The following is a 43,147-nucleotide window of genomic DNA, read 5'->3' as shown; positions in this document are numbered from 1 at the left end:
CTACCTTAAAACAGGCCGGACAGCAGAGGGATCAGGGTGGTGCCCAGCAGGATGATGCCGCCGCCCGCCATGAGCTGCTTCATGCCCTGGCTTTTGGAGCCGGGATTATCGCTGCCGTACCCCTCCAGGAGATTGACAACGCCCCACACGCCCAGGCCAGCGCCCAGAGCCACAACAAGGGTCTGCAAAGTCGTGATAGCAGAAGTGAAAAATGCCATATAACCTCCATTTCTCCGGGTTTTCCCCGGCCATGAAAAAAGCCGCCCATACAGGCGGCAGGTTACGACCTCTGGACACTTTGTCCAGAAGTGCTTTATACATAGGCATCCGGATCGTCCACATCATCGCAGTTGAGGATGTCCTCGTCCTCGCTTACGGGCCCTGTGTCCGATACGGCTACCTCGTACACCTCACAAGCCTCGTTCAGCCCAGGCCGCCTGCGGCGGTTGATGAGCTTATCAAGGTCAAAGGCGTTTTTCTGTTTATCGGCCTCCGCCGTGTACTTGTAGTTAGGGTGCTGCTTCAAATCGTATTTGGGCGAAAAGAACGGGGGCAGGCCCCGCAGCTGCAAAATGCACTTATCGCCCGGCATGGTAGCCAGCTCGCTGGGTGTCATCAGCTCCCGGCCCAGCCGCTGGGTGTTCTGGTTGTAGCTTTCCGACTGCCCACGGGAGCGGCCCTCGGTCTGCATGGAGATCGTGGCCTTTCCCAGCCAGTTCTCGGAAATTTCCTTGATGGTGGAGCTTTCCCGCCCGCCCAGGAAAATCACGCTGTCCATGTTTCCCAGGATCGTTTCGGCGTTGTCCTTGTATATGGCCTTGCATTGGGCGTACTGCTGGTAGAACAGGCACAGACTTACCTCACGGGAACGGATGACGGCCACCAGCTTCTCCAGCGAGGGCACCTGGCCCGTGTTGGCCGCCTCGTCCCACAGCACCCGCACATGATGGGGCAGGCGGCCCCCGTGAACATTGTCCGCCCGTTCACACAGGAGATTGAACATCTGCGAAAAGGCCAGGGCAACAATGAAGTTATAGGTAGGTGTGGTGTCGGAAATCGTGAAGAAAACCGCCGTTTTCCGATCCCCGATGCGGTCAAGCTCCAGCTCGTCATAGGACATGATCTCCCGGAGTTGGGGGATGTCAAAGGGGGCCAGCCGGGAGCCGCAGGAAATCAAAATGCTTTTTGCGGTCTTGCCGCTTGCCAGCTTATATTTCTTGTACTGCTTCACGGCAAAACAATCCGGCTTGCGCTTTTCCAGGCCCTTAAACATATAGTCCACCGCGTTCATATAGGACTCGTCGTCCTCTTTCACATCCATGCCGGAAATCATATCCACCAGGGTATTGATGTTCCGATCCTCGGCGGGTGCCTCGAAAATGATATAGGCAATCAGGGCACAATACAAAAGCGTTTCCGCCTTCGTCCAAAATGGATCACCCTCCTTGCCCTCGCCTTTGGTGTTGGCTATGAGGGTGTCCACGAATTTGAGGATGTCCGCCTCGTTGCGGATGTAGGACAGCGGATTATAGTGCATGGATTTTGAAAAATCTATGCTGTTAAACACTTTGATCTGATACCCCTGGCGTTGCAGAAAAGCCCCCACCTGGGAGAGCACCCCGCCTTTCGGATCGACGCACACATAGGAGCTGTGCGCCTGGAGCAGCTGGGGCGTAAGCCAGAAACGGGTTTTGCCGGAGCCGGACGAGCCGATGATACAGGCGTTGAGGTTGCGGGCGTTGGCAGGATTTTTGGGCCGGGTATTCATGGTGAGAAACTCCGTCTTTGTCAAAATGACGTTGTTCTCAAACTTCGGATCGACAAAGGGCTTGATGTCTTTTTCGGTGCCCCAACGGGCCGATCCGTATTCCTCATCCCGCCGAAATTTCTTTGCGTTCTTGCTTTTGAAGTAGATCAGCAGGCGAAAGCCCACCGCGCCCACAATACCGATGAGCCAGTCAAAGGGGGCCAGGCCCGGCGCAAAGTCGGCAAAGGCCGGGCCGATGCTCTGCCCCAGCCCCATGAGCTTGTGGGCAAAGTCTGCTCCAGGAGCCAGGCGGTAGGCCGTCCCCAGCTTTAGGCAGGCCCACAGAATAAACAGGTACGGGATATTGGGTATCACATACTTTTTGACGCTATCTGTCCTCATGCACCGCCTCCCTTGCACGTTCTCTCTTGTGGGACGGCTGGCGGGCCAGTTCAGCGGCAGCCCGTTTGAGCTGTTCCCGGATGGGAACACGCTGGGACTTGGAACGCTTCAACACGCGCCGGGAATATTCCGAAAAGCAAGCGGTGATGGCGTCGGCCTGCCCGCTCTTGAAAAACAACAGGTATTTGTCCGGCCCGGTCTTATAAAAGGCATAGTCCACATTCCAGCGCCGGGCCACCCGGTCAAAGTCCTTTGGGGACTCCACCTCAATGCTGTTCGTGGCGGCCCCGTGGCCCATGAGCTGGCGCACCGTCTGTTTTCCGTGGGGTGTCTGGCGGGCCCGGTACGTTTTCTTAATCTTCCGGCCCACCGCCAGACACGCCTGGGCCAGCACCCGACCCGTGAGCTTTGTCGCCTTGATCGAAACTGCTATGGTACGTCTGGAAACGTCCTCGTCAATCAGCCGTATCCCTCCTATTACAATAAATTTGGACAGGAAAGCCGGGCAGCCAGTCCGGCTTTCTCTCCATCTCGTGCCTAAGCTACAATAAGGGGAGCAACTGGCTGACCAATCCCTCCTTGGGCTTTTATGTCCGTTCGAAAGACTGTCAGCCATCCTCTTGTTGCAGCGTTCGATTTGAGCAGGTTGAGCCACCGGATGCCGGAGAGTTCGTGTCACCCAATAGATTGAATCGGCAACGAGAAAAGATGGATTTCCGGTTGCAGATTCTTGGTATTGGAGGAATGTGAATGAACTGTGTTGGCATCGATATTTCCAAGGGCAAGAGCACGATTGCAGTCATGCGGCCCTTTGGAGAGGTAGTGGTTTCCCCTTTTGAAGTGTGCCACACCGCCAGTGAACTGAGCGAGCTGGCAAGGCTGCTCAAAAGCCTGGACGGCGAGACCCGTGTGGTGATGGAATCCACGGGCAATTACCATGCGCCTGTGGCCTGGCTGCTCCATGGCGCGGGGCTTTATGTTTCCGTAGTCAATGCAATGCTGGTGCACGACTACGGGAACAACAGTTTAAGACGGGGCAAGACCGACAAGAAGGATGCCGTGAAGCTGGCCAACTACGGTCTTGACCACTGGCTCACACTCCCGAGATATGTCCCGGAAGAAGATGCCCGGCTCATGTTGAAGACCTGCTACCGGCAGTACCAACAGTATTCCAAAGTACAGACCATGCTGAAAAACAACTTGATCTCCCTGCTGGACACCGCTTTCCCTGATGCAAATCGCCTGTTTACCAGCCCGCCCCGCGCCGATGGCAGCGAAAAGTGGGTGGACTTTGTAGCTGCTTTCTGGCATTGCGAATGTGTCTGTGGTCTGTCTAAGAAAGCCTTTACCACCAAGTACCAGAAGTGGTGCAGAAAGCACGGCTACAATTTCAGTGAAGATAAGGCGCTGGACATTTATGCCTCCGCCTGTGGACGCTTCGGTGTCATGCCGAAAACAAATACGGCAAAACTTTTGGTAGAACAGGCCATTTCCCAACTCCAGGCAACTTCCGCCGCATTAGCTGCTCTCAAACAGGAGATGCAGTCTCTGGCAGCTTCTCTGCCGGAGTATCCTGTAGTGATGGGGATGTTTGGTGTTGGCCCCACACTTGGCCCCCAACTCATAGCTGAAATTGGCGATGTGCGCCGTTTTCATTCCAAGAAAGCGCTGGTGGCCTTTGCGGGCATTGACGCCCCGCCCTACCAATCCGGCCAAATAGATGTCCGCAGCCGCAGCATTTCCAAGCGGGGATCTGCCTCCCTGCGCAGGACACTTTTTCTGGTGATGGGCGTCCTCCTGCAATGCGCTCCAATGGATGAGCCGGTCTACCAGTTCATGAACAAGAAACGCTCTGAGGGCAAGCCCTACCGTGTCTACATGATGGCATCCGCCAACAAGTTCCTGCGCATCTACTACGCTTCTGTGAAAGCCTACTTGGATTCTCTGCAGCACAACTAATTTTCGTGTCATACCATCTGGCTGGCCGCCGTTTCGATTTTGAGATGCTCAGCGGCTTGATTTTGTGTTGTCTTTTTGTCGCTCCCCCAAATCTGAAATTTCTACTTGACTTTTGTTAGCAGGTCTTTCCATGAAAAAAGCACCTCTGGACAAAACGTCCAGAAGTGCCGTTATCGTTCCTCGTGTTCCTTTGCGGCAATCTTCCGATAGCCCTCCAGGGAGGAACCGTCAATAATTTCTTTATAGGCCGCCATCTGTTCCCGCACCGTGAGCTGCGGAAAGGCAAAGACTTTGTGCTCGTCGGGAATGTCCTCGATCCCGTGATAGTGCTCGATGAATTGACCGCCGTTGTTCAGCACATAGCCGCCAGGGGCAAAGTGGCCGTCCTCTTCAAGCCGAATGTCCCGCCCGTATGCCTCATAGTCAAAATAATTCAGCAGGTGCTCCGGCACGTCAATGGCCTCCATGTCCTCCACATAGATGCGGCCCAGGGTTTCATCGTCCTCGACACCGGGATAAAATTCGTAGCAATCCAGGTTTTGCGCCAGATTGATGAGATCGGCCACGCTGGAAGTATGTTCGCCGCTGTCAATGACGGCCTCAAATTTCTCCAGATCACCCTGATCCAGCTCGGAGAGCAGGCAGGCCAGATGATTGAGCTCGTCCAGGTTTTCATATTCCCCCAAGTAGTCATAGAGCCCCAGCACATCACCGTCAAAGCTGGTTATGAAAAATTCCTCATAACGTACCCCGTCCACACCGATCCGCTTCAAAAGGGCCTGTACTTCTTCGGTAGTCGTGGGGAATTTCAGCGTTTCGCCAACCAGCTCACCCTCGTTGTACTTTCCCAGGTTGGTGATGTAGGCTTCAAACAGGGACGCCATCAGCACCGCCCCTGGCCCTTGACGGTCAGGATGCCCTCAAGGGTAGTCGCGGTGATCCCCAGGCGCTGGGCCACGGCAATATCATTTTTCATGGCCTCGGTCACGGAATGGCCGCATACCACCAGCACACGGGAGCGCCGGAGCAGATCGCGGCCCATGTCGATGCCGTTCTTGTGCTCCTCCGGCACCGCGTCATTGAGGAACAGCGGCAGATAGAGCATGGGGCAGATGGGGGAATAGCCCGCATCGTAGACCACACGGCAGTAATGCGCCGCCTGCTCCATATCCACCGCAGGATCACCGCGCCACGCAGCGGTGATATAAGCAAGGGATCGTTTCATTGTCAACACCTCCGATATTTATATAGGTAGTTCAACCCTATCCCCCCGCCCTTTCCCATTCATGGGAAAGGGGGCGGCTCTGGAGGATATACCCCCGCCGCCTTGCCGGAAATAGCACAGCCGGGCCAGGCCGTCAAGGGCAAGCCGCCGCAAACGGCGGGCGTTCCGCCCCTTGACTGCCCGTTCCCGGCTGCGCTGCAAAATATCCGGCGACGGGGGATATATCACCACAGAGCCCATCCCCGGCGCGGGGCGGTCACCTCTGGACAAAGTGTCCAGAAGCGGGGCCCGGTTACTTCTCCAAGTCCTTTTTCCTGTCCGGCTGCGCCAGTTCGGGCGGCTGTTTCTCTTTCCACTCGTCCAGCAGCGCCATGATCTGCTCTTTCATTTTGGCAGGAGTGACCTCCTTGCCGAAATACTTAGACAGTTCAGCAGTCGAAATAATCACACCGCGATCCTCCTTTTTTTCTTCACTCAAAATGCCGTCGATCACATCGCCGTTGAGCTTGCCCTCCTTGTCCAGCTCGTGGAGCCGCTTCGCCTGGGCCACCGAGGGGGAGGACTGCTCCCCATCAATGGAAACGGCAATCAGCCGCTGGTTTTCCGGCCTGATGTACGAGATCTCCACCGCAGGCATAAAGCCCATCTGCTTTGTGTCCACCTTGTCCAGAAGCTCCGGCACCAGGGAGTTGAGCCGGATATACCGCATGACCTTTTTATAGTTCATGTCGTGTTCCTTACCCACAATCTCCACCGAGAGCTTACCCAGGGCCTCCGCCTCTTTCTCATTTTTCGGGCGGGCCCCCTGGCGTTTGATAGCCTCCACCTCCAAATCCAGCAGTTTTGCCAGTTCGCTGGGGAGAGGATCGCCACGCTGCTTGTTGCTGTTCCGCATTTCCCGGACAGCTTCAAGATCGGTCATCTCGCGGACGATACAGGGCATTTCCTCCAGCCCGGCCCGTGTACCGCCATGATGGCGGCGGTGGCCCGCGATAATCTCATAGCCCTTGCCGTCTTTTTCCGGGCGGACGGTGGCGGGGGTCATAATGCCGTGTTCCTTGATCGTCCCCACCAGATCGTCCATCGCCTTATCGTCCTGCACCTTGTAGGGGTGCTCCCGGAATGTATGGAACGGATGAAGCTCCGCCATTTTCAGATAGACGATTTTTCCCTCTTCCACCGGGCGGGGCGGCACGTCAGGCGTGGGCGGCAGATTGATCTCCGGCGGCGGGACTGCCGCCTCCTTGACGGGAGCGGCCTTGCCCGACTTTACCGCCTTAGCGGATTTAGACACAGGCGCACCGCCGGAGCCCGTTTCCTTGCCCTTGTCAGCTTTCTTACCTCTGGACACTTTGTCCCGAACAGAGGGCGGGGCCTCCTCACGGGCCGCCTTGTCAACCTTAGACGGGCGGCCTGTGCGGGGCTCCGCCGCTTTCTCCTTTTTCCCCGCAGACACCCCGGCCTGCTCTTTCGGGGGACGGCCCCGGCGCTTTTTCGGCTTATCCGCCTCCGGCGCTTTTTCCTCCCCAGCAGGGGCAGGCACTTCCTTTTTACCATTGTCGGCAGACTGGAGCTCTGACAGATTGATCACCTTTCCAGCCGGAGCCGGTGTATCTTCGCCCATGCCGTGAAGAACAGTCTGCTGTGTGTGCTTGTCGGCAGACGGCGGATCGGGCTCCACATGATCGGGGGCCGCTTTATCTTCACCAGAAACAGCAGGAGCATTATTTTCCTCCAGCGGTGGCAGATCACCCTGGCCGGGCGGGGATAGGGTTTCCGGGGGCTTATTTTCCTCCGGGCCCATGTTCACTTTTTCATCGGCCATTTGCTAACCTCCTTTTTGATGGAATGAAAAAAAGGCCAGACCTCCCGGCCTGACCAGCAAAAATAATTCCCCCCTTCATTTTCAATTTGAAATCAGCACCACTCCTTTCTAAAACCAGGCCATAAAAAAACGTCGCTTTTCACAAAGAAACAGCGACGTTTTAGTGTAGGTTGGCTCGGTTTTTGTTGTGATTTATGATTATGCCTTTGTAAAGAAACCTTATAAAAAGCCCAAAACGCAAACAAAACTTTAACATCTCTATGTTATCATAAAAAACATGGGGAGGTCTGATGGATGTTTAAACTATTGGTTGTGGAAGACGACCGGGAATTGAATAAGGCTGTCTGTTCTTATTTGAATCAAAATGGCTATAAAGCGGAGGGTTGCTTGAGCGCCAACGAAGCTTATGACGCCATGTATGGAGGTACTTTATTTGATCTGATTATCTCGGACATCATGATGCCGGAAGTAGACGGGTTTGAATTTGCCAAAACCGTACGGGAGATTGACCAGGAAATCCCGATCTTATTTATGACAGCAAGGGATGACTTTGCATCCAAGCAGCGGGGCTTCAAGGCGGGGATCGACGACTATATGGTCAAACCCATCGATCTAGACGAGCTGCTCCTACGGATAGAAGCCCTTTTACGCCGGGCTAAAATCGCTACCAGCAAAAAGTTAATTGTGGGCAACCTTACCTTAGATGCGGAGGAGCATACCGCCTATCTGAACGACGAAGAGGTTCCATTGACAGTCCGGGAATTCAACCTTATTTATAAGCTGTTATCCTACCCCAAAAAGACTTTTACGCGCTCCCAGCTTATGGACGAATTTTGGGATCGTTCTTCTTCCTCCGGTCCCCGTACAGTGGATGTGTATATGACTAAGCTGCGGGATAAATTTTCTGCCTGCAACGACTTTGAGATTGTGACAGTCCACGGGCTGGGATATAAGGCGGTATTAAAATGAACGAAAAAGGAAAGCAAAACAGGAACGTCCGCTGGCTATTTGCTATCCGGCGTTATATCACGTTCTTCCTCTTGATGGCTTTTGTCATCAGCTGCTGCATGACCCTGTTCCTGAATATGATGACAAGATCAACTGGTCTATCCTTTACAAAGGAACATATTGAACAGGCTGCCAAAGTAACATTTCTAAATGTGATTGGATTGAGCCTGCTCTGCACGGTGATCGACGGCATCCGGCGAAAATTCATGGTAGACCAACCGGTACAGAAAATTGTGAAAGCAGCTGAACAGATTATGAAAGGGGACTTTTCTGTACGAATTCCACCCTTTCACACGTTTGGCTATACAAATGGTTTTGACGTTGTTGCAGATTACTTAAATCAAATGGCAAAGGAATTGTCTGGAACAGAAACCTTGCGAACCGATTTTATCGCCAACGTATCCCATGAGCTGAAGACCCCCTTAGCTGTCATACAGAACTATGGTACCATGCTCCAACAGCCAAATCTGACGGAAGAAAAGCGGATGGAATACGCCAGGGCCATCACCGATGCATCCCGCCGCCTTGCCAACCTGATTACGAATATTCTGAAACTGAACAAGTTAGAAAACCAACAGATTTATCCATCCGTAAAGACGTATGATCTAGGGGAACAACTTTGTGAATGCATGCTTTCTTTTGAGGGCGCGTGGGAAGCAAAGGATTTAGAAATCCATGCGGATGTAGAAGAAGACATTCTGGTGGACAATGACGCTGAGTTGCTTGCCCTGGTTTGGAATAACCTATTTTCCAATGCGATTAAATTTACAGAACCTCATGGCAAGGTATCCCTTTCTTTGAAAGCCGAAGATGGCTATGCGGTTGTCCAGGTATCAGACACCGGCTGTGGTATTCCCCCGGAAATTGGAAAACATATCTTCGAGAAATTCTATCAGGGGGACACTTCCCATGCAACCCAAGGAAACGGCTTGGGGCTTGCATTGGTAAAGCGCGTCATAGAGATCATCGGCGGGGATATTTCCGTCAGCAGCGAGGTAGGAAAAGGCAGTATATTCACAGTGAAGCTGAAAAAGAAACAGGAACCTTCTAATCGGGTCCTTTCATAGGTTCCTCCCATAATAAAAATACATTACCGCTCCTTTTTAACGGATAGGAGCGTATCATTCTGCAAATTGAAAGGACGGTTTGACATGGAAAATCAAAGAGATACTTTTCACTATACCTACTCGGCAAAACAACAGGAGGAAATCCAGAATATCCGAAAAAAATATCTTCCTCCGGAACAAGGGGAGGACAAAATGGCACAGCTTCGCCGGCTAGACCAAAGTGCCACAAAAAAAGGCACAGTGCTCTCCATCATCCTTGGTATCGTAGGCTGCCTGTTTCTGGGATTAGGGATGTGTTGTAGCATGGTCTGGATGGATATCTTATTTTTCCCAGGCATCCTGATCGGAATTCTAGGAATTGCGGCTATTGCGTTTGCCTATCCGCTGTATATCCATGTTACCAAAAAAGAGCGGGAAAAGCTTGCCCCGCAGGTTCTTAAGCTGGTAGAAGAGCTTTCAACTCTGGAATCCTAAAAACAGGCTGGATGAGAGATGTTCCCTCCGTCCAGCCTCTTTTCATATGGGCACTTTCCCGGCCCCAGCACCGCTTCCATCCTCAAAAGGATACGGACAATCGCTTTTGAACCACTCTCTGGAGACTCAGTGGCCGGACAACACATACAGGAAATAGACCGTTATAAGTTGTTCCCCGACATGCCTTTCTAAAAAGCGTCCCATATTTCACAAAGAATTTATAAATACAGCGGGGAATTGTATTATAATCTTTATATACATGAAATTCGCACGTGAGGAGTGAAATCCATGGAAAAGAAGGATGTATCCACTTTTCATCCCGAGGATTTGGACCACCTGCTACAGGATGCAATGGGCGGTGTACTATCCACCGATTTGGTACCATGGGCGGATGCAACCGTCAGCCAAATGATGGCCCAAACCAAAATGCTTATGGGTACCGTTGTGGAATACAAAGAGTTGATGATGATGTATGCCTGTGCCATCAAGGAGGTACGGACAAAATTCGATGTTCTAAACACAGAATTTAAAATCCGTTACCAACGCAACCCCATCAGCTCCATCAGCACCCGCTTGAAGAGGACCGCCAGTATTACGGACAAGTTGGAGCGGCAAAATTTCCCGTTTTCTTTAGAGAGCATCGAAAAGAATGTAAACGATGTCGCTGGTATTCGGGTGATCTGTTCGTATATCGATGATATTTATACCATTGCAGAGGCATTTTTACGCCAGGATGATGTAACGCTCATTGCCCAAAAGGATTATATTGCCCATCCAAAACCCAACGGTTACCGCAGCTTACATCTTATTATTAGCATCCCCGTCTTTTTTGCAGATCGAAAGAAAGACATGAAGGTAGAGGTCCAGATCCGGACCATTGCTATGGATTTTTGGGCCAGCCTAGAACATCAGCTGAAATACAAACAAGAAATCCCGAACCAACCAGAAATCATATCGCAGCTCAAGGAGTGCGCTGAAATAATCAATGCTACAGATGAAAAAATGTTGGATATCCGGCATCAGATTGAAGAGATAGCAGACGCACCGACCGAAGAAGATATCCTATTGGAAAAACTCAGCAAGCTCGACTTAGCTGTTGATGTATAAGCTGTCACTCTATAGCGGGCAAAGTGGTCAATGAACATCTTTCTTTGCGATATGCTGTTTTTGGAACAAGGCAAAATAGGCACAGAGAACGGCAAAGCGTGGGTGGAATCCCTAACTTCATAAAATTTATTCACAACTGACAAAACAGGCACCCCAGTTAGAAGGCTGGGGCGCCTGTTCCTTTTTGTTAGGCAAAAAACAGCATTCCCCCCAGGCTATCACACAAAATAGCGGTCTGCTTAAAACACAGGGAAACAACGAATCGTTCAACAGGATGGGACTTGTGCTCTTCTAACATAGCGCCAGAGGCGTCCAGCCCGGTTTGTCGGTATAGTCGGGTGGTTGATTGCCTCTCTTTCCAGTGGACGTAGGGCGCTTGCACCGGTTGCGCAAGGGCAACCAGGAGCTGTTTGCTCCAGTCCGTCACTCCTTTCTGAATCTCTGCCAGAGACGCCTTTTCTTTATTGTCAATCTATTCCCCATTTGGTGTGATCTTGTGAAAGGTATATCCATTTCCCTCTGCCCACTGCTTAGTAACGGTTTTCCAGTTGTGTGCGTAACACCGAGTTAGGGTACCCGCACAGATGTCAAGTCCTATGATATCTTCCCTTCCTTCTTCTTTATCCATTAATCCTCATCCCCGGCCTTAAAGTTATAAATAGGCCGGATGATTTTCGTCACCTCCGCTGTGGGGCCGATGTTTCCCAGAATATCCTCCATTCCCTTATAGGCCATAGGGCATTCATCTAAAGTGGCTTTACTCACCGAGGTGGTATAGATCTCTGCCATCTGTTTTTTGAATGCAGACACGGTAAAAGACTGCTTGGCCATCGCCCGGCTCATGAGCCGTCCTGCACCGTGGGGGGCCGAGCAGTTCCAGTCCTCGTTCCCCTTTCCCACGCAAAGGAGGCTCCCGTCCCGCATGTTGATAGGGATTAGCAGCTGTTCGCCCGCTTTGGCGGAAACAGCCCCTTTCCGCAGAATCATGTTCTCGGTGTCGATGTAATTGTGGATGGTGGTGAATTGTTCCTCCACATGGAGCTTCATGCCTTTTACAATCTCGTCCACCATAGCCTGTCGGTTGAGCATGGCGAACTGTTGGACGATCTTCATGTCATGGATATACTGGTCAAAGAGTTCTCCCGATACATACGCCAGTGCTTTGGGGATATTGGTCTGTTTAAGATTTTTTCGCTTCTTCAGCTCTTTTTGGATCTCTTTTCCCCGGCCTTCCGCCTTCATCTGCGCGATGAGAGCCTCGATGGAGGCGTCGTCGGTGCGGTTGAGGATCTTGTAGCCCGCTTCCTGATAGTAACTAGCCACCTCCACCCCCAAGTGGCGGCTACCAGAATGAACCACCAGATAGAGGTTCCCTGCATCATCCTTATCCACCTCAATAAAATGGTTGCCGCCCCCTAAAGTACCGATGCTTTTTTCTGCCCGAAGGCGGTCCACATGCTGGATACAGTATAACTCACCCAAATCGATCTGGCTAAGGTAGCGGTGCGCCTTGTCTCGGATGGAGAAGCCGGAGGGGATTTTCTCATAGATCAACTTGTCCAGCTTTTGTAGCTCGATGTGATCCTCCCGAATCCGGGTGGTCTCCATACCGCATCCGATGTCCACTCCCACCAGATTTGGAACGACCTTGTCGGCAATAGTCATCGTGGTGCCAATCGTACAGCCTGCCCCTGCGTGAATATCTGGCATCAGACGGATACGGCTGCCCGCTGTGAATTCCTGGTTGCACAACTCTTGCACTTGAGCGATAGATGTGCTGTCCACTATATCTGTAAAAATTTTTGCCTCGTTGTATTTCCCTTTAATTTGAATCATAATTTCCTCTCTATTGTTTTCCTCTGGGTCAATAACTCATCATATTCTCATACAGCAATTTATATCACTCTGCATTTATTTCAAATGGAAGAGAACAGCCGCCAAACTTCTCCCTACCATCTTCGTGGGCCGCTCCCCTGCCTAGATCCAGGGGCGAAAGGGCCTTTTCCTGAAAAGCTGTCCACAGTTCTGCCGCTATCTTCCCGCCCAACAGGATATGGCCAAAAGCATTCCTTCTCCGGGGCATGTCAAGGCGCGCGTCTAGCGCTCCATTCTTCCTCACAATCGTACGCGATCGTCTAGACTTCGCCGGAACGCCATCCAGCAACTTTTTGCCTAGGGAATCCATCAAATAAACCAGCGCCTTTGTGGCACAGTAATCGCTGCCACCGGACGATGGCCATTTTCTCCTCTACGCTGATCCTCATATGTCCAGATGGATAGGAAATCCAAACTCTCGCCTCTTTTCCATTACGCCTTGTTCACCAGGTTCCGTCCCTTGCAGCCTTTTTTGAACAATAAAAGAAAGGTGGGCACCTGCCTCCACCAGGAAACCGTGGCGCCGGTTATTGTACAATGGAATGATCCGCCTACTGGGATACTGGACTATCCCCGTCTTTCGCGATATCTACATCCTTAACATGATTTTAAGATCTTTCCCCGGACGCATATTCGCCCATGCAAACATCCAGCACCTCACGGGGCAACTAGACCAAGGCGTTTTCGTACGGGCATTTCCATTGAATGTCTCGGCCCATCCGTCCGTTTATTACACCATCTCCCGTTTTGCCCTGTCCTGGATGGGGTTGTTATTCTCCAGAATATAGGAGGCCAAATTGTAGGCGTGATTTATCACCCTGTTGCGAGCCATATCATCATAGCGATGCGGAAAATCTGGCGAAAAAAGGGCGTGCATTCCAACGGTTGCATCCCATTGCCATAAGCTATGCATAGGGTGTTCACCTCTCTAATCTTCTCAGATATGGAACTGGAACCGTTTTCGTCATCCACACGCCATTGGCAGACAAGTAAAAGATATACCCATCCCGGTGCATTTTTCCGGCCTCCACCTGGTAGATGACCGGCTCCCCATGCCGGCGGCCCACCGCTTCCGCTGTTTCCGCATTGCTGGAGAGATGCACATACAAGCGGCTCTTTGGGCGCAGCCCCTGTGCCTCGATGGAAGCAGCAAACCGTTCAGCAGTCCCGTGGAACAGTGTTTCCGGCGGTTCGGCTGTGGGAAGCTCCACATCCACCGGGATAGAATGGCCCTGATTCGCACGGATCATTGTCCTGTCTGCATTAAAGGAATACCGCTGCTTTCCATCCGTCCTCACGATTTCCTCTAGAACGCCCCGGTCAATGGCGTACTTCCTGCCGATGCCCGCTAGAAGTGCGTCTACATTTGCCCAGCCGTGTGCATCCAATTCAATCCCGATGGCCTCCGGTTTATGCCGTAAAATTAAACTCATATATTTGCTGATCCTAGTGAGATCCAATACAGGTTTTTTCATGGTTAATCCTCCAAGTTTATCTATGAGATCCTACACGCTTCTTCTGCACAGCCCTTCCAGTTTCAACGCCTGCGCTTCACAAGTTCCACTTTGGTCCGCGGGCGGACTTTTCCGGATCTTGGCCCAACCGCTGCGCCAATAATAGCTCTGGGTCACCAGGTCGCATTCACCGAACATGCTACCCTGAACCATCAGCCAGCCCAGCAGCTGTGCGCGATCCTCTTCCTGACCAGTGAGTTCCTTCGCCGCAAATTTCCGCATTATCTCTTCCTAGGTCCCGCAGTCGGCAACCGTTCTTTGGCCACATTCTGGGCACGGGTCCTGGTGCTCTTATTCTCAATATCTACGGCCTCCATCTCTCGTCCTATCCATTTTCCATAGAAGAGGCTCACCGTCTGGTTTAGCATTCGTCCCCTAGAACCTTATCGTCTATAAGGGTACCTTCCATGCCGTCTATCACTGTAGCCTTCTAAATGTTGTATGCAGCGACCTTCTTTATCAACGTTCCAACCGATTGGGAATAAACCGACCGGTTCACATATAGTTTTCCATCACTGTCGGGATTTCTCTCTAACGTCAGCAGGGGGTTCCAGAACCTTATCATCTCCCTGCATAGCCAATGACTGGCCCCGCTTGGATCATTCGTATCCAACCGGTTCTCCACGAACCTGTCTCCAACATCTCCCGGAGCTCAGGGAAATATCATTCTGTGACATGGCGTTACCTCCGGACAAAAAAGCACCCTGCGCCTGTCTGTCTTTATGACGGAGAGACGCAGGGCTAGAAAAAGGCCGCAAAAAAGTAGCACACCCTTACGGCTGTGGTCTCGCAATTCTGTAGTCCTTGCCTATCGTAGCTCAGGCACTTGCTAGAGCCATATTTATGCAGGTTGGTCATACAAACCTCATTGTTATTAGCCGGTATGGAATAGACAGGGCTGGATTGAGTTTTATTATAGCATAAATGAGTAGATAAGGGAAATAGCCCTTCTGATTTTCTAAGAACCATATGTCCCAATCTATATCCTGAAGCTGTAGCAAACTGCAACAAATTAAGGCCGTCATCCTCAAAAGCGAAAAAAGAGGCCAACAACGATTTTGATCGCCTTCTTAAAAAGTAAATTCCGTGTTCATTTTATTTGAAATCTCATGTTCTTTACCTATGGATAACAAACTTAATTGCCTAATTTCAACACCGCAAAACAAAGAAAAACCGCATGGACACTGGATTTTCAGCATTCATGCGGTAATCGATTCTATCTGACCATTACGAAATAGATATCCGCTACAAGCACGGGCATAAAGCTTTAAAGTTTAAAAAAACGCGGTCGCGAATTCTGACCGTAGGTCTGGCTGTCTGTTACAAAATAGATTCCCACCCAAAGCGCGAGAAGAAAGCTTAACAAAAAAACTGAGTCCGGAACGCGAATTGCGTCCAGACTCAGTCTGGCGGAGAAGGAGGGATTTGAACCCTCGCGCCGGTTACCCGACCTACTCCCTTAGCAGGGGAGCCCCTTCACCACTTGGGTACTTCTCCATGTTGGTGAATTTCAAAAAATATGTGACTTGAGAGAAATGTGGCGGAGAGGAAGAGATTCGAACTCTTGGCCCCTTGCGAGGTCACTGGTTTTCAAGACCAGCTCCTTAAACCACTCGGACACCTCTCCGAGTCTCGTTTGCAACGAAAATTATTATACTGTATTTCAACCGCTTTGTCAATCATTTTCCGCAATTATTTTTAATTTTTTTGTAAAATAGCGATAGTTCTTCTGTATTGCATGACATAGAAACAATTAAAAATAAACAAAAAATCCCTGCAACCAACCTGGTGCAGGGATAAAACTTTTGGAGGCGTCACCCAGATTTGAACTGGGGAATCAGGGTTTTGCAGACCCATGCCTTACCACTTGGCTATGACGCCAAAAAGTTGGAGCGAACGACGAGGCTCGAACTCGCTACCTCCACCTTGGCAAGGTGGCGCTCTACCAGATGAGCTACGTTCGCATAAATGGTGCCTCCGGACGGAATCGAACCATCGACACGGGGATTTTCAGTCCCCTGCTCTACCAACTGAGCTACAGAGGCAAATATGGCGACTCGGAACGGGATCGAACCGTCGACCTCTAGCGTGACAGGCTAGCGTTCTAACCAGCTGAACTACCGAGCCGGATATTGGTGGGGACAATAGGACTCGAACCTATGACCCCCTGCTTGTAAGGCAGGTGCTCTAACCAGCTGAGCTATACCCCCTTCTCGTTCGCTGCTGTTCATCAGCGACGTGTTATATAATACTATAAGAGCCTGCAAAAGTCAATACCTTTTTTCAAATTTTTTCTAGTTTTTTTCGGGATGCCGCCATGCCGCTATAAGCCTCCGCAAGGCGGCTATTTTCCCATAAAACGCAATTACAGAATCCCTTATTTCTTCGCCACACTGTCCGCAAGTTTATCCAATTCCTCTTGAGAAAAGCGATAGGCGCGGTTGCAGTATTGGCACTTGGCCTCCATAAATCCGTCTTCCAAGGCCAAAGTGCGGATCTCCTCTGGGCGGAGCGTCGCCAGCGCGTTCTCCACGCGTTCCTTGCTGCAATTACAGGCATAGGCCACGGGAGATTCGTCAAGGATCTCCATCTCAAAGCCCTGGAGGACCGCCCTGCACATGTCTTCGATGGTCATCCCCTTCGCGAGCATGGTGGTCACCGGTTCCAACACCGCCACATTCTGCTCCAATTGGGTGATATCCGCATCTGTCGCACCGGGGAGCACCTGCACCAGCATACCGCCCGCCAGCAATAGCTTGTGATCGGCCTTGTCCACCAGCACCCCCAGAGCACACACAGTCGGGATCTGTTCGCTGGTCGCATAGTAGTTCGTAATATCCTCCGCAATCTCGCCGGAGACGATCTCCACCTGGCCGATATAAGGCTGCCCGGAACCAAAATCGCGCAGCACGCCCAGCAGTCCATCCTGCCCCACAGCGGCGCCCACATCCAGCTTTCCATTCGGCTTGAGTGGAAGGTCCACCTCAGGATGCTCCACCCATCCACGGCAATTTCCGTGGCTATCCGCAATTGCCACAACCGACCCCAGCGGGCCGCCACCATTGATCTTTAAGGTCAGGGAGGCGTCCTCCTTTTTGAGCATCGCCCCCATGATGGATGCGCCCGTCAACAGGCGGCCAAGTGCGGCAGTCGCCACAGGGCTGGTGTTATGCACCTGCTGTGCCGTTGCAACTAAAACGGTGGAGTCCACCGCCGAGGCCATAATTGCCCCATTCGATGTGATACATCTGATCAGTCTATCCATACAATCGAAACCATCCTATTTCTTTTTGCGCGCGGCAAATACCACACGCTCTTCCTGTTCGCCCGGCTCTTCCAAGCTGAGATCCGCAAAGCGGTACACCACGTCAAACCCCGCTTGATTCAGCATGTGAAGAAGCTGTTCCTGCGGATAGGCGCGCTCATAGAAGTGTTCCCCACTTCTATGGTACAGGTTCCCCTCCCGGCCGAAGAAATCCAGCTGGATGCCAACGCGGTCGTTCTTCTCCTCATAATGGTTTTGCCAAATACAGTAGACCTCGTCGGTATCATACAAAAAGATGTTATCGGCCAATACATGACGATGCTTATACACCGTATTGACGTCGAAGAGAAACCAGCCGCCGGGATTCATAAACAGGGACACACGGTCAAAGGCGGTCTGTACATCCTTTTCCAGCGTCAAATGGTTGATGCTGTCCAAGGCGCAGATCACCGTATCCACTGTGCCGTAAAGATCGAGCTTTTGCATTTTTTGACATAGAAACAACAGGTCCAGGCCGCTCTCCGCCGCCTTTTGGCGTGCAACCGAAAGCATATCCGCAGACCCGTCGATTCCATAAATGTCCATTCCCCGCTTTGCCAATTCCACCGTCAAGCTACCGGTCCCGCAAGCGAGGTCGAGCGTCAAACCGGGCGCATGGCCCAGATGCGCAAGCAATGTACAGAGATAATCTGCCCGCCGCGCATACTCCACATTATGTGTCAAACTGTCGTAGTACTGTGCAAAGGAAGCGTAACTCATTTGTCCTCTTCCTTATGTTCCCCATTTTTTGCGTCCAAACGTCCAAAGACTAAGGCATAGCCGTCGCAACCGTAGTTGAGGGAGCGGTTGACGCGGCTGATGGTCGCTGTCGAGGCGCCCGTCTCCGCCACTATATCGCTGTAGACGCGCTTGGTGCTCAACATATGAGCCACCAACAGGCGCTGGGACATTGCCTTGATCTCCGGCACTGTGCAAAGGTCCTCAAAAAAATTGTAGCATTCATCCACTGTTTTCAAGGAAAGAATCGCCTGAAACAGGAAATCAACACTCTCATCTTTGATCTTGGAGTTCAAAAAGATCACTTCCCTATTATATTTATAGCAATCCCACGGACAAGGGACCCCATCGAAAATAAGCCGCTCCCGTTTTCACAAAAGCGATGTAAATTCCGATTTATGAAACTACTATAGTAAGATAAAATTTTAGCACATAAAAGTAAAAAAGTAAAGGGGCAAACGACATATTTCCTAGAGAAGCAATTAAAATAATCTATTTTTTAGGAATCCTGCACAGAACCCATGCAGACCAATTCGATTTGTCTGCGTATCTCCTCAACACCCTCCCCGTTTACCGCGGAAAAGGGGATGAGGAGCGTGTCCGGCAACTCTTCAAACAGCGTGCAATAGGCGTCAAGCTGCTGTGTACGCTGCGTCTTGTTGAGCTTGTCACTTTTTGTTGCAGCGATCAAAAACGGCAAGCCTGCCTGCACCAAAAAGTCGATCATATGCAGGTCGTCCTGGGTGGGCATGTGGCGAAAATCCACGATCTGCACCACCAGCCGGATATTCCGGCCCGCATTTAAGTATCCTTCCACCAGCTCCGCCCAACGCAGCTTTTCCGAGGCGGAAACCTTCGCATACCCGTAACCCGGCAGATCCACCAGGCGGCACTCTGGAAGGCGGTAAAAATTGACCGTCCCTGTCTTCCCCGGCTTCGCGCTGACACGTGCCAGCGATTTGCGGTTCAGCAATTTATTGATCAACGAGCTTTTCCCCACATTGGAGCGGCCGGAGAACACAATCTCCGGCACGCTGGAGGGGGGGAGCTGTTCCACGCGGCCCGACGCGGACTCAAACGCGGCATTTTGGAAATTCATTGGGATTTCCCCTTTCTACTGGTCTGTTTCCCAGGGTGCCCCCGCCTATTGCGGGAGCTGCGGCGCCGTCGCCGCCGCTTGGCCCGCCGCAGTGGGCAGGATGCCGGAGGGCGTGTGTGCAGATTCCAGCTTCGGCTCCGGCATACGCACCAGCGCGGCCTCCAAAACCTGGTCCACCTTCTGCACCGGCAGGAAGTGCACGCTGTTTTTGACCACGTCGTCCACCTCAGCAAGGTCCGGCACGTTGTCCGACGGAATGATGACCGTCTTAATACCCGCGCGGTACGCCGCCATGGTCTTCTCTTTGAGGCCTCCAATCGGCAATACGCGGCCCAATAGGGTAATCTCCCCTGTCATCGCCACATCGTGGCGGATCGGAATATTGCATAGCGCCGAAGTGATCGCCGTCGCCATCGCGGTGCCTGCGGAAGGTCCATCCTTCGGGATCGCTCCCTCCGGCGCATGAATGTGAATATCATACTTTGCGTGGAAATTATGGTCGATTCCCAGCATGGAGGCACGCGTGCGGATGCAGCTGATAGCGGTGCGCGCAGATTCTTTCATGACATCGCCCAGGGAACCCGTCAACTCGATCTTTCCAGTGCCCTCCATCACCGCCACCTCGATCGGCAAAAGCTCGCCGCCAACGCTTGTCCAGGCCAATCCGTTGACAAGGCCCACTTCATCCGTCTTGTGCAAATCGTCGTTCTTAAACTTCGCAGGCCCCAGAAGTCCCTCCAAGTCCTTTGCAGCGATGGTGATTTTCGCCTCGCCGTCCTCCACCAGCTTGACCGCACATTTGCGGCACAGCGCGGCGACCTGCCTTTCCAGATTGCGCACGCCTGCTTCGCGGGTATAACCGTCGATCAGCGCATGTACAGCGGCTGGCTGAATGCGAACCTGCTTAGAGGAAATGCCGTGCTTTTTAAACTGCTTGGGAATCAAGTGCTTAGTCGCGATCTGGAATTTCTCCTCATGGGTATAGCTTCCCAATGTGATCACGTCCATACGGTCCGCCAGCGGTTCTGGGATTGCGCTATAATCGTTTGCCGTTGTGATAAACATGACATCGCTCAAATCAAACGGCATATCGATATAATGATCGTAAAAGGTGGCGTTTTGCTCGGAATCCAGAACCTCCAAAAGCGCGGAGGCCGGGTCACCGCGGAAATCGTGGCTGAGCTTGTCAATCTCGTCCAGCAAAAGCAGCGGGTTCTTTGTCCCCGCCTGCTTGATGGCCGAAATGATACGTCCCGGCATGGCGCCCACATACGTCTTACGGTGGCCCACGATGTCGGATTCATCCCGCACGCCACCGAGGGAGACGCGCACATATTTGCGCCCGATGGCCTCTGCGATGGAACGCGCAATGGAGGTCTTGCCAACGCCCGGAGGCCCAACCAGACAGATGATCTGCCCCTTGATGTCCGGCGATAGCTTTTTAACCGCCAAGACTTCCAGGATGCGCTCTTTGACCTTCTTCAAACCATAATGGTCGCGATCGAGAATTTTGCGCGCCTTTTCTAAGTCAATGTGCTCCTTGCTGGTGGTGTTCCAAGGCAGTTCCAGGCAATTCTCCAAATAGCCCACGATCACCCCCGCCTCATGCGAGCCATACGGCAGTTTTGCCAAGCGGTCGCACTCCTTCAGGAGCTTTTTCTCCTGCAATTCCGGAAGCTGGAGCTTTGCGATGCGGTCGCGGAATTCGTCAGCCTCCTCCTGCGGATTGTCGTCCTCTCCCAACTCATAGGAAATCGCCTTCATCTGCTCGCGCAGGAAATATTCCCGCTGATTCTGATCGATCTGCTCCTTGGCCTTCTCGCTGATCTGGCTTTCGATCTCAAGGACCTGCACTTCACGCTGCAAGATCTCCACGAGCTTGTTCAAGCGTTTGACCGGGGAGAGCTCCTCCAAAATGCGCTGTTTCTGTTCATAATCGAACATGATATTGGCAGCGATAAAGTCCGCAAGCTCCCCACAATCCTTCTTTTGCACCACACCGACGACAATATCCGGCGGGACGCGGCTGTAGTTTTGCAGGTACTGCTCAAAAAGGGTCTGTGTAAAGCGGATTAACGCCTCGCTGCGCTGGGTCCGGCGGTAAGCACGGGTCCGAACCGGCAGGACCTCTCCCAGCAGGAACGGTTCGCTCTCCTGGAGGCTCTCCAATTCCGCCCGGTACAGGCCCTCTACAAAGACCCTCACGCCCTCTTCCGGATGGCGCACCACCTGTTTGATCTTCGCCACCACACCGATGCGGTACAAGTCCTGGAACTTCGGCTCATTTTCTCCGAGATCCTTCTGCGCCACGAGAAAAATCAATTGATTCTCGTCCATGGCCTTGGATAGCGCCAGAATCGACTTCTTTCTGCCTACGTCGAATTGCAGCATCATCCCTGGGAAGACCACCAGTCCACGCAGGGCCAACACGGGCAGTACCATATTCTCATCTCGCCTATTGGCCAATTCAATCGTACTCATGTGAATCCCTCCAAGTGCCCAAAGACATCCGGAAAAGCATCCGGGGATCCTTTGGCTCTTCTGCGGCGCCCTCCTTTTGCTTCAAAAATCCTGAAATCCAAGTGGGGACGCTCCTAGTAGAAATGGCTGCCGCAAGGCGGAGGGCTTTTCAGCCGCCCCGCTGCAACAGCCATCGTTCTTCAAATCGATTGCGCCCCGCCGTTCGCGGATACGCATCACGCGGTATCTTTTCTCCCGCGTTTTCTCGACGTTGTAATCTTGATCTTAACAGGCTTGCGATCCGGATTATAGGTGAGCAAAGGCGGTTCGCCCTTCTCCACCGTTTCCGGCGTAATGGTTACCTGTTCCACCGTGTAGTCTGTGGGTACCTCGTACATCAGCGGCGTCAAGATCTCTTCCATAATGCTCCGCAGACCGCGTGCGCCGGTCTTGCGCTCTATGGTCTTGCGTGCAACTGCCCGCAGTGCTTCCGGCTGGAATACCAATTCCACCTTGTCGAGCTGGAACAGCTTCTTATACTGGTTCAGCAGGCTATTCCGCGGTTCTGTGAGGATGCGCACCAACGAATCCTCATCCAGCCCATTCAGCGCAGCGATGACCGGCAAACGGCCCACCAGCTCCGGGATCAAACCAAATTTGACCAGATCGTGCGGAATGACATCCTGCATCCAAGCTGTGGTATCCAAATCCTTCTTGCTGCGGACATCCGCACCAAATCCCATCGAAGAGGAAGCCGTGCGCTTTTCCACGACCTTCTCCAATCCGTCAAAGGCTCCGCCGCAGATAAACAAGATATTGGAAGTATCGATCTGCAAGAACTCCTGCTGGGGATGCTTACGCCCGCCCTGCGGAGGCACATTCGAGATCGTTCCCTCCAAAATCTTCAGCAAAGCCTGCTGCACACCCTCGCCGCTCACGTCGCGGGTGATCGACGGGTTCTCCGACTTGCGGGCAATCTTATCGATCTCGTCGATATAGATGATCCCGCGCTCGGCACGCTCAATATCGTAGTCTGCCGCCTGAATTAAACGCAGCAGAATATTTTCCACGTCCTCGCCCACGTAGCCGGCCTCTGTCAGTGTGGTGGCATCCGCGATGGCAAACGGCACATCCAGAATCTTGGCCAGTGTCTGTGCAAGAAGTGTCTTTCCAACGCCCGTGGGTCCCAGCAAAAGCACATTGCTCTTTGTGAGCTCCACATCGTCTTTTCCGTAGTAAATGCGCTTATAGTGGTTATAGACTGCCACGGACAGCGCAATCTTGGCCTCGTCCTGCCCAATCACATATTCGTCAAGCTGTTTTTTGACTTCCTGCGGCTTTGGCAGCACGGCAGAGGTCTCGCTGTAGCTGCTCTTACGGGTGTTCAGACTGTTTTCGTCCTCCAAGATGGACATACACAGCTCGATACATTCGTCGCAGATATAAACGCCGGGGCCGGCGATCAGCCGGCGCGCCTCGCTCTGCGGCTTTCCACAAAAGGAGCAGCAAATGCCTCTCTCTTTGATGTCGTCGTTATTGGGCATTCGTATCACCAACCTATCTCAATCACAAAAGGTTTCCTACAGGAAGCGCTTTCCCTCAACGATGTTCAATCACCTTATCAATGAGGCCGTATTCCATCGCCTGCTCCGCGGTCATGAAATTATCGCGCTCCGTATCGCGCTCGATTACCTCCAGCGGCTGGCCAGTGCGCTCAGAAAGGATGCGGTTCAGGCGCTTTTTGGTCTGTAGGATATGGTTCGTATGAATCTGAATATCGGTCGCTTGCCCCTGGGCGCCACCGCTCGGCTGATGGATCATAATATCGCTGTTGGGCAGCGCAAGGCGCTTGCCTTTGGCGCCCGCCGCCAGCAAAAATGCACCCATGCTGGCCGCCATCCCCATGCAAATCGTGGATACATCGCATTTGATATACTGCATGGTGTCATAGATGGCCAGGCCCGCAGTCACGGAACCGCCGGGGCTGTTGATATAGAGGGAAATATCCTTACTTGGGTCCTGTCCTTCCAGGTAGAGCAGCTGCGCAACTACCAAACTGGAAGTCGTGTCGTTCACTTCTTCCGTCAGCATAATGATGCGGTCGTTGAGCAGGCGGGAGAAAATGTCATAAGAGCGCTCTCCGCGGCTCGTCTGTTCCACCACGTAGGGGACCAAGCTCATATCGGTATAGCTATTTCCAAAAATCATCGTAGAATCCTCGATTCTCCACGCGAAAATCTATAAAGGGCTTGCCGCCGTGTTCCGCGTGGGAAGCACGGCGGCTTCAGCAGCGGAGACCTGCGCCCCCTCGGTGACAAACACGTACAGAGCTTTGGCCGCTTTTCCGCTGATTATACAACAAACTTATTCCGCGTCCTTCGCGTCTTCTGCCTTGGCGTCCTCCGCCTCGTCGGCCTCGGTCACAACTGCATTGTCGCGCACAACCTGGATGGCCTTTTCCACGGCGATGTCCTTGACAAGCTCCTCCTTCGGAATAAAGGACTTGACCTTCTCCACGTCGAGCTCATAGTTCTTCGCCAGCTTCTCATACTCCGCCTCGATCTCCTCGTCGGTCGGCTGGATGTTCTCAAGCTGTGCAATCTTTTCAAGTGCAAGGCGAACCTTGACCTGGCGCTCTGCCTGCGGGCGGAAGGACTGGCGCAGTCCGTCCATATTCATACCCGTGTACTGCAGGTATGTATTCAAGTTCAGGCCCTGGGACTGCAAACGATAAGCGAAATCGCGGACGTCGTCGTTCATACGGTTCGTATACATTGCCTCCGGGATCTCCGCCTGGACCAATTCCACGAGCTTGTCGATCAGCTGGTTCTCCACGCCGTCCTTGGCCTGGGCTTCCGCTGCGTCTTCCAACTTCTTGCGCACATCGGCCTTGTACTCGTCGAGCGTATCGAAATCGCTGACGTCTTTTACAAAGTCGTCGTCCACTTCCGGCAGTTCCTTCATCTTGATCTCATGCAGCTTGATCTTGAACACCGCTTCTTTTCCTGCGAGTTCCTTGGCCTGGTAATCCTCCGGGAAGGTCACCTTGATGTCAAACTCTTCGCCCGTCTTATGGTCAACGATCTGCTCCTCAAAGCCCGGAATAAACTGGCCGGAACCGAGCGTCAAGCTGAAGTTTTCCGCCTTGCCGCCTTCGAAAGCGACATCGTCGACAAATCCTTCAAAGTCGATCACAGCGATGTCGCCGTTCTGCGCAGCGCGGTCTTCCACCGTCACCATGCGGGAGTTGCGGTCCTGCACCTTAGCGATTTCTGCGTCAACCGCTTCGTCGGTCACGGCAACTTTCGCCTTCTTCGCTTCAATGCCCTTATATCCCTCGATCTGCACTTCCGGCTTGGTGGTGATGGTCGCCTTGAAAACAAGACCGTCCTTGCCGGCGGAAACGAGGTCAAAATCAATTTTATCTTCAATCATGTCAAGCTTCGCTTCGTTGACAGCCTCTTCCAATGCGTCCGGATAGAGCGCATTGATCGCATCCTCATAGAAGACCTCTTGGCCATAATATTTCTCGACAAAAGCGCGCGGAGCCTTTCCCTTGCGGAAGCCAGGGATCACAATTTTCTTGTTCTGCTTATGGTATGCCTGATCCACCGCTTTTTCAAAAGTTTCGCCGTCGATTTCAACTTCCAGCTGATAGCGATTGGTGTCAACCTTATTGCTTGATTTCAGAGCCATTTTTATTCCTCCTGCAAAATTGCAAATTATCTTAGTTATTATAGCACAACAGTTCAGGATATTCTACCCATTGTAAAAATATTCAAAAAATGTTCACGGCTACGCCGAAGGCAGCCACTGGACCGCCCGAAGGCCTTCTGAAAAGAGAAGCCGCGCAGCGAGACGGAAGAGCCTTTCTTCCAGTACCGCTCCTGCCTTTTCACTCGAACACCAGCCTGCGAACAGCCTCTGAGATGGCCATCGCTACGGGTTTTTGCAAGGAAAAGCCTCGCTTGCGCGGAGCGGAAGGGCTTTCCTTCCCCCTCTCCGCTTTTCTCTCGGCCTGCCGTGTAAAATTTTTATTCTCCTCGGACCAGCAGAGGCAAAAACTTCAGATGGTCGCAGGAAATCAGCACCATCTTAATCCCGGCATATTCGCCGGTGATGGCACGCCGCGCCGCTTGGCTTCCGTGGATATGCCCAAAATAGCAGGTCTTAATCCCCCGCTTGACCAGGACGTCGAGAATCTCCCGGCATTCCGCCCCATCGTATACGGGAGGGTAATGCAGGAACACCACCGGGTCGCCGCCCTGCCGGATCCCATCGTCGATGGAGGCGTTTAGCCGCCCAACCTCGCGATTGACGATCTTGACGTCCTCGTCGCTCTCTGCGTTATAAAGCCATCCGCGCGTACCGCAGAGCGCCATCCCGTCCGCGAGCACCGCTGAATTATGGATCACGCCGATACTGTCAAACCCCTTCTCCGCAAGGAAAGCATCGATCTTTTTCCGGGTGGACCACCAATAATCGTGGTTCCCCTTCAAAAGCCATTTCTTTCCCGGCAGCGAGTGGATAAACGCAAAATCCTTCTCCGTCTCTTCCAGGCGCATCGCCCAGGAGATGTCCCCGGCGATCACCACGGTGTCCTCTTCAGAAACGACAGCGCGCCAATTCTTTTCCAGTTTTTGTACGTAGTCCTGCCATCCTTCAAAGACGTCCATCGGTTTATCCGTGCCCAAGGAAAGATGCAGGTCCGCAATTGCAAATACGGCTATTGTAATCGTCCTTTCTAAAAATGGAAGGCCGGAAGCTTTTATTCCTTTGCGATGCCCAGCCCGCTGAGCACCATATCGCTCATGCCGTCCGGCGTACAGCATTGGGTGAAGCGGACCGGCTTTCCTTCCAGCGCGGCGATGGGCTGCGGGATGGGCGCTCCGGTGAGCGCCTCCAAAGCGCGCACATTGGCAAGGTCGTCGCCACTTGCTTTCGTTTGGTCAACCGACAGCAGGACGCTGGTCGCGAATTTATAGGGATTTGCGGTAGAAGCAACAACCGTAGGCGTTTTCGTATCCTGGGTTTCCGCCAGATAATGCCGGTACACCTGTATCGCCACCGCTGTATGCGTGTCGCAAACATAGTGGGACATATTGTAGATTTCATGAATGGCCCCGCATGTCTGTGCATCGTCGCAGAAGCCCGCGTAAAAGATCTCCTGCAACTGTTTCAAAATCTCCGGCTCTACCTCATACCGTCCGGTCTCGGAGAGCTGCTGCATCCAGCCCGCCACGCGCTCGCTGTCGCGCCCCGTGAGGTCATACAGCAGGCGCTCCAGATTGCTGGATACCAGGATATCCATGGACGGCGAAATCGTTGTGAAGAACTGGCGGTTGCGGTCATACACGCCTGTGCGCAAGAACTCCGTCAGCACATTGTTCGCGTTGGAGGCACAGATCAACTTATGGACCGGCAGTCCCATCTTCTTCGCATAATATGCGGCCAAAATATTGCCAAAGTTGCCCGTCGGCACGACAATATTGATTTCCTGCCCCAGCTGCACCTTTCCCACTTTCAGGAGATCGCTGTACGCGGAGAAATAGTAGACAATCTGCGGAAGAAGGCGTCCCCAGTTGATGGAATTCGCACTGGAAAACATCATGCCATTTTCCGCTAGGGTTTCCTTCATCGCCGGATCGGTAAAGATGCGCTTCACGCCGGTCTGTGCATCGTCGAAATTGCCCTCGATGGCGCACACAGCGACGTTTTCACCCTCCTGGGTGGTCATCTGGGTCTTCTGCATCGCGCTCACACCGTTCTGCGGATAGAACACCATGATCTTTGTCCCCGCCACATCGCGGAAGCCCTCCAAAGCCGCCTTGCCGGTATCGCCGGAGGTCGCCACCAGGATCACCGCTGTCTTATCCGAGTGGATTTTTTGCAGGGATTTCGTCAACAGGTGCGGCAGAAGTTGGAGCGCCATGTCCTTAAACGCACAAGTCGGCCCGTGCCAAAGCTCCAAGAGATGCACGGGGGCCGGACAATTCGGCAACTCCACCAGAGGCGCGGGATGCCCTCCGGAAAATTTCTCTCCACCATAGGCCTTCTTCACACATTCGCGAATTTCCTCCGGGGTAAAATCCGTCAGGAAATCGCCGAGAATCCGCTCTGCACGGTCGAGGTATGTGCCGTCCTTCATCCCCTCCAGCACGGAGGAATCGTACTGCGGCAGGCTTTCTGGCACAAAAAGGCCCCCATCCTCGCTGATTCCCTGCGCAATGGCCTGCGCCGCGGAGACATGCTCGGCGCTATTCCTTGTGCATTGATAGTTCATGTTGTTTCCTCCTTCTGTTTTCCGCCGTCCCAAAGCGCGTTTGAAAGCCCCCAGCGGATGCGGGAACGCTTGAAGATTTTCAGCCGCGCTTTTGTCGCCGTTCTATTTTATAATAGAAATGTACAGTTGTCAAAGAGAAGTGAAAAAACGGTATGCATTGTCAAAAAAAATTGCCTGGACGAGCGATTCCGGGTAATTATGCCGCAACATACAGTCCCCCAGCGTCTCCACGGACTCGACCCCCGTCATGCCGTCTGGAAGGTCCGTTCCGTCAAAATCCCCTCCAAGAGCGACCGTCTTTTCGCCGCCCAAAGAGAGAAAGTGCTCGATGTGCCGCAAGAGGTCGTCCACACCGGCTTCCCAAGAGTCGTCCAGAAAGCGGCGCACAAAGGTCACACCGACCACGCCGCCCCGGTCCCGGACCGCGCAAAATTGGCTGTCCGTCAGGTTGCGCGGATTGTTACAGAGCGCGCGGGCATTGGAATGCGTGGCCAGGAACGGCCTTTGGGCCCTTTCTGCCACCTCCCAAAAGAGCGGTTCGCCCGCATGGGATACATCCACCGCGATGCGGTTCCGTTCCAGCTCCCGCACAACCTCCCGGCCGAACGGCGTCAGCCCCTTGGGATGGGCCACTTCCGCGCCGTCCCCGATCTCGCAGGAGGCGTTCCAGGTGAGCGTGACCGCTTTGACGCCGCACTCCTTGAGCCGGTCCACACGCTCGAGCCGGCCGCCGAGCGCCGCGCCGCCCTCCACGGTAAAAATAGCGCCGCACTTTCCTGTCCGCGCCGCCTCCTGGAAATCCTCCTCATCCCGGCAGATCTTGAGCTTATCGCCGTGCAGAGTCTCTTGGCGCAAGAGTTCCCCATACACCGCTTCAAAGTAGCGGTAAGCCGCCTCCCCGCGCAGCTCGTCGGGAATCCATGCGGCAAAACACTGAAGCCAAGGGTGGTATGCTGCGCCACGCTTTAAGCAGAGGTGCAGGTCGTTGTCCCAGAGATCCTTTTTCTGTTTCCAACACTCCGCAATGGTGTCGCAGTGCAGATCAAAATAGTTCATAGCCGCCTCCATCAAATGCATCTTCGAGGTATTCCACGGACGGTTCCCCCTGCCCGACAACAACCGCCGCCACATCGAAGCGCGGTTGCAGATTCAGTTCATGCGCCTGCAAATAATCCAGCGCCGTGCGTATGAGCCGTTTCCGCTTGCCCGGCGTCACGGCTTCCAGCGGGCCGGCGATCGAATCCGCCGAGCGGGTTTTGACCTCTACAAAGACAATATACGGACCGTCCACGGCAATCATGTCTATTTCCCCATACCGGCTGTGGTAGTTCCGCTCCAAGATCTCCCAGCCCTTCTTTTGCAGATACCTGGCGACCCATTCTTCGCCAAACGCACCGCTGTTCAAAGGGATTCCCCCAGAATCTTTTTCAAAAAGGAACGCCGGTGGATGGGGCACGGCCCATATTGCTGTAAGAGCTCCCGGTGAAGCTTCGTCCCATACCCTTTGTGTTTGGCAAATTGATACTCCGGATAGAGTTTGTCCAGCTCCATCATCAGACGGTCCCTGCTCACTTTCGCCAAGATGGATGCGGCTGCAATGTTGGCGGAACAGGCATCCCCTTTCACGATCGTCTCCCCGGGGATATCCAGGGGCGGCATGCGGTTGCCATCGATCAAGGCATAATCCGGGCGGACGGAAAGCCCCTCGCAGGCACGGCGCATTGCCAAAAAGGTCGCTTGGAGGATGTTGATCTCATCGATCTCCTGCTCTGTGGCAAATGCGATGGAGGTACTGATCGCCGTTTCCTGGATCACATCAAAGAGCTGCTCCCTCTTTTTTTCGCTCAATTTCTTGGAGTCGTTGAGTCCTTCGATCTGCACGCCCACGGGCAAAAGAACAGCGGCAGCGAACACCGGGCCGGCCAAAGGGCCGCGTCCCGCTTCGTCGATGCCGCATACCTGTACAAATCCCCGTTGGCGCGCCGCCGACTCGTGTGCAAACCAGTCGATCTGTTCCATACGCACCTCATTTTCCCGCCGGGGCAGGGGCTGCCTCCAGCGTAATACGCCCCATCTTTGCGCCGCGGAATTCATCCAACACCGCAATGGAGGCGCGCTCTGTGTCAATCTCGCCGCCGGAAATCAGCATTCCGCGCTTTTTTCCGATCCATTCCAAAATCTCATATCCTTTTAATTCGGAAAGGTCAATGTCCCCGAGCTTATACCGCTGCTTGACCGCATCCGCATAGCGGTCCCGCAGGACCTCCAACAGCCGCGAAGCCAAATGCTCGGTGTCGACCACCTCGTCCTTGACGGCGCCGGTAAAGGCCAGGTGTTCCCCGACCTCCTTGTCCTCGAATTTCGGCCAGAGTACGCCGGGGGTGTCCAAGAGCTCAAAGCCCTTTGCAATCGAGAACCACTGATTGGAGCGTGTAACGCCCGGGCGGTCCTCGACGTTCGCCTTGCCGCCCTTGGAAAGGCGGTTGATCAACGAGCTCTTCCCCACGTTCGGGATGCCCACCACCATCACGCGGATCTGACGGCACACCATGCCCTTTGCTTGCCATGCGGCGATGCGGTCCTTCAAGACCTCTTTCACCAGCGGGATGAATCCGTTCAATCCTTTGTTGGTTTTGCAGTCGATGGCGATCGCGGGGATCCCCTGCGCCTTATAATACGCGATCCAGCGGGCGGTCTGCGCCGGGTCCGCCATGTCGCACTTGTTCATCAAAATGACACGCGGCTTCGATTGGATCAGCTTGTCGAGGACCGGGTTCCGGCTGCTGACCGGAATGCGCGCGTCGATGATCTCGGCCACCGCGTCCACCAGCTTTAGGCTCTTTTCAATCTGCCGCTTGGTCCGCGTCATATGGCCCGGAAACCATTGAATGGACTGTGCTTCGCTCATACGATCCCTCCTGTCGTGTTTCTATAGAATCTTTCCAAAACGGCTAAAGGGAAATACCACGAATTCCGCCTTGCCCAGCACATACCGCTCGTCGATCATCCCCACCGCACTGCTGCGGCTGTCGTTGGACACCGCCCGGTTATCCCCCAGCACAAAGAGATGCCCCGGCGGGACCGTCAGCGGATAGGTATAGTCGGACGGCTGCGTGGTGATGCCGTTCTCAATATATGCGCTTTCATCCAGAGCTTGTCCATCCACATAGACCGTTCCGGTTTCAAAGTCGATGTCCACCGTCTGGTTTTCCAAGGCGATCACACGCTTGATGATCGGCTCCTGGAGCTTTGCCGTATGGGTGATTACCACCACATCCCCCTGCTTTGGCTGGTAGAAATAGCTCGTCAACAAGACGCGGTCGTTGCTCTGCAAGGTCGGCAGCATGGAAGGCCCGCTCACATTGACGATGCGAAACAGCAGGGTGAACAGAAGCACCACTACGATCAGCGAAGAGATCAACGCCTCCAGCCATTCATAGCAGTGCGCCACAAAACGTTTCACCGGCTGGACTGCATGGCGCGGCCCGCCGGTATATTCCATCTTTTCCCTCTCATTCAACAGGGACCAGAGCTCCTTTTTTCATCACGAAACCCATCCGAATTCGGAGAACGGCTGATAGATCATCTGTACCTTTCCGATGATACAGCGCTGGTCGATCATCCCGACCTCGGAATCGCGGCTATCTTTCGAAACGGTGCGGTTGTCCCCCAACACAAAGACATGGCCTTCCGGCACAGTCTGGGGAAACTCCACATCATACTGATCCCGTGTGATGCCGTTCTCGATGTATGCGCTCTCATCGAGCTGCTGGCCGTCCACATAGACATAGCCGTTGTCAAAATCGATATCCACGGTCTGGCCCTCTGTGGCGATGATGCGCTTGACGATCACCTCGTCGAGCTGCGTACCGGAACCATCCACAACGACAATGTCGCCCGCCTGGGGGGTATAGCCGACGCAGGACACCCATACCTTATATTGGTCCATCAGGGTGGGCTCCATCGACGGACCCGAGACGGTAATGCTACGGATTACAAATGTAAAAAATACCATAATGAGGATCAGGGCGGGGATAATCGCCTCCATCCACTCATAACAGCTTTTGACAACGCCTTTTTGCGGGTCTTGTGCAACCGCAGCGTCATCCTCTCTGGGGGAAAGATTCTGTTGCTCCATAGCCAAATCCACCTGCTTTCTCAACTGCACGGAAGACATTCCTCCCCGTGCGATAAACAAAAAAGGGACATCACATGTCCCTTTTTCCATCGAATGCTTATCTGATTTGTTCCTTGACCTTCGCGGCCTTGCCGACTCTGTCGCGCAGGAAGTACAGCTTTGCACGGCGTACACGGCCCTTACGAACGATCTTAATACCCTTGACGTTCGGGGAATGCAGCGGGAACACTCTCTCCACGCCGACGCCATAGGAAACGCGGCGAACCGTAAACGTTTCGGAGATGCCGGAACCCTTGCGGGCGATCACAGTGCCCTCAAACACCTGAATTCTCTCGCGATCACCTTCGCGGATGTTAACATCAATGCGGATGGTGTCGCCAACCTCGAACTGGGGAATTTCCGTCTTTACGGAATCCTGAGCAATCAATTTCAATGCGTCCATGTGTATCCTCCTAAATTTTTCAGACATTCATACCGGTGTGATCCGGCAGAGGACTGTCCGCTTCAATGTCGCGGAATCATCCGGGCACTGAACCCCACCGAAAGAGTGCGGCGGTTTCCAAATGCCTATATATCATACCACAATCCGCCAAAACGTGCAAGGATTTTTTCCGCTTTTTACGCATCTTTCTCGTCCCATCCCCAAAATTCTTTTTTCGGGATGCAGAAAAGCAAAAATTGACCGGCGGCGAAAGCGTCCCTATCAGCAATTCCAGTGCAGTTTCGCCGGATGGGGTTCGTCCGGTATGCAGGCCTTTTGCAAAGAGGCGTAGGCCCTTTGGAACTCCACAGCGGCCAGCTCTTCGTACTCCTCCGCGGTCCTATCCAAACCGGCTTGGCTATATGCGATAGCCGCAGCCCCATAAAACAGATAGCCCAACGCATTGGTCGGCGTCTGGACGGTAGAACAGGCCACAGAAACCGCGCGGGCCGCCGCCTGCGCAACCGGACGGTCCGCTAAAGCGCGGGCGACCTGCGCCGCCTCCCGGAGCAGCGACTTGAGTTCATTCAGTGACGTTTGTCCCTTCCCATATGCTTCACAAGCAGCCACCGTTTCCGCCAAGCGCCGTTCCCCCGGGCACGCCGCTTCAAAAACCGGCAGATAATGGGCTTTCGCATAGGCGACCGCCCAATCCGCCAGCGTCTTCTTGCTCTGCGTCTCCATCAGCCGCATCAGGGAGCGGCACTCTTCCGATTGAACGTTTCCAAGCATCTTTCGCAAGTTCGGCATCGCGGTGGCCTCCTATCTTCTTTAAAAATCCTCCCGTCTCACAGCGCGGCCATTGGGCCGCTGAAAAGCAGAATGGCTGCCTCATTGAAACGCATGGAACTGTTCGTCGTAGAGGTTCGTCCGCCGGATCTGCGTATACAGATCCAGCCCCAATTCTTTTTGAACCGCCTCCAACAGCAGGCTGGGGTTGACATTCATCTCGCTTCCAGCGGGAAGCATGGCGCGAATCTCCACCTTTCCCTCCACAGGGCACACCTCCACACGGTCCAGATACGGGCGGATATCGAAGTCGATAAACCCACTTTTGGTGTGCTTGGGGACGACAAGCGAATCCCGGTGAAACAGCTCTGTCAGCTGCTGGGCCAATGCTTCGGCGTCCCGGCCCTCGGGGTCTACGGTCATCACAAACGAGCCATACGCGATCTTTCCCGGTTTCATCACGGGGTCCGTCACAGCAAACACCGGCAAGTCGTCCGGCATCGCCGCGTTTAAGCGCTCCAGCAGCTCTTCGTTGGACAAGTTGTCGTCCTCCAACTTGATGTCCACGCTTTCACGCTCGCCCGCCACGCCCAGGGACAACGGCAGCGCAAAGGTCAAAAGCGCGCGCGGGTTAAAGCCCTGCGTATACCACAGCGGGATTTTCGCACGATGAATCGCCCGCGACATACAGCGGGTCAGGTCCAAATGGGAGATAAACCGCGTGGTCCCAATCTTCCGGAACCAGATTCTAACGGTCCTCATAGCAGATCCCTCCCTTAAAGCAAGCTGCGCCGCAGGCGGAACACGCCTCGCGGCAATTCGGAGTTGTGGTGTCCGCATAGGCCCGCTGGCATTCCCGGATTAGGAACTCCTTTCGGATGCCGTAATCCAAATGGTCCCAGGGAAGCACCTCATCAAAACTCCGGCGGCGGTTGGCATAAAACGCCGGGTCCACCCCGCAGGCTTCAAACGCCTCCATCCAGCGTGGAAGCGAAAAATAATCGTTCCACCCGTCAAACTTGCATCCCATCCGATGCGCTTCTTCCAACACAGCGCAAAGGCGGCGGTCGCCGCGTGCAAACACAGCCTCCAAAAAGCTGGTGTCCGCATCGTGGTAGTTGCAGGTGATTTTCCGCGTCTTGACCGACTGCACCAGATGGCGCTGCTTTTCGTGCAGCAGCGGGATGGGGTCCTGCGGCTCCCACTGAAACGGGGTAAAGGGCTTCGGCACAAAGGAGGACGCGCTCAGCGTGACCGACACACCGCGTCCCTTCGGCTTATTGGGATTGGAATAAAAGGCATTGACCACCTTCTGGCCCAATTCCGCAATCCCCGCCACGTCGTCCATGGTTTCGGTCGGCAGTCCGATCATAAAGTAGAGCTTGATGGTGTTCCAACCGCCGGAAAACGCCATATTCACCGTCTTCATCAGCTCGTCCTCTTGGACATTTTTGTTGATCACGTCGCGCAGGCGCTGGGTGCCGGCCTCCGGCGCAAACGTCAGGCCGCTCTTTCGCACGGATTTAATCTTCGTCATCAATTCATTGGAAAACCCATCCACCCGCAGGGAGGGCAGGGACACGCTGGTCTTTTCGTCGCGTGCCCAGCTCAGGAGCTGATCGAGGAGCTCGTCGATCTTGGTATAGTCGCTGGTGCTCAAAGACGAGAGCGAAATCTCGTTGTATCCCGTGCTGTCGCAGAGGGCGTGGCACTGACGGTCCACCACCTCCACCGACTTCTCCCGCACTGGGCGGTAAATAAACCCGGCCTGGCAGAAGCGGCAACCACGGATGCAGCCGCGGAACACCTCTCCGACCGTCCGGTCGTGTACGATTTCAATGTACGGCACAACAAATTTCTCCGGGAAATACGAGCGGTCCATATCGAGCATCAGGCGCTTCTTGACTGTCGCGGGCACTCCCGGCTCCGGCGTTACCGCAGCAATGGTATGGTCTTCGTTGTACGTAACCGTGTAGAGGGACGGTACATAGACTCCCTCGATCTGCGCCGCGGCCCGCAGGAATTCCTCCTTGGAGCGCCCTTCCTTTTTATAAGCGCGGTATAGGTCGATCACTTCCAGATCGACCTCCTCCCCCTCTCCAAGGAAAAAGAGATCGACAAAATCGGCCAGCGGCTCCGGATTGCAGGTGCAGGGACCGCCCGCCACGACCAGCGGCGAAAGCCCTTTCCGGTCTGCACTGCGCAGCGGGATATGCGCCAGATCCAGCATATTCAGGACATTGCTGTAGCTCAGTTCATATTGCAGCGTAAATCCCAGTATATCGAAATCGTGGATGCTGTCCCCGCTCTCCAACCCAAAGAGTTCCATTCCATTCCTGCGCATCTGCTCTTCCATATCCACCCAGGGGGCGAATACACGCTCACACCAGATATAGTCCTTTTCATTGAAAAGGCTATATAAAATCTTCATGCCCAGATGGGACATCCCGACCTCATACGTATCTGGAAAGCAGAAGGCAACCCGCACATCGACTGCATGTTTATCCTTTACCACGCTGTTCCATTCCCCGCCGGTATACCGCCCCGGCTTCTGCACCTTCATCAATATCTTTTCAAGCTCAGGCTTCATTCTTTTTTCTCCCGTTCTATCGCATTTGAAGCTTTTTGGCAATCTTGAACTTTTATTATACTGTAGTCGTGTCTGCAATGCAACGCCTATCTACCCGTTTTCCTTCCTCTTGTCTGGGTTGGCAGCTGTTTATCGCCTTAAACATAATAATTAAACAACACCGTATATTTCAGAAGTTTTTCTGCATTCCTTGAAACAACGGAACCCCGGAGGCTGTCCTTCGGGGTTCCGTTGCTTGATTGTTTCTTATTCCTCTGTACAGCTGACCGGGGTGTATCCCGCGTCTTTTACCGCATCCATCAGAACCTGATCGGATACCTCTTTCGCAAGGGAAACCGTGGCTGTTTTCTTCTCCAGGTCCACCACCGCTTCCTGCACACCGTCCACGCCCTCCAGCGCCTTTTGTACATGCATCTGGCAGTGCGCACACATCATGCCTTCTACAACCAATACTTTTTTCATTTCAATCGTTCCTTTCTGTTGGTTCAATTCCTGCACAACAGGAACTGAAGGATGGTTTATCTCCGGCAGAGAGGCTGCCGGGGGTTCTGCGACCTGTGGCTCCATCCCCTTCCGTTTGAAGAAGCGGAGGCGCAGGGCGTTGGTTACAACACAGACCGAGCTCAAGCTCATGGCCGCTGAACCGATCATCGGGCTCAAGCGCAGGCCAAATGCAGGGAACAGGACGCCCGCTGCAACCGGGATACCCAGGATGTTATAGAAAAAGGCCCAAAACAGGTTCATGTGGATGTTTCGCACTACAGCGCGGCTCAAGTCGATCGCTGTCGCCACATCCTCCAGGGAATCCTTCATCAAAACTACGTCCGCCGACTCGATGGCAATATCCGTACCGGCGCCGATCGCGATGCCGATATCCGCGCGGGTCAACGCGGGTGCATCGTTGATTCCGTCGCCCACCATGGCGACCTTATGCCCCTGTTCCTGCAAGGCCCGGATGTTGGCCTCCTTTTCGGTCGGCAGTACATCCGATATGGCCTTCTCGATGCCGAGCTCCTTGCGGATGGCCTCCGCGGTCACCCGGTTATCGCCTGTCAGCATCACGACGTGCAGGCCCATCTTGGAAAACTGCTGGATCGCCGCCCGGCTGGATGCACGCACCGTATCGGCCACGGCAATCATTCCGACAATCTTGCCGTCCCGCGCGAACAGAAGCGGAGTCTTTCCTTCCTCTGCCAACTTGGTAACGGCATCGCGGGCTTTTTGCGCCGCGGCATCCTTTACCAGAAGGTTATTTTCCTCCATGAACGCCACATTGCCAGCCAGGTATGCATGCCCGCGGACCGTTGCACGGACGCCGCGGCCTGCTTGCGCCTCAAACGCCTCCGCTTTGGGAATCGAGATACCGGATTGCTGGGCGCGTTCTACCACGGCCTGCGCCAGGGGATGCTCGCTGCCAGTCTCAACCGCCGCAGCCTCTTCCAGGAAGGTCTGCTCCGTCATGGCAGCATCCAGCACAACAATGTCGGTCACGGACGGATGGCCGGAGGTAATGGTTCCGGTTTTATCCAACACGATGGTATCTACCGCATGAAGATTCTCCAGGCTTTCAGCGGATTTGATCAAAATGCCCATCTCGGCGGCCTTCCCCGTTCCGACCATGATGGCCACCGGCGTGGCCAGTCCCAGTGCGCACGGGCAGGAGATCACCAGCACGGAGATGGCGTTCGACAGGGCAAATTCAAAGCTTTGCCCCACCAATAGCCAGACAATGGCGGTGACAATGGCGATTCCGATCACCGTTGGTACGAATACGCCGCTGACCTTATCCGCCAGCCGCGCGATCGGCGCTTTGGAATTGCCCGCTTCGTCCACCAGCCGGATGATCTGGGAAAGCGTTGTATCCTCGCCAACCTTGGATGCTTGGAACCGGAATGTTCCATTTTTATTGATGGTGGCGGAGATCACCGGATCGCCGGGATTTTTCTCTACCGGGATACTCTCCCCGGTAATAGCCGCTTGATCCACATAGCCGTGACCCTCTATGACCACACCGTCCACCGGGATGCCTTCGCCTGGGCGGATGACGACTATGTCCCCGGCGATGACCTGCTCCGCCGGGATGGTCTGTTCCACGCCGCCGCGGATAACCACCGCATTTTTCGGCGCCAGATCCACCAGTTTCCCCAGCGCATCCGAGGTCTTGGATTTGGACTTTGCCTCCAAATACTTGCCGACGGTCACCAGGGTCAAGATCATTGCGGCGGATTCAAAATAGAGGGCATGTGCGTATTCATGCACCAACGCCATATCCCCATGGCCGAACCCGTAGGCCATTCGGAACATGGCAAAAATCCCGTAGACGAGCGAAGCGCCCGATCCAATCGCAACCAGGGAATCCATATTGGGCGCCCGATGAAATAGAGACTTGAACCCATTCTGGAAAAAGTGCCGGTTGATAAACAGAATGGGAATCGTAATCAAGAGCTGCGTCAGAGCAGAAATCAAGGCATTTTCTGTCCCGACCAAAAAACTTGGAGCTGGCAGCCCCATCATCGGCCCCATGGCGACATACATCAGTGGGATCAATAAAACGACCGACGTTACCAGCCGGTGCTTCATACTTTTCCGGCTTTCTTCCGCCCGGTCTTTTCGCGCCTGCCATTCGCTGCGGAATCCGCTCTCCTTGGCCTCCGTTTGCTGCGGCAAAGCCGCGCCATAGCCGATCTTCTGGACCGCTGCAATGATCTCCTCCGGGTGGACCTGCGCCTCGTCATAGGAAACCGTCATCTGGTTCGCCAAAAGGCTGACGTTGACGTCCTCAACCCCCTCCAGCTTTTGCACGCACCGCGTGACATTCGCTTGGCAGGCTGCACAGGTCATGCCGGTGACATTGTATTTTTCTGTTTTCATAATCTCTCCCCTCCTCTATCATTTCAATTTCTTAATCAGTTCCAATGCTTCATCGACCACCTGTGTGTTGCCCTGCCGAATCTGTTCCACAACGCAGGTTTCCAGATGATCCTGAAGGACCAGGTAGCCAAACGCTTGCAACGCGCTTTCCACAGCGGCAACCTGCACCAGGATATCCCCGCAATAGCGGTTGTCTTCCAGCATCTTCCCGATGCCGTTGAGCTGCCCAATCATCCGCTTCAAACGGTTTTGCAATTGGCGCAATTCCTGGTCCCCGCGGGGGGTCGCTTTATAATGACAACCGCATGCGGTGGTTTCGCTGGACGGTTGTAAAGATTCTTGCTGCTGGTTCATCCGAATATCTCCTTTCAAATACCCCCTTAGGGTATTTTGGATTTATCTCCATTATAATACCCCTATAGGGTATTTTCAAGTCCTTTTTGAGGAGAACTGCAAATTTTCTTTCTGCATCCCGTTCCATTCAGCCAAACACTCCGTCGAATGGTTCATTGATTAGCGGTTATTTCTCCTCTGTTGATTTCTGTATATGCCTATACTATAATAAGCGAATAAGCGCTGAGAGCCAATGGAATGGCCGTATGAGATTTACGGTTATCTACACGATACAAACCTTCCCCATATAACAATAATGATAGGCTCGTCCATGAAACAAAGAGAGAGAAAGGTTCTTTTCGTTTCCAGTCAAATGACAACCGACAGGTGGACCACTTTGGTTCAGATGAAACGAAAAAGCGTTTTATCCCCTTCTGCCAGCGCAATGATGGATCGGCAGCACTTTGCAGAAAAGGCAATAAGAAGCTTCATGGATGAAGTTTATAAGTATATGGGCTTGTAATAGGACTTTCGTCACAATACGTGAGATAATAGACTTTTATAGGGATTCCATTTGGCGCATATCACTTTGTTTATACTTTCGTTAAAAATCCCTGTTATGATAGCTCGAGTAAACCGTGCAAAATAAATGGAAATGAGGCCGCTCTATGACACATTTTTCTCCTGACAGCAACTTAGGACTAACTTCCGAACAGGTCGAAGAAAAACGACGCGACGGACGACAGAACACCGAACCGGAAAAAGTGACCAAAACAACCGGGCAAATTTTGAAGGACAATATCTGCACGTTGTTTAATCTGTTTAACGTGCTGATCGCCGTTGCCCTGGCGCTTGTCGGCGCGTGGTCCAATATGCTCTTTATTCTGATCATTGCCCTCAATACGCTGATCGGCATTGTGCAGGAAATCCACGCAAAAAAGCTCGTGGACAAGCTCTCTCTCTTATCCATGCCGATGGCAAAGGTGGTCCGGGATGGGAAGCTTTCGGAAATCCCGGTGTATGAGCTGGTCGAGGAAGACGTCATGGAATTGAGCGGAGGGAACCAGGTTTGCTCCGATTCTGTAATCCTGTCCGGGGCGGTCGAAGTGAATGAATCCCTCTTAACCGGCGAATCCGATCCCATACGGAAAGCCGCCGGAGACCATCTTCTATCCGGAAGTTTCATTATCAGCGGAAAATGCCGTGCCTGCGTGGAACATGTGGGGATGGAAAATTACGCTTCCAAGATCGCTCATGAGGCCAAAAAGCTGCGTGGCGTACATTCCGAACTGCTTTCTTCCATGCGTAAGGTCACCCGGTTCACAGGCTACTTGATTCCGCCTTTGGGGATTCTCCTGTTCCTCGAGGCATTCTATTTGCGCGGTGACCCGATCAACCATGCGGTTGTGTCGACTGCCGCTGGGCTTCTCGGTATGCTGCCAAAGGGCCTGGTGCTGCTCATCAGCATCAGCCTCGCTGTGGGGATCATTGCGCTTTCCAAAAAGAAAGTGTTGGTGCAGGAGCTGTTTGCCCTGGAGACGTTGGCGCATGTGGACACTTTATGCCTGGACAAAACCGGTACGCTGACCGAGGGCAAAATGCAGGTAGAAGAGGTGGAGTTGACCGATATTGGGCGTTCGATGCCATTTGATGAAATCATCGGCTCCTTTCTCCACTATACAGATGACAACAACGCGACGTTCCAGGCCCTGCAAGCGCATTTCGCACAAAAGGAAAGCTTTGCGCCCGTACAAAAGATTCCATTTTCTTCCGATCGGAAATGGAGCGCGATTGCATTCGAGGAGTTCACCTTTATCATCGGCGCTCCGGAGCGCCTAGCTGGTCCTGAGCTGGGGGACCATTTCGAAAAGGAGCTCAACGCGGGGAAACGTATCCTCTTAGCCGGGATTACCCCGGAACCCGTTTCGCCAGACAAGCCGCTGCCAGAAATACATGTGCTTGCGTCCATCGTGATCTCCGACCCCATCCGCCCCAATGCCGCAGAAACCCTGGCCTACTTCCAACAGGAGGGTGTGGACTTAAAGCTCATCTCGGGAGATAACCCGGTAACTGTATCCGCTTTAGCGGCGAAGGCAGGGTTTCCCGACGCCGGCCGTTTTATCGACATGAGCGGTGTGACAGAAGAGGCCGATCTGGAAAAAGCGGTCCAGGAGTATTCGATCTTTGGGCGCGTATCCCCCTTGCAAAAGAAGCAAATCGTACAGTCCCTACAAAAGCACGGACATTCGGTAGCCATGACCGGCGATGGGGTAAACGACCTTCTCGCCCTGCGGGAGGCCGATTGCAGCATTGCCATTGCGGAGGGCAGTGACGCCGCCCGTCAGGTATCGCAAGTGGTTTTGTTGAATTCGGACTTTTCCTCCCTCCCCTCTGTTTTGAGCGAAGGCAGGCGAGTGGTCAACAACATCACGCGGGTGGCGGGGATATTCTTTGTCAAAACGATTTATTCCGTTTTACTCTCCATCGTGTGCCTCCTGCTAAACATCCCGTTCCCATTTGTCCCGATCCAAATCACGCTGATCGACTTGGTTATCGAAGGCTATCCGTCCTTCTTTATGTCCTTTGAACCGGACAGCAGGAAAGTATCTGGACGGTTCCTGCCCTCCGTCATGGCGCGCGCCTTGCCAAATGCGATCTCAATCCTGGTTTGTTTCCTTGTTTTTCTTGGTGTGTCGCCGCTGTTGCAAATTTCTGCGGAACAGTCCAGTATACTCCTTTATTTGCTAGTCGGAACCGTTGGAATCCAGGCGGTATTCAAGGCGAGTTGGCCCTTGAACAAGCTGCGGGTGTTCCTTTGCTCCACCATGACGGTTGGATTTTATGCAGCGGTTCTCCTGTTCCACAAGCTTCTCCAGGTCTCCCTCCCCACCACAGAGACCTTACTCCTATTTGCTGGTTTTGCTCTGCTCAGCTTCTTGATAGAACGCGGCGCAACCGCGCTGATTCAGTGGATCCATCGCCGCAGAGACGCCCATAAACGCGCAACCAATACCGCCAGATAACTTCACAATAACGCAAAAAGCAGGGAGCGTCCCCTATCGAAGAAAGGGGGCCACTCCCTGCTTTATTTGTATCCGCCTATTTAAATGCAAGATCTATGGAATGCTATTTTGGGGTTCCTGCTTCACAGAGTTTCTTCTGCGCAGGAGCTGTTCAGTCGATCAACATGGCGTCTCCGATGCTTACGGGAGTCATGATACCAGACCGGTAATTACCTTGAATATGTAACAAAATTCTTCCTCCAGAACCCTCTGGTAGCCTCTGGATTACTCCATGGGGACTACTGTGAGGTTTTATATTCTATCAGCAAAAAAGCCCCGGATAGGGGCTTTTGTCTTGGATGATTACCGACCGATCTTTGACCAGTCAATATCTCTTGCGTCAATGAACTCGCCTTTCTCAGCTTCGTCTACTCGACGGGCCTCTTCCGGCGTGAGCTTGGTGAAGTCCGGGTCCCACGCTCGAACCAGTTTCTTGATGAACTCATAAGCAAAGTTCTGGTCGCTCTCAGGTAGCATATCCATCAAGCGAGCAGCTTCCATAGCCATGTTAGACATATCGCTACCTCCCTATTTATAGATGTCGCCACGGTTTCCGACTTCGAGAACGAACAGTATCTCAATCTCTTGCTCGGCACCGTACTTGTATATTATGCGCCAATCTCCGACTCGTAACCTCATTCGGCCATCTTTGCTCCCCTGCATGGGCTTAATATCACCCGCTGGAGGGGTTTGGGTTAATCCCTCTATGGCTTTCTTTATGCGCTCAACCGATTTCTTTTCGAGCTTGTTTAGAAATTTCACGGCCTCTTTTGCGTATCTGATTACCATTCGGCACATCCTTCCGAGGAATGTATCATTCCCCATAATCATTCTACCAGATTACTTCCTTTTTTGC

General features: G+C 53.3%; 40 protein-coding genes and 7 tRNA genes. 6 read left to right on the top strand and 41 right to left on the bottom strand.

Annotated features, from left to right (window positions below):
- Nucleotides 1-5: 5 nt before the first annotated feature.
- The 3 genes from B5F54_RS09155 to B5F54_RS09145 all read right to left on the bottom strand — a co-directional run bounded on the left by B5F54_RS09155 (nt 6) and on the right by B5F54_RS09145 (nt 2,765).
- Nucleotides 6-218: a Maff2 family mobile element protein gene (locus tag B5F54_RS09155; RefSeq protein ID WP_087233458.1), complete on the bottom strand. Its 213-nt coding sequence runs from the start codon at nt 216-218 to the stop codon at nt 6-8.
- Nucleotides 219-313: 95 nt separating this feature from the next.
- Nucleotides 314-2,149, bottom strand: coding sequence for a VirD4-like conjugal transfer protein, CD1115 family (locus tag B5F54_RS09150; RefSeq protein WP_087233455.1), 1,836 nt, complete (start codon nt 2,147-2,149; stop codon nt 314-316).
- The gene (locus tag B5F54_RS09145; RefSeq protein ID WP_442856114.1) at nt 2,136-2,765 is read right to left on the bottom strand and encodes a PcfB family protein; all 630 of its coding nucleotides are present in this window, start codon (nt 2,763-2,765) and stop codon (nt 2,136-2,138) included. The genes B5F54_RS09150 and B5F54_RS09145 overlap by 14 nt, the downstream gene beginning before the upstream one ends.
- Nucleotides 2,766-2,899: 134 nt before the next feature.
- On the opposite strand from B5F54_RS09145, the gene B5F54_RS09140 reads away from it, so the two are divergent.
- Complete coding sequence (locus B5F54_RS09140) at nt 2,900-4,108, top strand: IS110 family transposase (RefSeq protein ID WP_087233453.1); 1,209 nt, start codon at nt 2,900-2,902, stop codon at nt 4,106-4,108.
- 170 nt (nt 4,109-4,278) lie between these two features.
- On the opposite strand, the gene B5F54_RS09135 is transcribed toward B5F54_RS09140, so the two are convergent.
- The 3 genes from B5F54_RS09135 to B5F54_RS09125 all read right to left on the bottom strand — a co-directional run bounded on the left by B5F54_RS09135 (nt 4,279) and on the right by B5F54_RS09125 (nt 7,158).
- Nucleotides 4,279-4,992, bottom strand: a complete 714-nt coding sequence (locus B5F54_RS09135) for an antirestriction protein ArdA (RefSeq protein ID WP_072852334.1) — start codon at nt 4,990-4,992, stop codon at nt 4,279-4,281.
- On the bottom strand, nt 4,992-5,333 hold the full coding sequence (locus B5F54_RS09130; protein WP_050618702.1) for a DUF7768 domain-containing protein: 342 nt from the start codon (nt 5,331-5,333) through the stop codon (nt 4,992-4,994). The genes B5F54_RS09135 and B5F54_RS09130 overlap by 1 nt, the downstream gene beginning before the upstream one ends.
- A gap of 292 nt (nt 5,334-5,625) precedes the next feature.
- The gene (locus B5F54_RS09125) at nt 5,626-7,158 is read right to left on the bottom strand and encodes a ParB/RepB/Spo0J family partition protein (RefSeq protein ID WP_072852332.1); all 1,533 of its coding nucleotides are present in this window, start codon (nt 7,156-7,158) and stop codon (nt 5,626-5,628) included.
- 294 nt (nt 7,159-7,452) lie between these two features.
- Here B5F54_RS09125 and B5F54_RS09120 point away from each other — a divergent pair, with 294 nt between their 5' ends.
- The 4 genes from B5F54_RS09120 to B5F54_RS09105 all read left to right on the top strand — a co-directional run bounded on the left by B5F54_RS09120 (nt 7,453) and on the right by B5F54_RS09105 (nt 10,814).
- Complete coding sequence (locus B5F54_RS09120) at nt 7,453-8,127, top strand: response regulator transcription factor (protein WP_087233450.1); 675 nt, start codon at nt 7,453-7,455, stop codon at nt 8,125-8,127.
- A complete protein-coding gene (locus tag B5F54_RS09115) occupies nt 8,124-9,233 on the top strand; it encodes a HAMP domain-containing sensor histidine kinase (protein WP_087233447.1) in 1,110 nt (369 codons plus the stop codon). The genes B5F54_RS09120 and B5F54_RS09115 overlap by 4 nt, the downstream gene beginning before the upstream one ends.
- 192 nt (nt 9,234-9,425) lie before the next feature.
- Nucleotides 9,426-9,707, top strand: coding sequence for a hypothetical protein (locus B5F54_RS09110; RefSeq protein WP_242969672.1), 282 nt, complete (start codon nt 9,426-9,428; stop codon nt 9,705-9,707).
- A 408-nt stretch (nt 9,708-10,115) separates the two neighbouring features.
- Entirely contained in the window at nt 10,116-10,814 is a 699-nt protein-coding gene (locus tag B5F54_RS09105) for a GTP pyrophosphokinase (RefSeq protein WP_237966572.1), read from the top strand.
- 627 nt (nt 10,815-11,441) lie between these two features.
- Here the strand turns inward: B5F54_RS09105 and B5F54_RS09100 are convergent.
- From B5F54_RS09100 to B5F54_RS08935, 33 genes are all read right to left on the bottom strand, one after another.
- A complete protein-coding gene (locus B5F54_RS09100; RefSeq protein ID WP_087233441.1) occupies nt 11,442-12,650 on the bottom strand; it encodes an RtcB family protein in 1,209 nt (402 codons plus the stop codon).
- Nucleotides 12,651-13,419: 769 nt separating this feature from the next.
- Entirely contained in the window at nt 13,420-13,521 is a 102-nt protein-coding gene (locus tag B5F54_RS18415; RefSeq protein ID WP_242969676.1) for a hypothetical protein, read from the bottom strand.
- An 88-nt stretch (nt 13,522-13,609) separates the two neighbouring features.
- Nucleotides 13,610-14,164: an RNA 2'-phosphotransferase gene (locus B5F54_RS09085; protein WP_087233435.1), complete on the bottom strand. Its 555-nt coding sequence runs from the start codon at nt 14,162-14,164 to the stop codon at nt 13,610-13,612.
- A gap of 30 nt (nt 14,165-14,194) precedes the next feature.
- The gene (locus B5F54_RS09080) at nt 14,195-14,425 is read right to left on the bottom strand and encodes a hypothetical protein (RefSeq protein WP_087233432.1); all 231 of its coding nucleotides are present in this window, start codon (nt 14,423-14,425) and stop codon (nt 14,195-14,197) included.
- A gap of 1,185 nt (nt 14,426-15,610) precedes the next feature.
- A tRNA-Ser gene (locus B5F54_RS09075) sits at nt 15,611-15,700 on the bottom strand.
- A 41-nt stretch (nt 15,701-15,741) separates the two neighbouring features.
- Nucleotides 15,742-15,830: transfer RNA gene (locus B5F54_RS09070), tRNA-Ser, on the bottom strand.
- Nucleotides 15,831-16,009: 179 nt separating this feature from the next.
- Nucleotides 16,010-16,084: transfer RNA gene (locus tag B5F54_RS09065), tRNA-Cys, on the bottom strand.
- Nucleotides 16,085-16,091: 7 nt separating this feature from the next.
- A tRNA-Gly gene (locus B5F54_RS09060) sits at nt 16,092-16,167 on the bottom strand.
- A gap of 5 nt (nt 16,168-16,172) precedes the next feature.
- Nucleotides 16,173-16,248: transfer RNA gene (locus B5F54_RS09055), tRNA-Phe, on the bottom strand.
- Between the two features lie 5 nt (nt 16,249-16,253).
- Nucleotides 16,254-16,330 (bottom strand) — tRNA-Asp (locus B5F54_RS09050).
- Nucleotides 16,331-16,336: 6 nt separating this feature from the next.
- Nucleotides 16,337-16,413: transfer RNA gene (locus tag B5F54_RS09045), tRNA-Val, on the bottom strand.
- Between the two features lie 167 nt (nt 16,414-16,580).
- Nucleotides 16,581-17,468 (bottom strand): Hsp33 family molecular chaperone HslO, encoded by an 888-nt coding sequence (gene hslO / locus B5F54_RS09040; protein ID WP_087233429.1) that lies wholly within the window; start codon nt 17,466-17,468, stop codon nt 16,581-16,583.
- 15 nt (nt 17,469-17,483) lie between these two features.
- Nucleotides 17,484-18,227 (bottom strand): class I SAM-dependent DNA methyltransferase, encoded by a 744-nt coding sequence (locus B5F54_RS09035; RefSeq protein ID WP_087233426.1) that lies wholly within the window; start codon nt 18,225-18,227, stop codon nt 17,484-17,486.
- Nucleotides 18,224-18,541 carry a YerC/YecD family TrpR-related protein gene (locus tag B5F54_RS09030; protein ID WP_087233423.1) on the bottom strand — a complete coding sequence of 106 codons (318 nt, stop codon included), beginning with the start codon at nt 18,539-18,541 and terminating at the stop codon, nt 18,224-18,226. The genes B5F54_RS09035 and B5F54_RS09030 overlap by 4 nt, the downstream gene beginning before the upstream one ends.
- 203 nt (nt 18,542-18,744) lie before the next feature.
- Nucleotides 18,745-19,344, bottom strand: coding sequence for a ribosome biogenesis GTP-binding protein YihA/YsxC (gene yihA / locus B5F54_RS09025; RefSeq protein ID WP_087233420.1), 600 nt, complete (start codon nt 19,342-19,344; stop codon nt 18,745-18,747).
- 45 nt (nt 19,345-19,389) lie between these two features.
- Nucleotides 19,390-21,825 carry an endopeptidase La gene (gene lon, locus B5F54_RS09020; RefSeq protein ID WP_087233417.1) on the bottom strand — a complete coding sequence of 812 codons (2,436 nt, stop codon included), beginning with the start codon at nt 21,823-21,825 and terminating at the stop codon, nt 19,390-19,392.
- 215 nt (nt 21,826-22,040) lie between these two features.
- Nucleotides 22,041-23,348 carry an ATP-dependent Clp protease ATP-binding subunit ClpX gene (clpX, locus tag B5F54_RS09015; RefSeq protein ID WP_087233414.1) on the bottom strand — a complete coding sequence of 436 codons (1,308 nt, stop codon included), beginning with the start codon at nt 23,346-23,348 and terminating at the stop codon, nt 22,041-22,043.
- 55 nt (nt 23,349-23,403) lie between these two features.
- On the bottom strand, nt 23,404-23,985 hold the full coding sequence (gene clpP / locus B5F54_RS09010) for an ATP-dependent Clp endopeptidase proteolytic subunit ClpP (RefSeq protein ID WP_087233499.1): 582 nt from the start codon (nt 23,983-23,985) through the stop codon (nt 23,404-23,406).
- A gap of 183 nt (nt 23,986-24,168) precedes the next feature.
- Nucleotides 24,169-25,500, bottom strand: a complete 1,332-nt coding sequence (gene tig / locus B5F54_RS09005) for a trigger factor (protein ID WP_087233411.1) — start codon at nt 25,498-25,500, stop codon at nt 24,169-24,171.
- 338 nt (nt 25,501-25,838) lie between these two features.
- A complete protein-coding gene (locus tag B5F54_RS09000; protein ID WP_087233496.1) occupies nt 25,839-26,534 on the bottom strand; it encodes a metallophosphoesterase in 696 nt (231 codons plus the stop codon).
- A 38-nt stretch (nt 26,535-26,572) separates the two neighbouring features.
- Nucleotides 26,573-28,087, bottom strand: coding sequence for a threonine synthase (thrC, locus tag B5F54_RS08995; RefSeq protein ID WP_087233408.1), 1,515 nt, complete (start codon nt 28,085-28,087; stop codon nt 26,573-26,575).
- Between the two features lie 129 nt (nt 28,088-28,216).
- Nucleotides 28,217-29,143 (bottom strand): dipeptidase, encoded by a 927-nt coding sequence (locus B5F54_RS08990; RefSeq protein ID WP_172749660.1) that lies wholly within the window; start codon nt 29,141-29,143, stop codon nt 28,217-28,219.
- Nucleotides 29,130-29,492 (bottom strand): YraN family protein, encoded by a 363-nt coding sequence (locus tag B5F54_RS08985; protein WP_237966559.1) that lies wholly within the window; start codon nt 29,490-29,492, stop codon nt 29,130-29,132. Before B5F54_RS08985 ends, B5F54_RS08990 begins: the two co-directional genes overlap by 14 nt.
- A complete protein-coding gene (locus tag B5F54_RS08980; RefSeq protein WP_087233402.1) occupies nt 29,489-30,106 on the bottom strand; it encodes a ribonuclease HII in 618 nt (205 codons plus the stop codon). Before B5F54_RS08980 ends, B5F54_RS08985 begins: the two co-directional genes overlap by 4 nt.
- A gap of 7 nt (nt 30,107-30,113) precedes the next feature.
- Nucleotides 30,114-30,995, bottom strand: coding sequence for a ribosome biogenesis GTPase YlqF (gene ylqF, locus B5F54_RS08975; RefSeq protein WP_087233399.1), 882 nt, complete (start codon nt 30,993-30,995; stop codon nt 30,114-30,116).
- Nucleotides 30,996-31,016: 21 nt separating this feature from the next.
- On the bottom strand, nt 31,017-31,607 hold the full coding sequence (lepB, locus tag B5F54_RS08970) for a signal peptidase I (protein WP_237966558.1): 591 nt from the start codon (nt 31,605-31,607) through the stop codon (nt 31,017-31,019).
- A gap of 24 nt (nt 31,608-31,631) precedes the next feature.
- On the bottom strand, nt 31,632-32,225 hold the full coding sequence (lepB, locus tag B5F54_RS08965; protein ID WP_087233487.1) for a signal peptidase I: 594 nt from the start codon (nt 32,223-32,225) through the stop codon (nt 31,632-31,634).
- A gap of 97 nt (nt 32,226-32,322) precedes the next feature.
- Entirely contained in the window at nt 32,323-32,667 is a 345-nt protein-coding gene (gene rplS, locus B5F54_RS08960; protein WP_087233396.1) for a 50S ribosomal protein L19, read from the bottom strand.
- Between the two features lie 261 nt (nt 32,668-32,928).
- Nucleotides 32,929-33,456, bottom strand: a complete 528-nt coding sequence (locus B5F54_RS08955) for a putative immunity protein (protein WP_087233393.1) — start codon at nt 33,454-33,456, stop codon at nt 32,929-32,931.
- 81 nt (nt 33,457-33,537) lie between these two features.
- Nucleotides 33,538-34,197 (bottom strand): TIGR03936 family radical SAM-associated protein, encoded by a 660-nt coding sequence (locus tag B5F54_RS08950; protein ID WP_172749658.1) that lies wholly within the window; start codon nt 34,195-34,197, stop codon nt 33,538-33,540.
- Nucleotides 34,184-36,025, bottom strand: a complete 1,842-nt coding sequence (locus tag B5F54_RS08945) for a TIGR03960 family B12-binding radical SAM protein (protein ID WP_087233387.1) — start codon at nt 36,023-36,025, stop codon at nt 34,184-34,186. The genes B5F54_RS08950 and B5F54_RS08945 overlap by 14 nt, the downstream gene beginning before the upstream one ends.
- A gap of 246 nt (nt 36,026-36,271) precedes the next feature.
- Entirely contained in the window at nt 36,272-38,896 is a 2,625-nt protein-coding gene (locus B5F54_RS08940) for a heavy metal translocating P-type ATPase (RefSeq protein WP_087233384.1), read from the bottom strand.
- Nucleotides 38,897-38,914: 18 nt separating this feature from the next.
- Nucleotides 38,915-39,250 (bottom strand): metal-sensing transcriptional repressor, encoded by a 336-nt coding sequence (locus B5F54_RS08935; protein WP_087233381.1) that lies wholly within the window; start codon nt 39,248-39,250, stop codon nt 38,915-38,917.
- 647 nt (nt 39,251-39,897) lie between these two features.
- Here B5F54_RS08935 and B5F54_RS08925 point away from each other — a divergent pair.
- Nucleotides 39,898-42,252, top strand: coding sequence for a cation-translocating P-type ATPase (locus tag B5F54_RS08925; protein ID WP_087233376.1), 2,355 nt, complete (start codon nt 39,898-39,900; stop codon nt 42,250-42,252).
- Nucleotides 42,253-42,594: 342 nt separating this feature from the next.
- On the opposite strand, the gene B5F54_RS08920 is transcribed toward B5F54_RS08925, so the two are convergent.
- The gene (locus B5F54_RS08920; RefSeq protein WP_330396773.1) at nt 42,595-42,774 is read right to left on the bottom strand and encodes a hypothetical protein; all 180 of its coding nucleotides are present in this window, start codon (nt 42,772-42,774) and stop codon (nt 42,595-42,597) included.
- 45 nt (nt 42,775-42,819) lie between these two features.
- Nucleotides 42,820-43,080, bottom strand: coding sequence for a type II toxin-antitoxin system RelE family toxin (locus B5F54_RS08915; protein ID WP_087233484.1), 261 nt, complete (start codon nt 43,078-43,080; stop codon nt 42,820-42,822).
- Nucleotides 43,081-43,147: the final 67 nt, after the last annotated feature.

It is taken from the genome of Anaeromassilibacillus sp. An250, assembly GCF_002159845.1.
Lineage (GTDB): Bacteria > Bacillota > Clostridia > Oscillospirales > Acutalibacteraceae > Anaeromassilibacillus > Anaeromassilibacillus stercoravium.
This window is presented reverse-complemented; position numbering and strand designations above follow the sequence as displayed.

Excerpts from the sequence above, each read along its gene's own strand:
- B5F54_RS09155 (WP_087233458.1), bottom strand. The coding sequence starts at position 218 with ATGGCATTTTTCACTTCTGCTATCACGACTTTGCAGACCCTTGTTGTG.
- B5F54_RS09150 (WP_087233455.1), bottom strand. The coding sequence starts at position 2,149 with ATGAGGACAGATAGCGTCAAAAAGTATGTGATACCCAATATCCCGTAC.
- B5F54_RS09145 (WP_442856114.1), bottom strand. The coding sequence starts at position 2,765 with ATGGCTGACAGTCTTTCGAACGGACATAAAAGCCCAAGGAGGGATTGG.
- B5F54_RS09140 (WP_087233453.1), top strand. The coding sequence starts at position 2,900 with ATGAACTGTGTTGGCATCGATATTTCCAAGGGCAAGAGCACGATTGCA.
- B5F54_RS09135 (WP_072852334.1), bottom strand. The coding sequence starts at position 4,992 with ATGGCGTCCCTGTTTGAAGCCTACATCACCAACCTGGGAAAGTACAAC.
- B5F54_RS09130 (WP_050618702.1), bottom strand. The coding sequence starts at position 5,333 with ATGAAACGATCCCTTGCTTATATCACCGCTGCGTGGCGCGGTGATCCT.
- B5F54_RS09125 (WP_072852332.1), bottom strand. The coding sequence starts at position 7,158 with ATGGCCGATGAAAAAGTGAACATGGGCCCGGAGGAAAATAAGCCCCCG.
- B5F54_RS09120 (WP_087233450.1), top strand. The coding sequence starts at position 7,453 with ATGTTTAAACTATTGGTTGTGGAAGACGACCGGGAATTGAATAAGGCT.
- B5F54_RS09115 (WP_087233447.1), top strand. The coding sequence starts at position 8,124 with ATGAACGAAAAAGGAAAGCAAAACAGGAACGTCCGCTGGCTATTTGCT.
- B5F54_RS09110 (WP_242969672.1), top strand. The coding sequence starts at position 9,426 with ATGGCACAGCTTCGCCGGCTAGACCAAAGTGCCACAAAAAAAGGCACA.
- B5F54_RS09105 (WP_237966572.1), top strand. The coding sequence starts at position 10,116 with ATGATGGCCCAAACCAAAATGCTTATGGGTACCGTTGTGGAATACAAA.
- B5F54_RS09100 (WP_087233441.1), bottom strand. The coding sequence starts at position 12,650 with ATGATTCAAATTAAAGGGAAATACAACGAGGCAAAAATTTTTACAGAT.
- B5F54_RS18415 (WP_242969676.1), bottom strand. The coding sequence starts at position 13,521 with ATGGCTCGCAACAGGGTGATAAATCACGCCTACAATTTGGCCTCCTAT.
- B5F54_RS09085 (WP_087233435.1), bottom strand. The coding sequence starts at position 14,164 with ATGAAAAAACCTGTATTGGATCTCACTAGGATCAGCAAATATATGAGT.
- B5F54_RS09080 (WP_087233432.1), bottom strand. The coding sequence starts at position 14,425 with ATGCGGAAATTTGCGGCGAAGGAACTCACTGGTCAGGAAGAGGATCGC.
- hslO (WP_087233429.1), bottom strand. The coding sequence starts at position 17,468 with ATGGATAGACTGATCAGATGTATCACATCGAATGGGGCAATTATGGCC.
- B5F54_RS09035 (WP_087233426.1), bottom strand. The coding sequence starts at position 18,227 with ATGAGTTACGCTTCCTTTGCACAGTACTACGACAGTTTGACACATAAT.
- yihA (WP_087233420.1), bottom strand. The coding sequence starts at position 19,344 with ATGAATTTCCAAAATGCCGCGTTTGAGTCCGCGTCGGGCCGCGTGGAA.
- lon (WP_087233417.1), bottom strand. The coding sequence starts at position 21,825 with ATGAGTACGATTGAATTGGCCAATAGGCGAGATGAGAATATGGTACTG.
- clpX (WP_087233414.1), bottom strand. The coding sequence starts at position 23,348 with ATGCCCAATAACGACGACATCAAAGAGAGAGGCATTTGCTGCTCCTTT.
- clpP (WP_087233499.1), bottom strand. The coding sequence starts at position 23,985 with ATGAGCTTGGTCCCCTACGTGGTGGAACAGACGAGCCGCGGAGAGCGC.
- tig (WP_087233411.1), bottom strand. The coding sequence starts at position 25,500 with ATGGCTCTGAAATCAAGCAATAAGGTTGACACCAATCGCTATCAGCTG.
- thrC (WP_087233408.1), bottom strand. The coding sequence starts at position 28,087 with ATGAACTATCAATGCACAAGGAATAGCGCCGAGCATGTCTCCGCGGCG.
- B5F54_RS08990 (WP_172749660.1), bottom strand. The coding sequence starts at position 29,143 with ATGAACTATTTTGATCTGCACTGCGACACCATTGCGGAGTGTTGGAAA.
- B5F54_RS08980 (WP_087233402.1), bottom strand. The coding sequence starts at position 30,106 with ATGGAACAGATCGACTGGTTTGCACACGAGTCGGCGGCGCGCCAACGG.
- ylqF (WP_087233399.1), bottom strand. The coding sequence starts at position 30,995 with ATGAGCGAAGCACAGTCCATTCAATGGTTTCCGGGCCATATGACGCGG.
- lepB (WP_087233487.1), bottom strand. The coding sequence starts at position 32,225 with ATGGAGCAACAGAATCTTTCCCCCAGAGAGGATGACGCTGCGGTTGCA.
- rplS (WP_087233396.1), bottom strand. The coding sequence starts at position 32,667 with ATGGACGCATTGAAATTGATTGCTCAGGATTCCGTAAAGACGGAAATT.
- B5F54_RS08955 (WP_087233393.1), bottom strand. The coding sequence starts at position 33,456 with ATGCCGAACTTGCGAAAGATGCTTGGAAACGTTCAATCGGAAGAGTGC.
- B5F54_RS08950 (WP_172749658.1), bottom strand. The coding sequence starts at position 34,197 with ATGAGGACCGTTAGAATCTGGTTCCGGAAGATTGGGACCACGCGGTTT.
- B5F54_RS08945 (WP_087233387.1), bottom strand. The coding sequence starts at position 36,025 with ATGAAGCCTGAGCTTGAAAAGATATTGATGAAGGTGCAGAAGCCGGGG.
- B5F54_RS08940 (WP_087233384.1), bottom strand. The coding sequence starts at position 38,896 with ATGAAAACAGAAAAATACAATGTCACCGGCATGACCTGTGCAGCCTGC.
- B5F54_RS08935 (WP_087233381.1), bottom strand. The coding sequence starts at position 39,250 with ATGAACCAGCAGCAAGAATCTTTACAACCGTCCAGCGAAACCACCGCA.
- B5F54_RS08925 (WP_087233376.1), top strand. The coding sequence starts at position 39,898 with ATGACACATTTTTCTCCTGACAGCAACTTAGGACTAACTTCCGAACAG.
- B5F54_RS08920 (WP_330396773.1), bottom strand. The coding sequence starts at position 42,774 with ATGGATATGCTACCTGAGAGCGACCAGAACTTTGCTTATGAGTTCATC.
- B5F54_RS08915 (WP_087233484.1), bottom strand. The coding sequence starts at position 43,080 with ATGGTAATCAGATACGCAAAAGAGGCCGTGAAATTTCTAAACAAGCTC.